The sequence below is a fragment of the Microbacterium sp. cx-55 genome, assembly GCF_021117345.1.
Lineage (GTDB): Bacteria > Actinomycetota > Actinomycetes > Actinomycetales > Microbacteriaceae > Microbacterium.
In genome coordinates, this window is the sequence record NZ_CP088261.1 from 1,315,146 (window position 1) to 1,372,537 (window position 57,392).

The 57,392-nt window shown below is 69.6% G+C and carries 53 protein-coding genes (1 of these 53 only partly in view); 37 read left to right on the forward strand and 16 right to left on the reverse strand.

Features of this window, described 5'->3' with window-relative positions; all coding sequences use genetic code 11:
* Positions 1–74: 74 nt before the first annotated feature.
* Positions 75–368 (reverse strand): hypothetical protein, encoded by a 294-nt coding sequence (locus tag LQ938_RS06075; RefSeq protein ID WP_223721503.1) that lies wholly within the window; start codon positions 366–368, stop codon positions 75–77.
* Positions 369–423: 55 nt separating this feature from the next.
* Between LQ938_RS06075 and LQ938_RS06080 the strand changes: the two genes are divergently transcribed.
* Positions 424–861, forward strand: a complete 438-nt coding sequence (locus LQ938_RS06080) for a hypothetical protein (protein WP_223721502.1) — start codon at positions 424–426, stop codon at positions 859–861.
* A 7-nt stretch (positions 862–868) separates the two neighbouring features.
* Here the strand turns inward: LQ938_RS06080 and LQ938_RS06085 are convergent, their stop codons facing one another.
* Both LQ938_RS06085 and LQ938_RS06090 read right to left on the reverse strand, forming a co-directional pair.
* On the reverse strand, positions 869–1,498 hold the full coding sequence (locus LQ938_RS06085) for a hypothetical protein (protein ID WP_223721501.1): 630 nt from the start codon (positions 1,496–1,498) through the stop codon (positions 869–871).
* 45 nt (positions 1,499–1,543) lie between these two features.
* The gene (locus LQ938_RS06090) at positions 1,544–2,728 is read right to left on the reverse strand and encodes an OmpA family protein (protein WP_223721500.1); all 1,185 of its coding nucleotides are present in this window, start codon (positions 2,726–2,728) and stop codon (positions 1,544–1,546) included.
* A 153-nt stretch (positions 2,729–2,881) separates the two neighbouring features.
* Between LQ938_RS06090 and LQ938_RS06095 the strand changes: the two genes are divergently transcribed.
* Positions 2,882–3,967 (forward strand): hypothetical protein, encoded by a 1,086-nt coding sequence (locus tag LQ938_RS06095; RefSeq protein ID WP_223721499.1) that lies wholly within the window; start codon positions 2,882–2,884, stop codon positions 3,965–3,967.
* Positions 3,968–4,046: 79 nt separating this feature from the next.
* On the opposite strand, the gene LQ938_RS06100 is transcribed toward LQ938_RS06095, so the two are convergent.
* The 3 genes from LQ938_RS06100 to LQ938_RS06110 all read right to left on the reverse strand — a co-directional run bounded on the left by LQ938_RS06100 (position 4,047) and on the right by LQ938_RS06110 (position 9,325).
* Positions 4,047–6,875, reverse strand: coding sequence for a DUF2207 domain-containing protein (locus LQ938_RS06100; protein WP_223721498.1), 2,829 nt, complete (start codon positions 6,873–6,875; stop codon positions 4,047–4,049).
* Positions 6,876–7,006: 131 nt separating this feature from the next.
* Positions 7,007–8,752 carry a DEAD/DEAH box helicase gene (locus LQ938_RS06105; protein WP_223721497.1) on the reverse strand — a complete coding sequence of 582 codons (1,746 nt, stop codon included), beginning with the start codon at positions 8,750–8,752 and terminating at the stop codon, positions 7,007–7,009.
* Between the two features lie 84 nt (positions 8,753–8,836).
* Entirely contained in the window at positions 8,837–9,325 is a 489-nt protein-coding gene (locus tag LQ938_RS06110; RefSeq protein WP_223721496.1) for a MarR family transcriptional regulator, read from the reverse strand.
* Positions 9,326–9,499: 174 nt separating this feature from the next.
* Here LQ938_RS06110 and LQ938_RS06115 point away from each other — a divergent pair, with 174 nt between their 5' ends.
* From LQ938_RS06115 to LQ938_RS06150, 8 genes are all read left to right on the forward strand, one after another.
* A complete protein-coding gene (locus LQ938_RS06115; RefSeq protein ID WP_223721495.1) occupies positions 9,500–11,035 on the forward strand; it encodes an MFS transporter in 1,536 nt (511 codons plus the stop codon).
* A gap of 113 nt (positions 11,036–11,148) precedes the next feature.
* Entirely contained in the window at positions 11,149–12,189 is a 1,041-nt protein-coding gene (locus LQ938_RS06120; RefSeq protein ID WP_223721494.1) for an FUSC family protein, read from the forward strand.
* A gap of 31 nt (positions 12,190–12,220) precedes the next feature.
* Positions 12,221–13,213, forward strand: a complete 993-nt coding sequence (locus tag LQ938_RS06125; RefSeq protein ID WP_223721493.1) for an aldo/keto reductase — start codon at positions 12,221–12,223, stop codon at positions 13,211–13,213.
* Positions 13,214–13,272: 59 nt separating this feature from the next.
* Positions 13,273–14,175: a L,D-transpeptidase gene (locus LQ938_RS06130; protein ID WP_223721492.1), complete on the forward strand. Its 903-nt coding sequence runs from the start codon at positions 13,273–13,275 to the stop codon at positions 14,173–14,175.
* A 108-nt stretch (positions 14,176–14,283) separates the two neighbouring features.
* The gene (locus LQ938_RS06135; protein ID WP_223721491.1) at positions 14,284–15,873 is read left to right on the forward strand and encodes a cellulase family glycosylhydrolase; all 1,590 of its coding nucleotides are present in this window, start codon (positions 14,284–14,286) and stop codon (positions 15,871–15,873) included.
* 77 nt (positions 15,874–15,950) lie between these two features.
* Positions 15,951–16,250 (forward strand): DUF1905 domain-containing protein, encoded by a 300-nt coding sequence (locus LQ938_RS06140; RefSeq protein ID WP_223721490.1) that lies wholly within the window; start codon positions 15,951–15,953, stop codon positions 16,248–16,250.
* A 21-nt stretch (positions 16,251–16,271) separates the two neighbouring features.
* Complete coding sequence (locus tag LQ938_RS06145; protein WP_223721489.1) at positions 16,272–16,751, forward strand: prepilin peptidase; 480 nt, start codon at positions 16,272–16,274, stop codon at positions 16,749–16,751.
* A 57-nt stretch (positions 16,752–16,808) separates the two neighbouring features.
* Positions 16,809–17,849: a YihY/virulence factor BrkB family protein gene (locus LQ938_RS06150; protein ID WP_223721488.1), complete on the forward strand. Its 1,041-nt coding sequence runs from the start codon at positions 16,809–16,811 to the stop codon at positions 17,847–17,849.
* Here LQ938_RS06150 and LQ938_RS06155 read toward each other — a convergent pair.
* Positions 17,837–18,568, reverse strand: coding sequence for a glutamine amidotransferase (locus LQ938_RS06155; protein WP_223721487.1), 732 nt, complete (start codon positions 18,566–18,568; stop codon positions 17,837–17,839). The two genes, LQ938_RS06150 and LQ938_RS06155, sit on opposite strands and share 13 nt — an antisense overlap.
* A gap of 55 nt (positions 18,569–18,623) precedes the next feature.
* Between LQ938_RS06155 and LQ938_RS06160 the strand changes: the two genes are divergently transcribed.
* Entirely contained in the window at positions 18,624–18,863 is a 240-nt protein-coding gene (locus tag LQ938_RS06160; RefSeq protein WP_223721486.1) for a response regulator, read from the forward strand.
* Positions 18,860–19,492, forward strand: coding sequence for a CYTH domain-containing protein (locus LQ938_RS06165; protein WP_223721485.1), 633 nt, complete (start codon positions 18,860–18,862; stop codon positions 19,490–19,492). The genes LQ938_RS06160 and LQ938_RS06165 overlap by 4 nt, the downstream gene beginning before the upstream one ends.
* Before the next feature lie 119 nt (positions 19,493–19,611).
* Here LQ938_RS06165 and lpdA read toward each other — a convergent pair whose 3' ends face one another.
* A complete protein-coding gene (gene lpdA, locus LQ938_RS06170) occupies positions 19,612–21,009 on the reverse strand; it encodes a dihydrolipoyl dehydrogenase (RefSeq protein WP_223721484.1) in 1,398 nt (465 codons plus the stop codon).
* Between the two features lie 9 nt (positions 21,010–21,018).
* Positions 21,019–21,696 carry a copper resistance CopC family protein gene (locus LQ938_RS06175; RefSeq protein WP_223721483.1) on the reverse strand — a complete coding sequence of 226 codons (678 nt, stop codon included), beginning with the start codon at positions 21,694–21,696 and terminating at the stop codon, positions 21,019–21,021.
* A gap of 229 nt (positions 21,697–21,925) precedes the next feature.
* Between LQ938_RS06175 and LQ938_RS06180 the strand changes: the two genes are divergently transcribed.
* From LQ938_RS06180 to LQ938_RS06190, 3 genes are all read left to right on the forward strand, one after another.
* Positions 21,926–22,384 (forward strand): FHA domain-containing protein, encoded by a 459-nt coding sequence (locus LQ938_RS06180; RefSeq protein ID WP_223721641.1) that lies wholly within the window; start codon positions 21,926–21,928, stop codon positions 22,382–22,384.
* On the forward strand, positions 22,384–23,076 hold the full coding sequence (gene ftsR / locus LQ938_RS06185; RefSeq protein WP_223721482.1) for a transcriptional regulator FtsR: 693 nt from the start codon (positions 22,384–22,386) through the stop codon (positions 23,074–23,076). Before LQ938_RS06180 ends, ftsR begins: the two co-directional genes overlap by 1 nt.
* Before the next feature lie 98 nt (positions 23,077–23,174).
* Positions 23,175–23,720: a MerR family transcriptional regulator gene (locus tag LQ938_RS06190; RefSeq protein WP_269216584.1), complete on the forward strand. Its 546-nt coding sequence runs from the start codon at positions 23,175–23,177 to the stop codon at positions 23,718–23,720.
* Positions 23,721–23,881: 161 nt separating this feature from the next.
* Here the strand turns inward: LQ938_RS06190 and LQ938_RS06195 are convergent, their stop codons facing one another.
* A complete protein-coding gene (locus LQ938_RS06195; protein ID WP_223721481.1) occupies positions 23,882–24,694 on the reverse strand; it encodes a ParA family protein in 813 nt (270 codons plus the stop codon).
* Between the two features lie 103 nt (positions 24,695–24,797).
* Between LQ938_RS06195 and LQ938_RS06200 the strand changes: the two genes are divergently transcribed.
* The 3 genes from LQ938_RS06200 to def are packed head-to-tail and all read left to right on the forward strand — an operon-like array spanning position 24,798 to position 30,267.
* Positions 24,798–28,205: a pyruvate carboxylase gene (locus LQ938_RS06200; protein WP_223721480.1), complete on the forward strand. Its 3,408-nt coding sequence runs from the start codon at positions 24,798–24,800 to the stop codon at positions 28,203–28,205.
* A gap of 47 nt (positions 28,206–28,252) precedes the next feature.
* Positions 28,253–29,779 carry a MinD/ParA family ATP-binding protein gene (locus LQ938_RS06205; protein ID WP_223721479.1) on the forward strand — a complete coding sequence of 509 codons (1,527 nt, stop codon included), beginning with the start codon at positions 28,253–28,255 and terminating at the stop codon, positions 29,777–29,779.
* A complete protein-coding gene (def, locus tag LQ938_RS06210) occupies positions 29,776–30,267 on the forward strand; it encodes a peptide deformylase (RefSeq protein ID WP_223721478.1) in 492 nt (163 codons plus the stop codon). Before LQ938_RS06205 ends, def begins: the two co-directional genes overlap by 4 nt.
* A gap of 49 nt (positions 30,268–30,316) precedes the next feature.
* Here the strand turns inward: def and LQ938_RS06215 are convergent, their stop codons facing one another.
* Positions 30,317–32,149, reverse strand: a complete 1,833-nt coding sequence (locus LQ938_RS06215) for an AMP-dependent synthetase/ligase (protein ID WP_223721477.1) — start codon at positions 32,147–32,149, stop codon at positions 30,317–30,319.
* A gap of 152 nt (positions 32,150–32,301) precedes the next feature.
* Here LQ938_RS06215 and LQ938_RS06220 point away from each other — a divergent pair, with 152 nt between their 5' ends.
* Genes LQ938_RS06220 through LQ938_RS06230 form a run of 3 tightly spaced genes read left to right on the forward strand, consistent with a single transcriptional unit; the run spans position 32,302 to position 35,326 of the window.
* Entirely contained in the window at positions 32,302–33,255 is a 954-nt protein-coding gene (locus tag LQ938_RS06220; protein WP_223721476.1) for an ROK family glucokinase, read from the forward strand.
* A 3-nt stretch (positions 33,256–33,258) separates the two neighbouring features.
* Complete coding sequence (locus tag LQ938_RS06225) at positions 33,259–33,975, forward strand: lysophospholipid acyltransferase family protein (RefSeq protein WP_223721475.1); 717 nt, start codon at positions 33,259–33,261, stop codon at positions 33,973–33,975.
* Positions 33,976–33,979: 4 nt separating this feature from the next.
* Positions 33,980–35,326 carry a class II 3-deoxy-7-phosphoheptulonate synthase gene (locus tag LQ938_RS06230; RefSeq protein WP_223721474.1) on the forward strand — a complete coding sequence of 449 codons (1,347 nt, stop codon included), beginning with the start codon at positions 33,980–33,982 and terminating at the stop codon, positions 35,324–35,326.
* A gap of 42 nt (positions 35,327–35,368) precedes the next feature.
* On the opposite strand, the gene LQ938_RS06235 is transcribed toward LQ938_RS06230, so the two are convergent.
* Complete coding sequence (locus tag LQ938_RS06235; RefSeq protein WP_223721473.1) at positions 35,369–36,307, reverse strand: aldo/keto reductase; 939 nt, start codon at positions 36,305–36,307, stop codon at positions 35,369–35,371.
* Between the two features lie 82 nt (positions 36,308–36,389).
* On the opposite strand from LQ938_RS06235, the gene LQ938_RS06240 reads away from it, so the two are divergent.
* Entirely contained in the window at positions 36,390–37,007 is a 618-nt protein-coding gene (locus tag LQ938_RS06240) for a TetR family transcriptional regulator (protein WP_223721472.1), read from the forward strand.
* A 133-nt stretch (positions 37,008–37,140) separates the two neighbouring features.
* Here LQ938_RS06240 and pknB read toward each other — a convergent pair whose 3' ends face one another.
* Positions 37,141–39,081 carry a Stk1 family PASTA domain-containing Ser/Thr kinase gene (gene pknB / locus LQ938_RS06245; protein WP_223721471.1) on the reverse strand — a complete coding sequence of 647 codons (1,941 nt, stop codon included), beginning with the start codon at positions 39,079–39,081 and terminating at the stop codon, positions 37,141–37,143.
* Between the two features lie 70 nt (positions 39,082–39,151).
* Positions 39,152–40,123 (reverse strand): LysM peptidoglycan-binding domain-containing protein, encoded by a 972-nt coding sequence (locus tag LQ938_RS06250; RefSeq protein WP_223721470.1) that lies wholly within the window; start codon positions 40,121–40,123, stop codon positions 39,152–39,154.
* 189 nt (positions 40,124–40,312) lie between these two features.
* Between LQ938_RS06250 and LQ938_RS06255 the strand changes: the two genes are divergently transcribed.
* Positions 40,313–40,660, forward strand: a complete 348-nt coding sequence (locus tag LQ938_RS06255; RefSeq protein ID WP_374197459.1) for an Rv2175c family DNA-binding protein — start codon at positions 40,313–40,315, stop codon at positions 40,658–40,660.
* A gap of 42 nt (positions 40,661–40,702) precedes the next feature.
* On the opposite strand, the gene LQ938_RS06260 is transcribed toward LQ938_RS06255, so the two are convergent.
* A complete protein-coding gene (locus LQ938_RS06260) occupies positions 40,703–41,797 on the reverse strand; it encodes a polyprenyl synthetase family protein (protein WP_374197458.1) in 1,095 nt (364 codons plus the stop codon).
* A 64-nt stretch (positions 41,798–41,861) separates the two neighbouring features.
* On the opposite strand from LQ938_RS06260, the gene LQ938_RS06265 reads away from it, so the two are divergent.
* From LQ938_RS06265 to LQ938_RS06310, 10 genes are all read left to right on the forward strand, one after another.
* Positions 41,862–42,233, forward strand: a complete 372-nt coding sequence (locus tag LQ938_RS06265) for a DUF3040 domain-containing protein (RefSeq protein ID WP_223721469.1) — start codon at positions 41,862–41,864, stop codon at positions 42,231–42,233.
* A gap of 171 nt (positions 42,234–42,404) precedes the next feature.
* Positions 42,405–42,836 carry a division/cell wall cluster transcriptional repressor MraZ gene (gene mraZ, locus LQ938_RS06270; RefSeq protein WP_223721468.1) on the forward strand — a complete coding sequence of 144 codons (432 nt, stop codon included), beginning with the start codon at positions 42,405–42,407 and terminating at the stop codon, positions 42,834–42,836.
* Between the two features lie 103 nt (positions 42,837–42,939).
* Entirely contained in the window at positions 42,940–43,893 is a 954-nt protein-coding gene (rsmH, locus tag LQ938_RS06275; protein WP_223721467.1) for a 16S rRNA (cytosine(1402)-N(4))-methyltransferase RsmH, read from the forward strand.
* On the forward strand, positions 43,890–44,504 hold the full coding sequence (locus LQ938_RS06280; protein ID WP_223721466.1) for a hypothetical protein: 615 nt from the start codon (positions 43,890–43,892) through the stop codon (positions 44,502–44,504). The genes rsmH and LQ938_RS06280 overlap by 4 nt, the downstream gene beginning before the upstream one ends.
* A 4-nt stretch (positions 44,505–44,508) precedes the next feature.
* Positions 44,509–46,290 carry a peptidoglycan D,D-transpeptidase FtsI family protein gene (locus LQ938_RS06285; RefSeq protein WP_223721465.1) on the forward strand — a complete coding sequence of 594 codons (1,782 nt, stop codon included), beginning with the start codon at positions 44,509–44,511 and terminating at the stop codon, positions 46,288–46,290.
* A gap of 23 nt (positions 46,291–46,313) precedes the next feature.
* On the forward strand, positions 46,314–47,726 hold the full coding sequence (locus LQ938_RS06290) for a UDP-N-acetylmuramoyl-tripeptide--D-alanyl-D-alanine ligase (protein ID WP_223721464.1): 1,413 nt from the start codon (positions 46,314–46,316) through the stop codon (positions 47,724–47,726).
* Positions 47,723–48,832, forward strand: coding sequence for a phospho-N-acetylmuramoyl-pentapeptide-transferase (gene mraY / locus LQ938_RS06295; RefSeq protein WP_223721463.1), 1,110 nt, complete (start codon positions 47,723–47,725; stop codon positions 48,830–48,832). Before LQ938_RS06290 ends, mraY begins: the two co-directional genes overlap by 4 nt.
* On the forward strand, positions 48,829–50,373 hold the full coding sequence (gene murD, locus LQ938_RS06300) for a UDP-N-acetylmuramoyl-L-alanine--D-glutamate ligase (RefSeq protein WP_223721462.1): 1,545 nt from the start codon (positions 48,829–48,831) through the stop codon (positions 50,371–50,373). The genes mraY and murD overlap by 4 nt, the downstream gene beginning before the upstream one ends.
* Positions 50,324–51,571 (forward strand): putative lipid II flippase FtsW, encoded by a 1,248-nt coding sequence (gene ftsW / locus LQ938_RS06305; protein WP_223721461.1) that lies wholly within the window; start codon positions 50,324–50,326, stop codon positions 51,569–51,571. The genes murD and ftsW overlap by 50 nt, the downstream gene beginning before the upstream one ends.
* Positions 51,568–52,641 carry a UDP-N-acetylglucosamine--N-acetylmuramyl-(pentapeptide) pyrophosphoryl-undecaprenol N-acetylglucosamine transferase gene (locus tag LQ938_RS06310; protein ID WP_223721460.1) on the forward strand — a complete coding sequence of 358 codons (1,074 nt, stop codon included), beginning with the start codon at positions 51,568–51,570 and terminating at the stop codon, positions 52,639–52,641. The genes ftsW and LQ938_RS06310 overlap by 4 nt, the downstream gene beginning before the upstream one ends.
* 63 nt (positions 52,642–52,704) lie before the next feature.
* Here the strand turns inward: LQ938_RS06310 and LQ938_RS06315 are convergent, their stop codons facing one another.
* Positions 52,705–53,079, reverse strand: coding sequence for a GntR family transcriptional regulator (locus tag LQ938_RS06315; protein WP_223721459.1), 375 nt, complete (start codon positions 53,077–53,079; stop codon positions 52,705–52,707).
* Positions 53,080–53,222: 143 nt separating this feature from the next.
* Here LQ938_RS06315 and murC point away from each other — a divergent pair, with 143 nt between their 5' ends.
* From murC to ftsZ, 4 genes are all read left to right on the forward strand, one after another.
* Entirely contained in the window at positions 53,223–54,632 is a 1,410-nt protein-coding gene (gene murC, locus LQ938_RS06320) for a UDP-N-acetylmuramate--L-alanine ligase (RefSeq protein WP_223721458.1), read from the forward strand.
* Positions 54,633–54,636: 4 nt separating this feature from the next.
* Positions 54,637–55,740, forward strand: a complete 1,104-nt coding sequence (locus LQ938_RS06325) for an FtsQ-type POTRA domain-containing protein (RefSeq protein WP_223721457.1) — start codon at positions 54,637–54,639, stop codon at positions 55,738–55,740.
* 155 nt (positions 55,741–55,895) lie between these two features.
* Positions 55,896–56,345 (forward strand): hypothetical protein, encoded by a 450-nt coding sequence (locus LQ938_RS06330; protein ID WP_223721456.1) that lies wholly within the window; start codon positions 55,896–55,898, stop codon positions 56,343–56,345.
* 67 nt (positions 56,346–56,412) lie between these two features.
* Positions 56,413–57,392, forward strand: the 5' portion of a protein-coding gene (gene ftsZ, locus LQ938_RS06335) for a cell division protein FtsZ (protein WP_228360646.1). 178 nt of this gene lie beyond the right edge of the window; only the first 980 of its 1,158 coding nucleotides appear in the window; it begins with the start codon at positions 56,413–56,415; the stop codon falls past the right edge of the window.

Genomic DNA, 57,392 nt, shown 5'->3' on the forward strand with positions numbered 1-57,392 from the left:
ACTCGGCGCGGTGCTCAGATCACGCCTGTGGACAGGAGGATCGCCGTGGAAGACAGCGCTCTGACGGTTGCGACTCAGAACCCCGAGATCGAGTACAGCCACAAGAATCCGATCAGCGACACCAGACCGAGCGCCGCGCCCACGATCGACGTCACGAGGCTGAAGAGCGCCCAGCGAGCGCCGGGTAGTCGACTCATCCGGAATCCCTGCGCCGCGAACAGCAGCGGTACGAAAGACGCCAGCATGGAGAAGATCCAGCTGCCCCCGTCACGCGCCGTCGCGATGACGGCCCAGATCGAATATCCCGCGATCACCACGCTGAGGATCGCGCAGGCGCGGGCCGAGATCGGTTCGTTCTTTTCGGCCACGACCCGGATCCTACAGATTCGTGGGCATGCTCACGCGCCCTAGCATCGAGAGGTCATGACATCGCCCGAGGATCCGCCGCGCTCGCCACTCTGGCGACGCCTGCTCGGCAACTCCGGCGTCTGGTCGGCTGTCTGCGCGGCCGTGGCGCTGCCGTTCTTCCTCGTCGGGCAGGGGCTGGACTTCTTCCCATTTCTTCTCGCGCTCGTGGCGGGGTGGCTCGCCGGCATATGGGTCGTGAATGCGACGCTCCGGATGCGGCCCGCGTGGCGAGGTCTCCTCGTGCACGGCGTCGTCGCGCTCGTTGGTGCATCGCTCGCCGCGTGGAGTGTCGTCGGGGGAGCGGCAGGCGACGCGGGCCGATCGGCCGTGGTGCAGGGGGCGGTGCTGTTCCTCCAGCTGTGCGCGGTGACGGGGGTGTGCTGGATCTGGCTGGGTCTGCTGGTGCGTGCCCTCGCGGCGCTTCCGAACCGACACTCGACCTCCGGACGCTGACGCACGTTCAGAAGTGCATCTGCACGAATGTGCCGTATTTGATCACGAGCTCTTCCAATGGAACGCCGTCGGCGACCGCGGCGTCGATCCGGATGGTGCTGCCGGCGTTCTTCAGGATGAGGTCGTTGCCGTTCGAGAACGTCAGCGCGGTCCACGGAGAGGACCAGATCGACGCGCCGCGGGAATCTCGGACCGTGAGCCCCTCCGCATCCGCGTCTACTCCGGCCACCTGCTTCGACCCCGAGGCTGTGTACGAGGCCGGGAATTCGGTGCGGTCGTACTCGGCGAAGTACGCCGTGAATCCGACCCTGGCCGTCGGCCAGTCCGCGCGGAGGCTCCGTTTCACGGCCGACACGTGCAGCGTTCGCGTTCCGTCTTCCCCGGGCGCGGCGGGGATGGTGGCCTCTGAGCCGACCGGAAAGCGCTCTCGGAAGAGTTGCCATTGGGCTGCGTCCCCGAGTTCGGCATTCGACGACACCACGTATGGCTGATCGCCGAGATAGTCGATGCTCGCCGTCCAGACTGGGGCACCCGAGGCCCGGCGGCGGCGAGACGACACGATGCCGATCACGGCGATCAGGCCGAGGACGGCAATACCCGCCGCCAGGAAAAGCAGAATTCCTTGGTCGTCGCTCATGGCTCTCTCCTGCTTTCGTTACTCAGCGGCGATGACGGCGCCGGATCACGGTGCCGTCGGGATGAAGATCTCGACGCGGCGGTTGAGCTGGCGTCCGGCGGGATTGTCGACGCCGTCGATCTCGTTCGCCGCGACGGGACGCGATTCGCCGAAACCCTCGGCGGTCAGGCGAGTGTCGACCTGCCCCGACAGGGCATCGACGACGGCGGCCGCTCGGGATTCGGACAGTGCCTGGTTCGCCGAGTCCGAACCGATGGCATCGGTGTGGCCCGACACCTGGGCGTCGGTCACCCCGGCATCGGAGAGAACTCGAGCGACGGTCGCGAGGGTGGCTGTCGCATCCGGTCGGATGTCGCTGCTGCCGAAGTCGAACAGCACCCCGTCGCGAAAGGTGATCGTCGTCCCGCACGAGGAGAGGGGCGCGAGAGCGGCGATCGGGGGGAACACTCCGAGCTCGGGCACCGGAGCGATGGGCTCGACCTCGATCGGGACGCCGTTGACGATCCCGGTGCCGTCGCCGTAGTTCTGGATGGTGACCGTGCCGTCGGTGTAGGTTCCCGACCCGTCTCCGAAGTTCTGGATGCGGACGTCGCCATCGGTGTAGTTGCCGATGCCGTCTCCGAAGTTCTGAATCGTGGTCGAGCCGTCCGTGAAGTTTCCCGAGCCGTCTCCGAAGATCTGCACGGTCAACGAGCCGTCGGTGTAGTTGCCGACCCCGTCGCCGAAGTTCTGGATGGTCACGGTGCCGTTCGTGTACGTGCCCGATCCGTCGCCGAAGTTCTGAATCGTCACGCCGTCGATGACGGAGATGCCGGAGCCGTCGCCGAAGTTCTGCACGGTCCCGTCGGGGCCGACGTAGTTTCCGGAGCCGTCGCCGTACAGGTAGGCGGTGCCCTGCCCCGAAGGCACTCCGGCGCCGTCGCAGTGCGCCGGCTGGACGCTCACGCCGGGAACCGCCGTGAACTCCTCGCCGGTGGCGATGGTGAACGCGGATGCGGAGGTGTCGAGGAGTGAGAGGTCAGGGAGCGCGAAGAGCGGAACGGGCGGGAAGTCGCCGACGTCGTACCCCGCCACGCGAGCCACGTCCGGCCCGCTCGGAGTCGCCGACGGCAGGGCGCTGCTTTCTCGGGTCTCCGCCGGGTCGGGCGTCGCCGTGCATCCGGCCAGGAGGAGCAGGATCGCGAGCCCCGGGGCGGTCAGGGCGAGCACACGGCGGGCGGATGCGGGCATGGCGCGACGATCTCCGTTCGGTGGGGCTTCGGACTCGGCCGCGGGTCGGGAACCTCGGTGCAGAGCCTCTGCCACGGTACCGAGGTGCGCGGGGCGCGAAGGCCTGCGGCGGCGAATCTGTGGATGAGTGCGCGTCGCCCTAGGATTGCGCGGGTGACGGTCCAGACGCATCCGCTGACGGACCGGATCGATCGCCGCCGGCTGCGCGATTACCGTCGCTCCCTCCCGACGGCGGTGCGCCCGCCGTGGGCGGGGATTCTGGGACGCGCTCTCTTGCTGATCGGCTTTCCGACGGCGCTGCTCGTGACCTGGCTGACGGTCCTCGGCGACACGGTGTCGGATGATGGCGAGTGGGACTGGGCGTTGACGCTCATTCTCGTGCCCTACGCGATCCCGCCCGTCATCGGCATCGTGATGTTCGTGCGCGCGGTTCGGCGGCGGTCGGGAGTTCGCCAGTTCCGCCTGCACGATTTCGCCGAGGCGAACCGGTTCACGTACCAGCCGTATGCCCCGGCCCCGGCTCTTCCGGGCATGGTCTTCACCCGCCCGGCACAGTCCTCGTCGTTTGTTACGGATGTCCTGCGTCGGCGTTCCGGGCACGCGCTGGAGATCGGCAACCACACCTGCACCACCGGGTCCGGGAAGAACACGGCCACCCACCGCTGGGGCTACGCGGCGATCCGGCTCCCGGTTGCTCTTCCCCACATCGTGCTCGACGCCCGGGGGAACAACTCGATCGGCCGACCCGCCCTGCCGATCGCTTTCGCGCGCGACCAGCGCCTGTCGCTGGAGGGGGATTTCGATCGCCACTTCACGCTGTACTGCCCCGAGGGCTACGAGACGGACGCGCTGTATCTCTTCTCACCCGACACGATGGCGATCTTCGTCGATGACGCCGCGCGGCTGGATGTCGAACTCGTCGACGACTACCTGTTCCTCTACTTCCCCGGGCAGCTCTCGACGCTCGACCCCGAGCTCTGGCAACGCCTGCTCGCAACCACGGAAACCCTGTCGCAGCGTGTGCTGCGGTGGGAGCGTTGGCGAGACGATCGGATCCGGACCGATGCCCAGCCGTTCGTCGACAGCAGTATCGCCGGACCCGGTGCAGGGCGCGGCGTCGCGCAGCAGGGCCGACGACTGTCGGTACGGCAGGACTGGTGGTGGGTGCTGGGCGCCGCGTTCGCAGTCTTCGGTCTGGTGAATCTCGTCATCGACACGGTTTCGGGATGGCTGTCGTAGACGGCGCAAGCGACGAATCGCATCCCGTGGTTCCGGGGGCCCCGAATGTGGGGTACAGTTGACCTCGATAGGCGAACTCTCATTCGTCTCGCCCCGGCCTCGTGGTAATGGTCGGGGCTTTTTCTTTGCCCGGGCGGTGCCGGGTAGACAGCCATGACAGGATCCCACCCGTGAGCGCGGCGCCGGCGGCGACCGCGAACACCGCGAACGTGGGATCATCGCCGGGCATCTCCACGGTCACCCCGACGAACAGGATGAGGGTCGCCAGAGCCGATCCGGTGCCGAGCCAGCGCACGCCATCGCGGGGTGCACCCGCCCGCTGCACGATCTCCGGGCGAGCGCGGCGCAGCAGCATCCCGATCCCGCCGAGAATTAGGGCGGCCGCGCCCAGCGCGCCGGTGACGGCCGCGGGCGCCGCCGCGAGGTACTGCACCTCGCGAAGCTCCTGCTCGTCAGGTCCGACGAACGTGCCGGCCGGGAAATCCCACTGGACGCCCGTATCGGAGACCGTCAGATCGAACGGGTAACTGTCGTAATCGTCGCGTCGGAGCTCGAGGGTGTGCACGTCGTCGCCCGCGACTGTGCGCTGCGTTTCGGTGGTCACCGTGCCCGGATCCGGAACCCGGTCTCCGATCGGTGCGACCACCTCGGCGACCGTTCCGAACGGCACCACGGCCTCCTGCCAATCGCGCGCGCTGTCGGCGGAGCCGGTGTCTTCGGTGATCCACCCGGATGCTGTCGCCTGAGCGGCGAGTTCCGAGGAGACGCGGAATTCCACGCGCTGCGGATCGACCGCATCTCTGTTCCACTGGCCGTACGACGGCCAGTGCTCGAGGAGCGCCGCCCAGCGCACACGGTCGACCAGGTGCCCGTCCTCATCCGCGGCGAACGCAGCGGATTCCAACGTGTAGTCGATGCGCGCTTCGTGCCGGCCGCTGCGCACCTCACTCATCGTCGTGCGCATGAGCGTGGTGTCAGCATCCGGCTCGGTGACGAAGGGCACGTCTTCACCGTCGACGGTCACCCGCTCGACCACGAGTCCGAGGTCGTGACCGTCGATGCGGTCGCGCCACTGCTGGGCGAACTGCGGCACCTGCGCGGACTCCTCATCGAACGAGAGCTGGATCGTCTCGCTGACGGCGATGCGGGCGCGCCTGTCGGGCGTCCGGCTGAGTTCCGCCGACACGGCGGTCGACTCGAACGTCGTGGCCAGCGTTCCCGGCACGTCGCCGTAGTGCGTCGCGTAGTCCGGCGTTCCCGCGTACGGGTTCGGCACGAACGCCACCACGGCGATCGCCCCGGCGACGAGGAAGAAGGCGAAAGCTCGCGCGGCGAGGGCGGGCCACGTCACGAACCCGGGTGCGCGCCACCCGCGGCCCGCGGTCCGATCGCCAATCGCCTGCGTCAGAACCTCGGTCACCCGGCGCCCCGCGGCCCGCGGCGGCGCCAGCAGGACGGCGTACGGGAGCAGTCGATCGCGTGCCGTCGTGCGGCTGAGCAGATCCGTGCGCTCGGCGTACAGTCCGATCCCGCGCAGGTGCTGCACGACGAGAGCTCCCTCGCGGGTCAGCGGGCGCGCCATCAACGCGATCGCGAGCACGACCGCGGAGATCGCCGACGAGGCGATCACGAACGCGACCGGCCACCAGACGATGGCGAGCGTCGTCTGGTGCGAGAGCTGCCGGATGAGACCCCACTGGGCGAGGGTGAGCGCCAGGGGCGCCGCGATGAAGTAATCGCGGACGAAGCCGCGGGGGATCCGTCGCAGGCCGCGCCGCAGCTGCTCGCGCCGCTCGGGCATCGCCAGGTACGCGGCGAGGGCCCGCGGTGCATCGCCGACCCGGCCCGTGCGTCGGGCCGCACGAACCGCCGCGACCATCCATTCCGGCCGCGCCGCGCTCGGGCTCTGCTGCGCGGCGGTGAGTGCACCGGCCAGCTCCGCCGACCGCGGTGTGCGCAGCAGCTGCGCCGCCAGGCGCGCGGAGACACCCTTCGGCGGATCGTACTGGGCGACGTACCACGCTCGCCCGCGCTCGTCGCTCCACGCGACCGCTCGCGCGGCGAGCGCGAGAAGCAGCGTGAGGGCGAGGAGCGCAAGGGGGAGGAGCGGCCCGAACGTCTGCAGCCAGAACAACGGCGTCAGGGGCGGCATCGTGAACGTGGCGGGCGCGAAGACCAGTGTGAACCGAGCCTGCGCGTGCGGGGGAAGATTCTGATCGTTCGTGAACGCGTAGGTCACCTGACCGGGCGGGCTCCCCGCTTCCGGCTCCAGCCACTCCCCGGCGCTCATCAGGGTCCAGGCGATGGCGCCTCGCGGCGGACGCTCGAGCTGCGCATCGAGATCGTCGGGCAACGTGACGGAGACGTCGATCGACGCAACGCCCTGCGGCCACGACGGCCCGAACACGTCCCACTCGAGAAGGTCGACGGGGGCGCCGGTGGCCGCATCCGTCGTCACGTACGCGAGGTCCTGCAGCGTGTAGTCGAGGACGAACTCGTTATCACCGCTCAACCGCGTGCCGGTGCCCATCGAGAGCGTCAGTCGATCGGCGGTGGCGCTCCGCCCGACCTCGACCGGCGCGCCGTCGACCGTCGCTCGGATGTCCGACGGATCGAGCGCATGCCCCTGGTACTCGACCGCCAGCACGCGCTCGACGCCCTGCTCGTCGACATCGTCGGGGAAGAACGCCGTGATCCGTTCCTGCACCTGCGCGCGCAGGACGCCGTCCGCGTCGCGGGTGACCGTGTAGTCGACGGCGAAATCGCGGGCGATCCACCGGTCGGTCGCGTTCGAGGCGGAGGAGGTGATGTCGTCCAGCGTGAGGGGCGGGTTGATCACCGGGCCGACGAGCAGCACGAGCCCGCCAACCGCGACGAGCGCCCAGAAACCCCGGATGGTGTGCTGCAACCGGGCGCCGCCGTGCGAGCGCAGCCACGCCTCGAGGGCGAGCAGCCACCGCGACAGCAGCGCCCAGAGCGGCGTGGGACGCGGACGGTCGTCGGGTACCCGCTCGTCCGTCCTGCCCGGTGCGTCCCCGGTCAGTGGCGCGGCTTGCGGTCGCGGTCGCGACGTCCGCCGGGGGCGCCCTGGTCGAGACGCATCTCGATCAGCTTCCCGCCGATGCGCGTGCCGCTCAGCTTGTCGAGCACCGAGCCCGGCATATCGGCCGGCAGCTCGACGAGCGTGAACTCGGGACGGATGTCGATCTGTCCGAAGTCCTCACGGCGCAGGCCGCCCTCGTTCGCGAGTGCGCCGACGATCTGACGCGGCTCCACCTTGTGGCGTCGGCCGACGGCCAGGCGGTACTTCACGAGCGAGGACTGCGACGGGCGGGCACGGCGTTCGGGTCGGTCCTCGCCGCCGCGCGAGTCGCGCTCCGGGCGGTCCGTGCGGTCGCGGTCCACGCGCACCGGACGCTCGTCCGCCGGGTCGAGCAGGAGAGGAGTCTCGCCCTGCGCGACGACGGCGAGCGCTGCCGCCACATCCGCCTCCGGCACGTCGTGGTGCGTCACGTAGTGCGCGATGATGTCGCGGAACCGGTCGATGCGGGCCGTCTGCTCGAGGGCGCCGGAGATCGCTTCGTCGAAGCGCGTGAGGCGCGTGGCGTTGACGTCGTCGACGCTCGGCAGCTGCATCTGGGTCAGCGGCTGGCGTGTCGCCTTCTCGATGGCTGCCAGCATCCGTCGCTCACGCGGAGTGACGAAGCTGATCGCGTCGCCCTGTCGGCCGGCGCGACCCGTGCGGCCGATGCGGTGCACGTAGGACTCGGTGTCGATCGGAAGGTCGAAGTTCACGACGTGGCTGATGCGGTCGACGTCGAGGCCGCGGGCGGCGACATCCGTCGCGACCAGGATGTCGAGTTTGCCCGACTTCAGCTGGTTGACGGTCTTCTCGCGCTGGGCCTGAGCGACGTCACCGCTGATCGCCGATGCGGTGTAACCCCGGGCGCGGAGCTTCTCCGCGAGGGTCTCGGTCTCGTTCTTCGTGCGGACGAACACGATCATGCCCTCGAAGTTCTCGACCTCGAGGATGCGGGTGAGGGCATCGACCTTCTGCGGGTACGACACGTTCAGGTAGCGCTGCGTGATGTTGGCCGACGTCGCGGTCTTGTTCTTGACCGTGATCTCTTCCGGGTCGCGCAGGTACTGCTGCGAGATCCGACGGATCTGGGCGGGCATGGTCGCGGAGAAGAGGGCGACCTGCTTGTCGGCGGGCGTTTCGGCGAGGATCGTCTCGACGTCCTCGGCGAAGCCCATCTTCAGCATCTCGTCGGCCTCGTCGAGCACCATGAACGCGAGCTCGGAGAGATCGAGTGTCTTCTTCTCGAGGTGGTCCATGATGCGACCGGGGGTGCCGACGACGATGTGCACGCCGCGACGCAGAGCCGACAGCTGGGTCCCGTACCCCTGACCGCCGTAGATCGGCAGCACGTGCACGCCGCGGATGTGCGCCGCGTACTTCTCGAACGCCTCGCACACCTGCAGGGCGAGCTCACGGGTGGGGGCCAGCACGAGGGCCTGCGGCTTGCTCTTGGTCGTATCGAGCTGCGACAGGATGGGCAGCGCGAACGCGGCGGTCTTACCGGTACCGGTCTGCGCCATACCGATGACGTCGCGACCCTGGAGGAGCGGGGGGATGGTGGCGGCCTGGATGGCGGAGGGGGTCTCGTAACCCACATCCTTCAACGCCTTCAGCACCGCAGCGTCGAGGCCGAGGTCGGCGAAGGACAGTGTCTCGACGGCGGGCTCGGTCTCGGCGGGAGCGGGGGTCTCAGAAATGCTCATTCTGCAACGGTAGTCCAGGCGAGGGCGGGGTGCGGAGCGGCGCCCCGCGGAGGCCCGCACGGATCGGCGGTGCGGCGCCCGCGGTCATTCGGCGGCGGGCTGCGACGATGCGGCATCTCCCGCGGCGCGCGCCTCGCCGATCGCGGTGGCGATCGCGTCGAGCGCGGCCGCCGCGGCGGCCGCGCCGGCGAGGACTCCGGGGGTGGACGCGCTCAGGAGCTCGACCCAACCGCGCTGGATCCGGAGGAGATCGGCATCCGCCTGCGGCGTCGGGTGGAACCCCACCCCGCGCTGGCCCTCGGCCGGTTCGCCGCGGGTGAGGAGTCCGCGGGCCTCCAACCCGTGTGCGCTCGCGCTCACGTAGCTGCGCTGGAGTCCGGTCGCGGCGGCGATGCGGGTGGCGGTGACGCCGGGTTCGCGATGCGCTTCGCGGATCACCGTGATCTCGGTGTTCGTGAGCGCTTCCAGGTCTCGGGCGGCAGGGCCGCGCCGCTCGAGCTGGTGAGCGAGTGCGAGCACCGCGTCCGCCAAAGCGATCAGTCCGAGTTCGTCCGGTGCATCGTTGCCATCCATGCTCCCACCTTAGTGTAAGATTTCATACACACAAGGGAGTCGCCGTCGGTCGAGGACGCGGTGACTCGTGCAGTCGTTCCTGCCACTTTCGGTCCTTGCGCACACGCGCACCTCGCGAGAACCGGACTGGACTCTCGTCGCGCGTGCCCCCCACGACGAGAGAGTGACTTCACGATGTCCGCACCCCGCCCGCCCGCCCGCGTCTTCCGCGGCAACCCGATCGCGACTCTGGTCGCGGTCTGTTTCGGCCTCTTCATGGTCGGCCTCGACGCCACCGTCGTCTCGATCGCCAACCCCGCGATCGCGGCCGACCTCGGTACGTCCTTCACCGAGCTGCAGTGGATCACGAACGTGTATCTGCTCGGGCTCGCCGTCTTCCTCATCCTCGGCGGCAAGATCGGCGACCGATTCGGTCGTCGCCGGATGTACCTCATCGGCGTCGCCGCGTTCGCGATCACGTCGGTCGCGATCGGGCTGATCGGCTCGGTGGAAGGCGTCATCTTCTTCCGCGCCCTGCAGGGCGCCAGCGCGGCGCTTCTGATGCCGCAGACGCTGTCGCTGCTGCGCTCGACGTTCCCGCGAGAGAAGTTCGGCATGGCCGTGGGCATCTGGGGCGGCGTCTCGTCCGTCGCCATCGCGGCCGGACCGATCGTCGGCGGCGCTCTCGTGCAGGTTCTCGGCTGGCAGTCGATCTTCTACATCAACGCGCCGATCGCCGTGATCGGCATCGTCTTCGCCGCGTTCGCGCTCGCGGAGTCCACCGCTGAGCGTCAAGAGGGCCGCTTCGACGTGCTCGGGGTGGTCCTGCTCGCGCTCGGCCTCGCGGCGCTCGTGATCGCAATCGTGCAGGGCGAAGCCTGGGGCTGGGGGAGTGCGTCGACCATCGGCGCCTTCGCTCTGGCCGTGGTGTTCCTCGTCGTCTTCGTGATCGTCGAAGCCCGCGTCCGCAATCCGCTGCTGCCGCTCGGACTGTTCCGTTCCCCGCGCTTCTCGGTCGGCGGACTCGCGATCGGCACGAACTTCTTCGCGCTCCTGGGCGTCACGTTCTTCCTCACGCTCTACCTGATGAACCTGCGTGGGATCGACGGTCTGGTCGCGGGCGTCATGCTGCTCCCGCTGTCCGGAGTCTCCATCGTCGCCTCGCCGATCGGCGCGATCGTCGTGAGCCGGATCGGCGCGCGCTGGACCATGATCATCGGGCTCGTGGCCATCGCCGCCTCGTTCTTCGCGCTCATGACGACCACGGTCGATTCGCCGTACCTCGCCATGGCGGCGGCGTTCGTGGTGCTCTCGTTCGGTGTCGGTTTCACGATGACTGCGGGCGCGGATTCCATCGTCGGCAGCGCCCCCGTGCAGTACGCCGGCGTCGCGGGCGGCTTCCAGTCCACGATGCTGCAGCTCGGCGGGGCTCTCGGCACCGCGGTGTTCTCCGCGATCGTGTCCGCGAGCGTCGCGGGGTCCGCGCTGGACCTCACCGAGACCGAGCGCGGTTCCCTCGCGCAGGGCATCCTCCCCGAGGGAACCACCGGTGCCGACACGATCGTCGCGCAGGCGGCGTTCCTCGACGGCTTCCACACGGCACTGCTGACCGGCGCGATCGTCGCGCTCGTCGTGGCGGTGCTGGCGGCGGTCCTCATCCGGGATCAGCGGCGCCCCGCGGTCGAGGTCGTGCTCGAGGAGACCGTGGAAGGCCTCGCGGCCCACGCATGATCGACGCGCGGTCGCGGGCGCATCGCGCGCTCGCGGCCGTCGCGCGATCGATCCGCTCCCACCGACCGGGAGCCCGAATTCTCGCACCGAGCCCGCGCTCGTACGCTGGGGAAGTGACGGATGCGGTGCGACGGGTGTGGACGGGGCTCGTCGCCGTCGGCCCTCGCGCGGGGGATCATCGCGTCGCTCTTCGCGCCGCGGTGAGCGTCGCCGTTCCGCTCCTGGTGGTGTGGGCGATGGGGCGACTCGACCTCAGCGTGTACGCGAGCTTCGGGGCCTTCGCGGCCCTGTACGGCCGCCACGACACGTATGCCGACCGCATCCGGATGCAGGCGGCCGCGGCCGCGGTACTGCTCGGTGCGATGCTCCTCGGCACGTCGCTCGTCGTGGTCGGCGCTCCCCTCGCGGTCCGGGTGATCGTGGTGTCGGTGATCGCCGCGGGCGTGACTCTCATCGCCTACGCGGGACGCTGGCATCCGCCGGGCGCCTTGTTCGCCGTGTTCGCGGCGGGCACGACCGCGTCGCTGCCGGCCCAGCCCGGAACCCTCGCGACGGTGCTCGTGGTGGGCGGTGCGAGTGCCGCCTTCGGGATCGGGCTGACCGCGTCGCTGGCGCTGATCCGGCGGGGTGCTCGCCCTTCGGCGGCGCCGGTGCGCCGAGAACGCCGTCCCCTCGGCAACCTCGCCGGCGAGATGGCGCTCACGGTCGGAGTGGGTGCCCTGCTCGCGGGGTTGGCGGGTCTGCTCCTCGTCGGCACGCACTGGTACTGGGCCATGGTCGGCGCCGTCGCGGCGCTCGGCGGCGCGCACGTCACCGCGCGGATCGTGCGCGGCGTGCAGCGACTGGCCGGCACGCTCGTCGGCGTCCTCGTCGCCGCAGCGATCCTGGGGCTGCACCTGCCGCCCGTCCTCACGATCCTCGTGGCGGTCGTGCTGCAGGCGGGTGCGGAGATGTTCGTCGGACGAAACTACGGGATCGCGATGGTCTTCATCACGCCCCTCGCGCTCCTCATGGTCGAGCTCGCCGCGCCGACCGATCCGACGGTGCTGGTGCGCGACCGTCTCCTCGACACACTGATCGGCGTCACGATCGGCACACTCGTCTCGGCCGCATCCGCCACTCTGCGACGCACCCGCTCGCCCGGTCTAGGCTGAGCCGGTCACCGTCTCGACCACAGGAGTTCGCATGCAGACCCGCCCGCTCGGCGCTACCGGCCGCACCGTCTCGGCCATCGGACTCGGAACCTGGCAGTTGGGGGCCGACTGGGGAGCGGTCGACGACGCCGAAGCGCGGGCGGTGCTCACCGCATCCGCCGACGCGGGAGTCACCCTGTTCGACACCGCGGATGTCTACGGCGACGGTCGGAGCGAGCAGACGATCGGCCGGTTCCTCGGGGATCGGCCCGGACACGGCATCACGGTGGCGACCAAGATGGGGCGCCGTCTCGACCAGGAGCCCGAGAACTACACCCCGGAGAACTTCCGCGCCTGGACCGACCGCTCCCGCCGCAACCTCGGCGTCGACACGCTCGACCTCGTGCAGCTGCACTGCCCGCCGACCGCGGTCATCGAGTCCGCGGCCACCTACGATGCGCTCGACGATCTCGTCGCGGGCGGGGCGATCGCATCCTACGGCGTCTCGGTCGAGACCACGGCGCAGGCGCTCGCGGCGATCGCGCGCCCGAACGTCACCAACGTGCAGATCATCCTGAACCCGTTCCGGCTGAAGCCCCTCGACGAGGTTCTGCCGGCGGCCGCGGATGCGGGCGTGTCGATCTTCGCCCGCGTTCCGCTCGCATCGGGGCTGCTGTCGGGCCGCTACACGGCAGCGACGACGTTCAGCGCCGACGATCACCGTTCGTACAACCGGCACGGCGAGGCGTTCGACCGGGGCGAGACCTTCTCGGGAGTCGACTTCGAGGCGGGCCTCGCCGCGGTCGCCGAGCTCTCGGCCGCGCTGCCGGAGGATGTCTCGCTGCCCGCCGCGACGCTCGCGTGGATCGCGGCGCTGCCCGGCGTCACGAGCGTGATTCCCGGAGCCCGTAACACTCGTCAGGCGACGGCGAACGCGGATGCGGCGGCGCTCCTCGACGGCGGCTTCGAACTCGACGCCTTCGACGCGGTCGTGCGCGACGTCTACGACCGGCGCCTGCGCGCAGACATCCACCCGCACTGGTAACGCCCGCCGCAGACGCCACCCGCGTTGCGCGTCGCGCGCCCGGGAGCGACCATGGAACCATGCCCCCCGCATCCGCCCGCCGTCGCTGGCTCCCGCTCGCCATCGCAGCGGCGACCCTCGCCGCTGCCGCCCTCGTGCTGGTGCTCGTGATGGGCATGGATCGCACACCCGTGACTCCCGCGGCGGCGCCCGCGAGCCCGGTGGCGACGCCCACCGCGACTCCGACTCCGACGCCGAGTGAGACCGGCGCACCGGTCGACGCGACGAGCTACGACGTCTCCGGGCTCCCCGCGGCCGAGGTGTACTCCGTGATCCCGGCGCTGCCGGTCGACGCGGATCCGGGGGCCGCCCTGCCTGGTCTGCTCGCCACCCCGGCGAGCGCCGCTATTCCGGTCTTCGCCGCTCCCGGCGAGGCCCCCGTCGCCCAGCTTCCGCAGGCGCAGACCTACGGCGGAACCACGGTTCCGGTCGTCGAGCGCCAGACGAACTGGGTGCGCGTTCTGGTGTCGGGACGGCAGGGAACGCCTCCCGGGGGAAACCCGGCGCAGCTGTCGGGGTGGCTGCGCGCCAGCGACGTGACCCTCACCGAAGACGCCACGCGCGTGGACGTCAGCCTCTCGGCCCGCACGGTCTCGATCGTCACCCCGGCCGGGACGGAGACGATCGCGACGGACTTCGGATGGGGAGCGGCGGCGACGCCGACCCCGCTCGGGCGCACCTTCATCATGCACACCGCGGTCGTGCCGTCCTTCGGGTACACCCGTGGTCACCCGCTCGTGTACCTCGGGGTGCAGTCGCCGACGCTCGCGGGCTTCTCCGGCGCATCCGTCGCCGTGACCGCGTTCCACTACCACGACGCTCATTCGGGGGCGATCTCGAACGGGTGCCTGCGGCTGGATGCCGCGGCGATCGATCGACTGGCACAGCTGCCGCTCGGTACTCCGGTCGTCGTCACCGGCTGAGCGGCCTGCCTCTACACTGAGCCACAGCGCCGCGTCGGACGACGGCGAGGCCACAGCGCCGCGTCGGACGACGGCGAGCGCGCCGATCGGACGAGGGGAGCGCGCCGTATGATCCGCATTCCGCGACCGGTTACCCGGCACGGTCTCGTCGCCCTCGGCATGCTGCTCTCGGTCGTCACCGGACTCATCGGGGGGCTCGTGCCGAATTCCACGGATGCCAACGAGCGCGGCTGGTTGCACACCTCCGGCGCCGACATCGTGCGCGCGGACGGCACTCCCGTGACGATCAAGGCGATCTCCTGGTTCGGTCTCGAGACCTCGAACTGCGCACCCCATGGCCTCTGGACGATCCCGCTCGACGAGGGGATGCACCAGATCGCGTCGCTCGGTTTCACCACCGTGCGCCTGCCGTTCTCGAACGAATGCCTCGCCGCGAAGGCGAGCAGCTCGATCGACCGAACGACGAACCCGCAGCTCGCGGATCTCGCGCCCCTCGATCTGCTCGACGCTGTGATCGCGAGCGCCCGTACGGCCGGGCTCTCGGTAATCCTCGACCGCCACCGCCCCGACTCGGGTGGGCAGTCCGAGCTCTGGTACACCGCGCAGTACAGCGCGGAGCGGTGGATCGCCGACTGGCGGATGCTGGCGGCCCGCTACCGCGACGACTCCACAGTGATCGGTGTCGACCTGCACAACGAACCGCACGGTGCGGCGTGCTGGTCGTGCGGCGACCCGGCCACCGATTGGCACGCGGCGGCCACGCGGGCAGGCAACGCGGTGCTCGAGGTGAACCCGAACCTGCTCGTGATCGTCGAGGGTGTCGAACGCCAGCCCGACGGCACGTCGACGTGGTGGGGCGGGGGTCTGGCGGGCGTCGCCGACGCGCCCGTGGAGCTCGCGGTACTCGACCGGGTCGTCTACTCGCCGCACGACTATCCGGCGTCGGTGTACGCGCAGTCCTGGTTCTCGGCCGCCGACTATCCCGCGAACCTCGAGGCTGTCTGGGAGCGGAACTGGGGTTACATCGCCTCGCGCGGCATCGCGCCGGTCCTGCTCGGCGAGTTCGGCACCACCTATCGCAGCGAGAGCGACCGGCAGTGGTTGCAGGCCCTGGTGGGGTACCTGCAGCGCACCGGCATCAGCTTCGCCTACTGGTCGTTCAACCCGAACAGCGGCGACACGGGCGGGATCGTCGCCGACGACTGGCGCACTCCGCAGCAGGAGAAACTCGCCGCGCTCCGTCCCCTCCTCGGGCCGCCGGCCGCGCCATCCGTTCCCGTCCCTGTTCCGACGCTCCCGGTGCCGTCGTCGCCCGTCACCCCCGCTCCGCCCGTGACACCCGCGCCGACGACGACACCCGCTCCGCCCGCCGCCCCGGCGCCGCCGACGACCCCCGCGGGGTCGAAGCTCGCGGCGGAGTGGGTCCTGCAGAGCGCGTGGGGCGAGGGGTACGTCGCCGAGGTGGTGCTCACCGCATCCGGTCCGGTGCGATCGTGGTCCGTCTCCTGGGATTCCCCGGGTGCGGCGGCGGTGACGAACAGCTGGGGGATGGACTGCACGGTGCAGGCGGAACGCGTCACCTGCACGGGTGGGGCGTGGGCGGGTTCGCTCGCGGCGGGGCAGTCGGTACGGGTGGGGCTTCAGGTCGCCTCGTCCGCCGCTCCGACGGCGCCGACCCTGACGGTGCGCGCCTCGTAGCCCGTCGTCTTCGCTCCCGCATCCCCAGGGTCGATCACCGTCCGCCGCGGAGAGTGGCAGGGTCCTACTCTGGGCGCATGCACTTCGTCTTCGATGCGGAGCTCTATCGCTGGGCTGCCCGAGCGGATTCGTCCTGGTACTTCGTCGCGGTGCCGCGGGAGTTCTCGGACGAGATCCGGCAGATCCCGCGCGTACCGCGAGGGTTCGGCGCGGTGCGGGTCGAGGCCGAGGTCGCGGGACTCACCTGGCGCACGTCGATCTTTCCCGGAGAGGCGGATGGCGCGTACTCGCTCCCGATCGAGCGAGCGGTTCGCGAGCGCGCGGCGGCGGGTGAAGGGGACGCGATCCGGGTCGCCCTGATCGTTCTCGTCGGCTGATCGATCATGAGGGGGGAGCAGATGCTGGCAGACGGGGCAGTGGCGGTGGCGTACGCGGTGTTCGCCGTGCAGAGCGTCGTACTCGCGATCATCGACCTCCGCACCCACCGGTTGCCGAACCGGATCGTGCTGCTGGGCTACCCGGTCGCCATCGTCCTGTTCGGCATCGCCGCACTCCTTCGGCCGGATCTGTGGGCGCTCGGGCGTGCGCTGCTCGCGGGCGCGATCCTCTTCGCGTTCTATCTGCTGCTCCGGATGCTGCAGCGCGGCGGCATGGGCGGCGGCGACGTGAAGCTCGCCGGGGTGATCGGCATCATGCTGGGCTTCGCCGGGTGGGACGCCGTCGTCATCGGACTGTTCGCGGGATTCCTCGGCGGGGGTCTCTACAGTGCGGTACTGCTCGCCCGTCGACGCGCCAATCGGCGCACCGCCGTTCCCTTCGGGCCGTGGATGCTGCTCGGCGCGTGGGTGGGCATCGCGGCGCATCTCGCGGGAGTCTGACGGGGCGGCGCTGTCAAGGCGCGGGCCGCGCGCTCCGACGCTCACTAATCTGGGCGTATGTCGGCATCGGAATCTGCCCCCACGTCTCCCGGTCTCCTCCCGCGGGCGACGTCCTGGGCGTTGCAGCGCACGCTCGTCCGCGGCTTCCTGCTCTACGCCGAACATCGCGGTGCGCAGCTGGCCGACAGCATCACCTATCGCACCCTGTTCAGCGTGTTCGCGGCCGTGCTGCTGGTGTTCTCGGCCGCCGCCGTGTGGCTGTCGGGCAATCCCGACGCGTGGGACGCCCTGATCGCCACGGTCAACTCCGCCATCCCGGGACTCGTCGGCGACGGCAAGGGTGCCGTGATCGACGCATCCGAGATCAAGGCGCCCGAGGGCTTCACGATCGCCGGGGTGATCTCGCTCGTGGCGCTCGTCGGCGCGGCGATCGGCGCCGTCGGGTCGCTGCGCAACTCGCTCCGCATCCTGGCCGACAAGGTCGGCGCCGACGCCTTCTTCGTCTTCGTCCTCCTCCGCAACCTGCTGCTCGCCATCGCGATCGGCGGACTTCTGCTCGTTTCGGCGATCGCCACGTTCCTGACGTCCGCCTCCATCGGCACGGTCACCGGGTGGCTGGGCCTTCCGCAGGATTCGGTTCCGGTCCTGGTGCTCACCTACCTGGTGTCCGTCGTCATCGTCTTCCTGCTCGACACGGTCGTCATCGTGCTGATGTTCGTCGCGCTGTCGGGGGTGCGGCCGCCCGCCCGCGCGCTCTGGAGCGGCGCTGCCCTGGGCGGTTTCGGTCTGCTCGTCCTCCAGCAGCTCTCGGGTCTTTTCGTCGGTGGGGCGTCGTCGAACCCGCTGCTCGCGACGTTCGCGACGCTCATCGCGCTGCTGCTGTGGATCAACCTCTCCGCCCAGGTCATCCTGATCTCGAGCGCCGTGATCATCACGATGACCCGGGAGCACGAGGATCGCGTTCGCGCGCGTTTTGGAGCGGCGACGTTCCTTCAGCGCCGTGTGCAGCGCGCGGAGGACGCCGTGGCGGCCGCCGTCGCCGAACTCGAGGACGCGCGGGTCGCCGAGGAGAAGGAACGCGCGGCTCAGCGCGCGTAGCGTGCGACGAACGTCTGCAGGAGGCGGGCGGGTTCGGTGACGGGGGATACGCGCACCGCGTCGAGGGTGGAATCCAGCTCTCCGTCGGCGAAATAGCCGTAGTCCGCGTAGGCGCGGATGCGGGTCGAGATCCCGTCCACGTCGAGCTCCGGATGGAACTGCGTCGCGTACACGTTCGTGCGGGCGCGGAACGCCTGCACCGGGCACCCCGGCGAGCCGGCCAGTCGCACGAGATGGGGCGGCAGCGTGTGGACGGCTTCCTTGTGGCCGACGAACGCGCCGAACGTATCCGGCATCCCGGCGAAGAGCGGATCGGCGCGGCCCTCGTCGGTGAGACTGACCGGCACGATCGAGATCGGCTCCGAGTACGTGCGATCGATCACCGCGCCCTGGTGCGCGCCGAGAGTGCCGACTCCGTAGCAGGCGCCGAGAAAGGGAAAGTCGCGCGCGACGACCTCGTCGAGGAGCGTCGCCATCTCCTGTTCGACCCGGCGTTGCGTCTCGGACTTGCGCGCGGCGGGATCCGAGGCGTTGAACGGTCCGCCGCCGACGATGACCCCCGAGATCGACTCGAGGTCCAGGGCCTGCAGTGGTCCCGCTTCGAGCCGGATGCGGCGCAGCATCCGCTCGTCGAGGCCGGTGTATCGCAGGAACAGCTCGTACTCTTCGTCGGCGGGCACGTCTTCGGCGCGAGTGGCGAGGAGCACGAACGGCAGCACCCGGGAATTGTACGCGCCTCAGACCGGGTGTCGGCGTGGTGGTTAGGCTGAGGGCATGGCTATCGCACGACTTTCCGGAGGCCCGCTCGACGGGCAGATCATTCCCCTCGACGACATCGTGGGCGACGAGTACATCGCGTCCTACGGAGAAGGGCAGATCATCTACCGCCGCGCCGGCGACGACATCAACACGGGTGCGTCCGACGGCCCGACCGAGGCGAGCTTCATCTACGCCGACTCGACCGAGCCGCTGACCGTCACCGCCGCAGAGCTGGACGACGTTCCCGACGCGTGAGCGCTGCGCACGCATCGGATGAACCGACCCGCGCCGTCGAGGTCGAGGAGAAGTTCGACGTCGACGACGCGGCGGTCCTTCCCGACTGGACCGCGCTCGACGACATCGACGCGATAGGTAAGGCGGAGGTGCGCGAGCTCGACGCCCGCTACTTCGACACGGCAGACGTCGCACTTGGCCGAGCCCGGGTCGCGCTCCGGCGCCGGACGGGAGGCCCCGACGAGGGCTGGCACGTCAAGAGCTCAGCCCCCGAGGGGCGGTACGAACTGCACTGGCCGCTCGGTGATACCGACAAGCTCCCGGATGCGGTCGTCGCGGCGGTCGCCCCCTGGGCCCGGCCGCCGTTCACCCCGCTGGCCCGCATCCGGAATCGACGGGTGGCGTACGCGCTCACGGACGCCGCCGGAGGTCTCGTGGCCGAGGTCGTCGACGATCACGTCACCGCGACCGCGGAGCGAACGGGTCAGGTGACCCGCTGGCGGGAGTGGGAGGTCGAACTCGGCCCCGCCGCACCGCGCGACGAGCGCTGGCGCGCGGCGTTCTTCGCCGCCGTCGCGCGGCTCGTCGCCACCGCCGGAGGCCGGCCGGCCGCATCCGACTCCAAGCTGGGTCGGGCGCTCGGCCGCTGATGCTCCGCAGCTGACGCTCCGTCGCTGACGCTCCGCCGCACTCTGGCGCACGCCAGACGAATCGACGAAGGGCTCCTCCCGATCTCTCGGGAGGAGCCCTTCGTCAGTTGTCGCAGGGGTCAGATGTTGATCATGTGCCCGGTGAGACCGTGGAAGGCCTCCTGCAGCGCCTCCGACAGCGTCGGGTGGGTGTGCACGTTGCGCGCGGCCTCGAGGGCGGTGAGGTCCCACTTCTGGGCGAGCGTGAGCTCGGGCAGAAGCTCGGACACATCGGGGCCGATGAGGTGGCCACCGAGGAGTTCGAGGTGCTCCGCGTCGGCGACGAGCTTGACGAAACCGATCGGCTCGCCGAGCCCGTTCGCCTTGCCGTTCGCCGAGAACGGGAACTTCGCGACCTTCACGTCGTAGCCGGCGTCGCGGGCCTGCTGCTCGGTGAGGCCGAAGCTCGCGACCTGCGGGTTGCAGAACGTGGCGCGCGGCATCATCCGGTAGTCGCCGAGCGTCTGCGTCTCGGCCTTGCCGATCGTCTCGGCCGCGACGATGCCCTGCGCTTCGGCCACGTGGGCCAGCTGCAGCTTGGCGGTCACGTCACCGATCGCGTAGATGTGCGGCACGTTCGTGCGCATGTAGTCGTCGATGGCGATCGCGCCGCGTTCGGTCAGCTCGACGCCGGTCTTGTCGAGACCGAAGCCCTCCACGCGCGGGGCGAAGCCGATGGACATGAGCACGCGGTCGGCCTCGATGATCGTCGCGGTGCCATCCTTCGGCGTGTACGTGACGGTGACCTTGTCGCCGCCGTCGACCACGCTCTCGACCTTCGTGGAGGTGAGGATGTCGACGCCGAGCTTCTTGTACTGGCGCTGGATCTCCTTGGAGACCTCGATGTCCTCGTTCGGAAGCGCGCGGTCGAGGAACTCGATGATCGTGACCTTCACGCCGTAGTTCTTCATGATGTACGCGAATTCCATGCCGATCGCACCCGCGCCGACGATGACGAGGTTCTCGGGCAGGTCGCGGTTGAGGATCTGCTCCTCGTACGTCACGACGTTCTTGCTGAGCTCGACGCCCGGCAGCAGCCGAACGGTCGAACCGGTCGAGATGATCGCGTTGTCGAAGGTGACCTGCTCGGTCGAACCGTCGGCCTTCGTGACGGTGATGGTGTGCGCGTCGACGAAGGTGCCGCGGCCGTCGTACTCGTCGACCTTGTTCTTCTTCATCAAGTAGTGGATGCCCTTGACGTGCGTGTCGGCGACCTTGCGGCTGCGATCCCACGCGACGCCGAAGTCGAACGACACATCGCCCGAGATGCCGAACAGATCGGCCTGGGCGTGGAAGGTGTGGGCGAGATCGGCGTTGCGCAGCAGCGCCTTGGAGGGAATGCAGCCCACGTTCAGGCACACACCGCCCCAGTACTTCTCTTCGATGACTGCGGTGGAAAGGCCGAGCTGGGCGCTTCGGACGGCCGCGACGTATCCGCCGGGGCCCGCGCCGAGAATGACGACGTCGTAATGAGGCATGGCTCCAGCCTATCGCTCGCGCGGGACGTCCCGACCGGCCGTGTGCTCGGTCGCGACCTCCTTCTGCTGACGCGCTCGCGCGCCCAACAGCCACACCACGATGCCGATCACGACGACCAGCGCGACCGCGCCGATGATCCACGGGAGCGGGTCGGCGCCGGCCGGATCGGCGGGCACGACGGATGCCGACGGCGAAGGCGCGGGCGTCACGGCGTCGGTCGCCGGCGACGGCGTGGCGGTCGCCGAGGGGGAGGCCACCGGCGTGGACGCGATCGGCGCGGGGGCCGCCGCGACGTCGAAGGTGTACTCGCCGGAGATGGGGTGGCCGTCGCTCGAGACGACGCGCCAGAGAACGGTCATGGTGCCGGTCGCCGATCCGCCGAGCGACTGGGTGACCGTCGTGCCCTCGACGACGGGTGCCGCATCCGTGACCGCGGCGCCGGCCGCATCCGTCACCTGGATCACGGTCGACGATCCGTCGGAGAGCAGCTCCGCGCTGAAGGTGAGGACGAGCTGGGCGGGCAGGACGTCGACCGTGCTCCCGGCCGCCGGATCGGAAGACGAGAGCTCGTCGTGCGCGGAGGCGGGCACAGCGCTCGCCCAGAGCATGCCGAGGGCGAGGACGAGTCCTGCGAGGACAGCGGCGGAAAGGCGACGTGCAGACGAGAAGGTGCCGGATGCGTTCACCCCGCCGAGCCTAATCGTGCGCCCTTCCGGCTCCCTGGGTTGACGTGTTCGATCGGAGCGGATTCACATCGGGGGGGCTGCGTCATCTCGCGTGCCCGGGCATCCGCGGGGCGCTCGGGAGAACGGCGTGCCCGGGAACCGATCGGATGTGGGACGCCCCGCAGCATCCGTTAGGCTGATCGGCGAGGAGGACGACGTGGACGAGCACTACACACACCGACCCGATGACATTCGGCGTCCCGGCGATGCGCCTACGCCGGCCCATGACACGACCCAGACCTTCGGGCACGACTCGGACCTCTCGTTCGTGCCGTTCGGGAGCGAGCTGAGCGACGCCGAGTTGGAGGCCATCGAGGCCCTTCCGACCGCATCCGCGCTGTTCATCGTGCGTTCCGGTCCGACGGCCGGAGCCCGGTACCTGCTGGACACCGACGTGACGACGGTGGGTCGTCACCCCGACGCCGACATCTTCTTCGACGATGTGACTGTTTCTCGCCGCCACTCCGAGATCACCCGGGTGGACGGCGGCTTCGAGATCGTCGACCAGCGTTCCCTGAACGGCACGTACGTCAACGGCGAGCGGGTCGACCGCGCGACGCTGACCAACGGCGCCGAGGTGCGGATCGGCAAGTTCCGCCTGAACTTCTTCGTTTCGCCGGTCGATCTTCCCGCGCCCGCGGGCGCGTGATGGCGGCTGTTTCCGCCCGCGGCCGTCACGAGGCTGCGGGGCTGCTGAGCATCGGTCAGGTGCTCGCCCGCCTCACTCCCGACTTCCCGGCGCTCACCTCGAGCAAGCTCCGCTTCCTCGAGGTCCAGGGGATCGTCACGCCGCGTCGCACCGAGTCGGGGTACCGCAAGTTCACGCCGGCCGACCTCGAGCGTCTGCGCCTGGCGCTCACCCTGCAGCGCGACCATTACCTGCCGCTGAGCGTCATCCGTGACTATCTCGACGACGTGGACGCCGGCCGCAACCCCGCCCCGCCCGCCGAGACGGTCCCGCGCTCGATCGTTCCGGCCGCGCGCCGCTACCGCCGTGATGAGCTTCTCCACACGGCCGGTGCCGGGGCGCAGCTGCTGAACGATGCGCTCAGCACGGGGCTGATCGTCGGCGGCGAAACGTATGACGAACAGGCGCTCGGGATGCTGCGCGCCCTCGTCGCGCTCGACCGCCACGGCATCGAACCGCGGCATCTCCGCCAGCTCAAGCAGAGCGCGGAGCGCGACGTCGCGCTCGTCGAGTCCGCTCTGGCCCCTCTTCGCCGTCGCGTCGACGCGAATTCGCGGGGGAGGGCGGCCGACCTGGCCCCCGAGCTCGCGCGTCGGATCAGCGACGTCCGCGAGGCGCTCATCCGCGCGGCGCTCGACCGACTCGACACCTGATCACCCGACACGCCGAAGGCCGACGACGGATGTCGTTGCTCGCGGCCCCTCGCTCATCTAGCGTGGGAAACACACAGCTTCGGAAGGGAGGCACCCGCATGACCGCAGGTGACCTGCTCGGCGACATCCCGCTCGCCGCGGACCTCCTCTTCACGGACGGTCTTCCCCAGATGGACGACGAAGTCGGCTATCGCGGCGCGGTCGCCGCCCGCGCGGCCGGCATCACCTACCGTCAGCTGGACTACTGGGCTCGTACGGAGCTCGTCGAACCCACGGTTCGCGGTGCAAGCGGTTCCGGTTCGCAGCGCCTGTACGGTTTCCGCGACATCCTCGTGCTGAAGCTCGTGAAGCGACTGCTCGACACCGGGATCTCGCTCCAGCAGATCCGCACGGCCGTCGAACAGCTCCGGGTTGCCGGCATCCGCGACCTTTCCGGCACGACGCTCATGAGCGATGGTGCCTCCGTCTACCTCTGCACCTCGAACGACGAGGTCATCGACCTGGTGAGCCGTGGCCAGGGCGTGTTCGGGATCGCGGTCGGCAAGGTTCTCCGTGAGGTCGAGTCGACGCTCGTCGACTTCGACGCCCAGTCGCCGGACCCGTCCGACGAGCTCGCCGCTCGCCGCGTCCGCCGCACCGCCTGACCCCGGCCGGTCTGACCCGCGCCGCTCGACGCCCTAGCGGCATCTGCGCGCGCGCACTCCAGCACCGCGAGACGGGATCTTCGCGCCGAAACCGTGGGGTAACCCCTACGTCTCGGCGCGAAGATCCCGTCTCGCGGATGGAATCGGCGCGGTTGGCCGGGTCAGGCGGTGGGGGATTCCTCGGGCGACGTGATGCGTCCGGTGCGGATCACCCGGTCGAGCAGCGCGTCGAAGTCAGCGGCGAGCTCCTGAGCGGAGTCTCCCGGCCAGATGTGCAGTGGCTTCGCCGCGCCCTGCGCCTGCTGCAGCGACGTGCGCTCCGGCAGCTGCGGGGAGAGCACGAGCGGACCGAACATGTCGCGCAGTTCCTTGATGCGGAACTGGTGCTCGATCGACTGCGGTCGAACGCGGTTGACCACGATGCCGAGCGGCTGGAGGCGCGGCGAGAGACCCCGGCGGATCTCCTCGATCGCGCGAAGCGCGCGGTCCGCGGCGGCGACGGAGAAGAGCCCCGGCTCCGTGATGACGATCACGCGGTCGCTCGCGGCCCACGCGGTACGCGTGAGGGCGTTCAACGAGGGTGCGCAGTCGATCAGCACGAGGTCGTAGTCGGCCTCGACCGTCGCGAGGGCCTCTTCGAGCTTCCAGACATCGCGGACGCTCGGATGCGGACCGTCGAAGTTGATGGCAGAAGGGCTGCCGATCAGCACGTCGATCGTGCCGGCGTGCACCTTCGTCCAGCCGCTGGAGGTGATGGCCTGTCGGACCACCTTCTCCTTCGGATTCGCGAGGACATCCGCGACGTTCAGGCGACCGGCGACCTGGATGTCCATACCGGTCGACACATCGGATTGCGGGTCGAGATCGACGACGAGCGTACGAACACCCCGGGCGAACGCGGCGGACGCGAGACCCAGTGTGACGGTCGTCTTGCCGACCCCTCCCTTGAGCGAGCTGACGGAAAGGACATGCACGATCCCTAACGTTACCGTCCCCTAGGCTGTGAACACACTCGGCCCTGTGCCCTTGCGGCGCCGATGCCGGTGTGCCACCGCCACAAGACGGATGCGAGGCCCCATGTTCCGGAAGATCCTGGTCGCCAATCGGGGCGAAATCGCGATTCGCGCGTTTCGCGCCGCCTACGAGGTCGGTGCACGAACGGTCGCGGTGTATCCCTACGAGGATCGCTTCTCGCTGCACCGTCTCAAGGCGGATGAGGCGTACCAGATCGGCGAGAAGGGCCATCCGGTGCGGGCGTACCTCGACGTCGACGAGATCATTCGCGTCGCCAAAGACAGCGGCGCCGACGCGATCTATCCGGGCTACGGATTCTTGTCGGAGAACCCCGACCTCGCCGAACGGGCCGCCGCGAACGGTATCGCGTTCATCGGGCCGCCGGCCTCCGTGCTCGAGATGGCCGGCAACAAGGTGACGGCGAAGGAGCACGCGATCGCTGCGGGCGTTCCGGTGCTCCGCTCGACCCCCGCCTCCGACGACATCGAGGAGCTTCTCACGCAGGCTGAGGGGATCGGGTTCCCGATCTTCGCGAAAGCCGTCGCGGGCGGCGGCGGTCGCGGGATGCGGCGCGTCGAGACGGCCGAGGAACTCGCACCGGCGCTGGCGGAGGCGATGCGCGAGGCGGAGAGCGCGTTCGGCGACGCGCGGATGTTCCTCGAGCAAGCCGTGCAGCGTCCGCGCCACATCGAGGTGCAGATCCTCGCCGACACCCAGGGCACGACCGTGCACCTGTTCGAGCGGGACTGTTCGGTGCAGCGCCGCCACCAGAAGGTGATCGAGATCGCCCCCGCGCCGAACCTCGACGAGGACGTGCGCCAGGCGCTCCACCGGCACGCGGTCGCGTTCGCCGAATCCATCGGGTACCAGAACGCCGGCACGGTGGAGTTCCTGCTCGAGACGGCGGGCCCGCGCACCGGCGAGGCCGTCTTCATCGAGATGAATCCCCGCATCCAGGTCGAACACACCGTGACGGAAGAGGTCACCGACGTCGACCTCGTGCAGTCGCAGATGCGGATCGCCGCGGGGCAGAGTCTCGAAGAGCTCGGACTCCTCCAATCGCAGCTTCGGCTGCGCGGTGCCGCTCTCCAGTGCCGCATCACGACCGAGGACCCCACGCAGGGATTCCGGCCCGACACCGGCAAGATCACGACGTACCGTTCGCCGGGTGGCGCGGGTGTCCGCCTGGACGGCGGCACGACGGCGGCCGGATCGCAGATCAGTCCGCACTTCGACTCCATGCTCGCCAAACTCACTTGCCGTGGCCGCGACTTCGAAGCCGCCGTCGCCCGCGCTCGGCGTGCGCTGGCGGAGTTCCGCATCCGCGGCGTCTCCACGAACATCCCCTTCCTGCAGGCCGTCCTCGATGACCCGGCGTTCGTGGCGGGAGACGTCAGCACGGCATTCATCGATGAGCGCCCGCAGCTGCTGCGGGGCCGCGAGTCGAAGGATCGCGGCTCGAAGATCTTGAACTGGCTCGTCGATGTCACCGTCAACAAGCCGAACGGGGAGAACCCGCTGTCGGTCGATCCCCGCTCGAAGCTCCCGGCGATCGATCTCGGTGCGGCTCCGGCGGCCGGTTCGCGTCAGCGGCTGCAGGAGCTTGGACCGGCCGGATTCGCGGCAGACCTCCGCGCGGCCTCGGCCCTCGCCGTCACCGACACGACCTTTCGCGACGCCCACCAGTCGCTGCTCGCAACGCGCGTGCGTACCAAGGACCTGCTGGCGGTCGCGCCGTACGTCGCGCGCCTCACGCCCCAGCTCCTGTCCGTCGAGGCGTGGGGCGGCGCGACCTACGACGTCGCGCTCCGATTCCTCGGGGAGGACCCCTGGGAGCGGCTCGACTCGCTGCGCGGTGCGCTGCCCAACGTCGCGATCCAGATGCTGCTGCGTGGTCGCAACACGGTCGGCTACACCCCGTACCCGACGGCCGTCACCGATGCCTTCGTCCGCGAGGCGGCCGCATCCGGGGTCGACGTCTTCCGCATCTTCGACGCGCTGAACGACGTGTCGCAGATGCGGCCCGCGATCGACGCCGTCCTCGAGACCGGAACAGCGGTCGCCGAAGCGGCGCTCTGCTACACGGGCGACCTCCTCGACCCGGCCGAGTCGCTGTACACGCTCGACTACTACCTGCGGCTTGCCGAGCAGATGGTCGAGGCCGGCGCGCACGTGCTCGCCATCAAGGACATGGCGGGACTCCTGCGGCCCGCGGCCGGTGCGCGGCTGGTCAGCGCGCTGCGTGAACGGTTCGATCAGCCGGTGCACGTCCACACCCACGACACCGCCGGCGGACAACTCGCGACGCTGCTCGCGGTCAGTGCGGCGGGGGCGGATGCGGTCGACGCCGCCGCCGCGCCCATGTCGGGAACCACCAGCCAGCCCTCGCTCTCCGCCCTCGTGGCCGCTCTCGCGCACACCGAGCGCGACACCGGGATCCCGCTTTCGGCCGTCGCCGATCTGGAGCCGTACTGGGAGGCCGTGCGTCACCAGTACCGACCCTTCGAGTCCGGTCTTCCGGGCCCGACCGGCCGGGTCTACCACCACGAGATCCCGGGCGGCCAGCTCTCGAATCTGCGCCAGCAGGCCATCGCGCTCGGGCTCGCCGAGGACTTCGAGCTGATCGAAGACCTGTACGCGGCCGCCGACAAGATCCTCGGACGGGTGCCGAAGGTTACTCCGTCATCGAAGGTCGTCGGCGACCTCGCCCTGCACCTGGCGGCGGTGCGCGCCGACCCGGCGGACTTCGAGCAGAACCCGCAGAACTACGACATTCCCGAGTCGGTCGTCGGCTTCATGGCCGGCGAGCTCGGCGACCTGCCGGGCGGATGGCCCGAGCCCTTCCGCAGCAAGGTGCTGGCGGGGCGCACCGTGCGACCGCCGGTCGCCGACCTCTCCGACGACGACGCGGCGGCGCTCGACGCCGACGCGGCGACCCGACGGAACGCCCTGAACCGGCTGCTGTTCCCCGGTCCGACCCGCACCTTCCACGAGGCGCGCGAGACCTACGGCGACCTCTCTGTGCTCGACACCGACGACTACCTCTACGGACTCACCCCGGGCGTCGAGCACGTCGTCGAGATTGAGCGCGGGGTGCAGCTCTGGTTCGGGCTCGAAGCCATCGGCGCGGCCGACGACAAGGGGATGCGGACCGTCATGACGACGCTCAACGGACAGCTCCGTCCGGTGTTCGTCCGCGACCGCAGCGTGGAGGTCGAAGCACGCCAGGCGGAGAAGGCCGACACCGCGCGGCCGGGCCAGATCGCCGCGCCGTTCTCCGGCGTCGTGACGCTCAAGGTGTCGGTGGGCGACAAGGTGCGTGCGGGCGGCGCCCTCGCGTCGATCGAGGCGATGAAGATGGAGGCCGCGATCACGAGTCCGGTCGAGGGGGTCGTCGAACGGCTCGCGATCGGCGCGACGGCGCAGGTGGAAGCCGGCGACCTTTTGGTCGTCGTCCGGCCCGCGCATTAGCCTGGACCGGGCGCCGGCGAACCGGTGACCCGTAGGGAGTTCCAGAAATGCCTGATCGCGACGATCAGAACCGGGTCGACGGCGAGTCCGACGACATCATCGACGAACCCGTCAGCGTCGATACCACCGGCTTCGACATCCTCGGCACGCCGACCGCACAGGTCGCCGTTGCCCTTCCCGCACACGATGAGGACGACCTCGTCGATGACGACGTGCTGGCCGACGACATCGCGCTCGATGCTGCGGCATCCGCGCCGTCCGCTCGCCCCGACGTCCTCGTCGACGACGTGCACATCGTGCACGAGGACGACATCGAACAGCACGACGACGCCGCGCCGCACGTTGACGCTGTCGCACCGGTCGAGAGCGAGACCCGGGTCGAGCACGCGCACGAGGTCGACGAGGAGATCGCCGAGCCGGTCGATGCGCCCGAGCTGCCGATCGTCGACGACGTCGCACCGGTTTCGGAGCCGGTGCTGTTCCGCCGCCCCGATCTGCCCCCGGCAGAGCCTGCTGCCTCCGCCCGTCCGGCCGAGCCCGCCCCGGCCCGCGCGGCGGAACCGCTCGTGCCTGCGCCGGTCACCCTCGCCGCCCGCCGCGTGGAAGAACGCGACGCCACGCGGGAGACCCCCGATCTGCTCACGGCCGACCGTCTGCTGCAGCGCGACCGCCTGCCGCGCCGCGAACCCGAGGGTTCGTGGCCGCACTTCGTCTACGCGCTGAGCGGCGGCCGCATCCGGCTTGCCGACAGCAAGCGCGCGCGGGATCGCCGTGCCCTCGACGCCCGAATCGCCGCACCGCTCGATGGTGGCGCTCGGTTCGTGGCTGTGCTCTCCCGGAAGGGCGGCGTCGGCAAGACGACCGTCACGGCACTTCTCGGGATGGCCCTGGCCGACGCGCGGGAAGACCGGGTGATCGCCCTCGACGCGAACCCCGACCGCGGCACGCTCGCCGAGCGCGTGGGGCAGCCCAGCGGCAAGACCGTCCGCGACCTGACCGGGTCGCGCACGCGCGTGCACGGCTTCAACGAGATCTCCTCGATCGTCGTTCGCGACGAGACGCGCCTCGACGTCCTGGCGTCGGATGCGGACCCCCACATCTCCGAAGCGTTCGACGACTCCGACTACCGCGACGTCGCGGCCCTCGCGGCGCACTACTACTCCATCGTGCTCACCGACACGGGCACCGGCATCGTGCACTCCGTGATGAACGCGACGCTCGAAGCCTCCGATGCGCTGGTGATCGTCGCGGGTCTCAGCGTCGATGAGGCGCGCCTGGCGTCCGAGACTCTCACCTGGCTCGAGACGAACGGGTATCCCGAGCTCGCGCGTGCCGCGGTCGTCGTGTTGAACACGTCGCGTCCGGGCACGCCGCTCGTGCGTCAGGACGAACTGGAAGAGCACTTCCGTAGTCGCGTCCGCGCCGTCGTGCGGTTGCCCTACGACGCGCGCATCGCGACGGGCAGCGCGATCACGTTCCGTGATCTGCAGCCGGCGACCCGTCAGGCGGCGCGTGAACTCGCCGCTGTGGTCGTGGCGGGCATCGGTTCGGCGCCCGCGGTGGGCGCCGCGTGAGCGTTCGACCCATCCGCCTGTTCGGCGACCCCGTGCTGAAGTCACCGAGTGCGCCGATCGACGCCGTCGACGACGGCATCCGGGCACTCGTCCGAGATCTCGTCGACACGGTCGAGCTGCCGGGACGCGCCGGTGTCGCGGCGCCGCAGATCGGTGTGGGCCTGCGCGCGTTCAGCTACAACATCGACGGTGACATCGGCTACATCCTGAACCCCGTGCTCGTGGAGGTGTCGGGGGAGCCCGAGCTGACCGGTGAGGGGTGTCTTTCGGTGCCCGGTCTCTGGCACGACGTGATGCGGTACCCGCACGCGAAGGCCATCGGCACGGATCTCGACGGGAATGAAGTGGTCCTGGAGGGTGACGGGCTTCTGGCCCAGGCGCTCCAGCACGAGACCGATCACCTGGACGGAAAGCTGTACCTCGACCGGCTCGACCGAGAGCGACGCCGGGTCGCGCTCCGCGAAGTGCGCGAGAGCGACTGGTTCTGAGCGCGAGAAGACCCGCATCCGGAAGACGGATGCGGGCCTTTACTCCGGGTCAGGCGAGGGAGATGTTCGCGGTGTTCTCCGGAACGCTGTAGAGCGCGGCCACGTCGTCGGCGAAGTCGTCCATGATCACGTTGCGCTTGATCGACAGTTTCGGCGTCAGGTGCCCGCTCGCCTCGGTCCATTCCGTGGAGAGGATCGTGAACTTGCGGATCGATTCCGCCCGCGAGACCGTGGCGTTCGCCCGGTCGATGGCCTTCTGCACCTCGGCGCGGACGGCGTCGTCCTTCGCGGCTTCCGCGAGCGACATCGCCGGACGACCGCCGTTGTTCTGCAGCCAGGTGGGCAGCATCTCGGGGTCGAGGGTCACGAGCGCGGAGATGAACGGCTTCTGGTCTCCCACCACAACGACCTGACCCACGATCGGGTTCGCGCGGATCGGGTCCTCGAGCGCGGCCGGGGCGACGTTCTTGCCGCCCGCGGTCACGATGATCTCCTTCTTGCGTCCGGTGATCGTGAGGAACCCGTCGGCATCCAGTGAGCCGATGTCGCCCGTTTTGAACCAATCGCCGTCGAACGCGGCGGCGGTGGCCTCGGGGTTCCGCCAGTACTCCTTGAAGACGTTGATCCCGCGGACCTCGATCTCGCCGTCGTCGGCGAGCCGCAGTCCGACCCCCGGCAGCGACGGACCCACGGTGCCGATCTTCGACTTCGTGGCGAGGTTCACGGTCGCCGGCGCGGTCGTCTCGGTGAGGCCGTAGCCCTCCAGGATGTGCACGCCCAGGCTGTGGAAGAAGTGCCCGAGTCGCGGACCCAGCGGAGCAGAACCCGACACGGCGTACTGGATGCGGCCGCCCATCGCCTCGCGGAGCTTGGAGTACACGAGCCGGTCGAACAGTGCGAACTTCACCCGCATCGCGAGCGGTACCTTCGCGCCCTCCTGCTGGAGACGGGAGTGCTCGATCGCTGTGTGCGCGGCCGCGCGGAAGATCTTGCCTTTGCCGCCGGCCTCGGCCTTCTGCTCGGCGGAGTTGTAGACCTTCTCGAACACGCGGGGCACAGCGAGCAGGAACGTCGGGTGGAAGGAGCCGAGCGCCGCCAGCAGCTGCTTGGTGTCGGGCTGGTGGCCCGTCTTCACCCCGGCGTGGATGTTCAGGATGGAGATGAATCGCGCGAACACGTGCGCCGTGGTGATGAACAGCACGGTGGACGCGCCCTCGACCTCCACCACTTCGTGCAGCGACCGGGCGGAGTTGCGCGACAGCTCGACGAAGTTGCCGTGGGTGAGCACGCATCCCTTCGGCCGCCCGGTGGAACCGGACGTGTAGATGAGCGTGGCGATGTCGGCGGATTTCGCCAGCCCCCGACGGCGCGTGATCTCGTCGTTCGAGACGGAGGCTCCGGCCATGACCAACGCGTCGAGGTCACCCGAGTGCATCTCCCACGCGGTGCGGATGAGGGGCAGGTTCGCTCGAACCTCGCTCAGCCGCTCGGCGTGCTCGGCGGATTCGACCAGCACCGAGACGGCGCCCGAGTCCGACAGGATCCACTCGATCTGGCTCGACGAACTCGTCTCGTAGATCGGCACCATGACGGCTCCGGCGTAGAACAGCGCGAAATCGACGAGCGTCCAGTCGTAGGTCGTGCGGGCGAGGAACCCGATCTTGTCGCCGGGCTCGACGCCGGCCGACACGAAGCCCTTCGCGAGCGAAACGACCTGGCGTTCGAACTCGACGGCGGAGATGTCTCGCCATCCGTCACCGTCGGGCACGGCGAACAGCGGACGATCGGGCGTCGCAGCGACCCGGTCGAACAGCAGGTCGGAGACGTTGGCATCCGGATCGGCAGGGACGATCGCGGGGTTTTCGGATATTACGGCGCTCATTTTCGGCAGCTCCTTCGATACCGTGCGGGTCGCACTTATGAAACGCAAGTCTACGCAGGGGTGACACTGAGTCCCACAGTCCGGGCCCGGTAGGGCCGCCGTGTCCCGACGCAATAGGATTCTGGAGGCTCACGTCGCGGAAGGACACCAGCGTGCTCGCAGTGGGAATCGATATCGGCGGAACCAAGATCGCCGGGGGGATCGTCGACGAATCCGGCACCATGGTGCGCAGCATCCGGGTGCCGACGCCGGTCGATATCGCCGAGATCGAATCCGCCGTCGCCGCCATGGTGACCGATCTCGCCGCGGGGGAGCAGGCCGTCGCCGGCGTCGCCGCCGCGGGATTCATCGACCGCGACCGATCGAAGGTGTACTTCGCCCCGAACATCGCCTGGCGCGATGAGCCGCTGCGCGACCGCCTCGAGGCACTGACCGGGATTCCCGTCCTGATCGAGAATGACGCGAACGCCGCCGGATGGGCCGAATACCGTTACGGCGCAGGCGAGAACCTCAGCGACGTCGTGATGCTCACCCTCGGCACGGGCGTCGGGGGAGCCGTCGTCGTTGACGGCACGCTTCTTCGCGGCGGCCAGGGGAGCGCTGCCGAACTCGGCCACATGCGCGTGATCCCCGATGGCCGTACCTGCGGATGCGGACAGCGCGGCTGCCTCGAGGTCTACGGCTCGGGCCGCGCCCTGCAGCTCGAGGCCCGAGAGATCGCACAGGACGCCGAGTTCGGGATCGGCCAGGCTCTCGCCGAAGCCGCGCGGCGGCCGGAGGGTCTCACCGGTGCCGTGATTTCGCAGCTCGTGCAGGCGGACGATCCGGGTGCGCGAGAAGCCCTCCGCCGGATCGCGGTCGCGGTCGGAACCGCGTGCGGCAGCTTCGCGGCGATCCTCGACCCGCAGCGGTTCGTGATCGGCGGCGGAGTGTCGCAGCTCGGCGAGGTGCTGCTCGCGCCGATGCGCGACGCCTTCGCCGCGGCACTTCCCGCATCCGGTTCCTCACGTCCGATGGCGGATTTCGCCGTCGCCCGGTTGACCAACGACGCGGGGGTGATCGGTGTGGCCGACCTCGCGCGCCGGCGGTACCTCGGGGGGAACTGACCGATGTTCTACTGGCTGATGAAGTACATCGTGATCGGACCGATCGTGAAGGGCGTCTTCCGGCCCTGGATCGTCGGGCGACGTAACATTCCGGCCGAAGGCGCCGCGATCCTCGCGAGCAACCACCTGTCGTTCGCCGATTCGATCTTCCTGCCGCTGATGATCGACCGGCGGATGTCGTTCCTCGCGAAGAGCGACTACTTCACCGGCCGCGGTCTCCGCGGGTGGGCGACCCGTCTGTTCTTCAAGGCGACCGGCCAGATCCCCATCGACCGCTCGGGCGGCAAGGCCTCCGAGGCCTCCCTCAACACGGGCCTGCAGGTGCTCGGACGCGGCGACCTGCTCGGCATCTATCCGGAGGGCACCCGCAGTCCCGACGGCAAGCTGTACCGCGGCCGCACCGGGCTCGCACGCATGGCACTCGAGGCGCGCGTTCCCGTCGTGCCGGTCGTCATGGTCGACACCGACACGGTGATGCCGATCGGTCAGCGCGTCCCGCGTATCGGCCGCGTCGGCATCGTGATCGGCGAGCCGCTCGACTTCTCCCGCTTCGCCGGGATGGAGGGCGACCGCTACGTGCTGCGCTCCGTCACCGACGAGATCATGGTCGCGCTGCAGCGCATCGGGGCGCAGCAGTACGACGACGTCTACGCCTCCACGGTGAAGGATCGGGCGGCCTCGTCACGCGCGCCGGAGGCGGCTCTGCCCTCAGTAGACTGACGGGATGCTCACCTCGCTCGACCCGCTCGATCACTGGCGTTCCCTTCCGATCAAGCAGCAGCCGTCGTGGTCCGATGTCGACGCCGTTTCGGCGGTGTCCGCGGAAATCGCCACGCTTCCCCCGCTCGTCTTCGCCGGTGAAGTCGATCGCCTTCGCGAACGCCTCGCGCGCGCCGCATCCGGTCAGGCGTTCCTCCTCCAGGGCGGCGATTGTGCCGAGACGTTCGCCGGGGCCACCGCTGAACAGATCCGCAACCGCATCAAGACCGTGCTGCAGATGGCCGTCGTCCTGACCTACGGCGCATCCATGCCGGTCGTGAAGATGGGGCGGATGGCGGGACAGTTCGCCAAGCCCCGATCGAGCGACTTCGAGACCCGAGGCGATGTGACGCTGCCCGCCTACCGCGGCGACATCGTCAACGGCTACGACTTCACCGAGGCCTCCCGCCAGCCCGACCCGCAGCGTCTGCTGAAGGGGTACCACACGGCCGCGTCGACGCTGAACCTCGTCCGGGCCTTCACCCAGGGCGGGTTCGCCGACCTCCGCGAGGTGCACAGCTGGAACCGCGGGTTCGCGGCGAACCCGGCGAACCAGCGCTACGAGGGCCTCGCCACCGAGATCGACCGCGCCATCAAGTTCATGGAGGCGGCCGGTGCCGACTTCGACGAGCTGCGTCACGTCGAGTTCTACACGGGCCACGAGGGCCTGCTGATGGACTACGAGCGCCCGATGACGCGTATCGACTCGCGCACGCACACGCCCTACAACACGTCGGCGCACTTCCTCTGGATCGGTGAGCGCACGCGTGACCTCGACGGCGCGCACGTCGACTACTTCTCGAAGATCCGCAACCCCATCGGCGTGAAGCTCGGGCCCACCACCTCCACCGACACGGCGCTCGCGCTGATCGACAAGCTGGACCCTGACCGCGAGCCGGGCCGCTTGACCTTCATCACCCGGATGGGCGCGGGCAAGATCCGCGACGCCCTGCCGCCGCTTCTCGAGGCGGTCAAGGACTCCGGCGCGACTCCGCTATGGGTCACCGACCCGATGCACGGCAACGGGATCACGACGCCCAGCGGATACAAGACGCGGCGCTTCGATGACGTCGTCCACGAGGTACGCGGCTTCTTCGAGGCCCACCGCGCGGTGGGCACGTTCCCCGGCGGCATCCACGTCGAGCTGACGGGCGACGATGTGACGGAGTGCCTCGGCGGATCCGAGCTCATCGATGAGGCCGCTCTCGCCACTCGGTACGAGTCGCTCTGCGACCCCCGCCTGAACCACATGCAGTCGCTCGAACTCGCGTTCCTCGTCGCCGAGGAACTCGAGCAGCTCGAGCGGCACTGAGGCGAACCCGGAGAGGGAGGCGGTCGGCCTCCCTCCTCGGGATCACATCCCGCGGTCGCCGATACCGCCCGCGGGGACGATCTGCCGGATGCGGGCGAGGTCGTCGGCGGTGAGGACCACGTCGGCGGCGGACACGTTCTCGGTGACTCGACCGACGCTCCGTGAACCCGGGATGGGCACGATGTTCTCGCTCTGGGCGAGCAGCCACGCGAGTGCCAGTCCGGCGAGCGTGGTGCCCTTCTCCGATGCCAGCTCGGTGAGACGCGTGACCATCGACACGTTGGCGTCGTAGTTCTCCGGCGCCCACCAGCCGACGCCGCGACGGAAGTCGCCGGCGTCGTAGGCGTCGCGGGGCTGCACGGCTCCGGTGAGGAATCCTCGGGCGAGCGGCGAGTAAGCCACGAGGCCGATTCCGAGCTCGTCGAGGGTGGGGCGCAGCGACTCGGAGTCCCGCGAGAAGATCGAGTACTCGCTCTGCATGACGGAGATCGGGTGCACGGCGTGCGCGCGGCGGATATCGTCCGCATCCGTGTTGGACAGGCCCAGGTACAAGACCTTCCCGGCGGCGACGAGCTCGGCCATCACGCCGATGACGTCCTCTACCGGCACGGGCGGATCGGGGGCGTGCTGGTAGAGGACGTCGATGTGATCCGTCCCGAGGTTCGCGAGGCTCGTGTCGATGACCGCGCGAATATGGTCGGCCGAGGAGTCCCGTCCGAAGTCGTGCGTGAACCCGAACTTGGTGGCGATCGTCACCCGGTCCCGGATGGGGGCGAGCGCGGTGCCGAGGAGCTTCTCGCCGTCGCCCCATCCGTACATCTCGGCGGTATCGAAGTGGGTGACGCCGAGGTCGTGTGCGTGCCGGATGGCGGCGATGGATTGGGTGTCGTCGCTCGGGCCGTAGCCGATGGCGGTTCCCATCGCGCCGTAGGCGATGGCCGACGACTGGAAGCCCTGACGTCCGAGAGTGCGCGTCTGCATGTGATGTCCTTTCGGGGGTGGAGGTGTCACTATACGCCTCATATGGCAGAGTCTGACAGTTGTGTCGCGGTAAGCTCGACCTGTGACCTCACCGACTCGCTCTTCGAACCCGCTGCGCAGTGTCGCGCGCGAATCCGTGCGCGCCCATATCGCGGCGGTCGCGATGGACCTGTTCGCCGAGCGGGGCTTCGACCAGGTCACGGTCGAGGAGATCGCGGATGCGGCAGGCATCTCGGCGCGGAGCTTCCACCGCTACTTCCCCGCGAAGGAGGACGCGGTCATCGGCGATCCGACCCCGTGGGGCGAGTTCCTCCGCGACGACTTCGCGGCGCGGCCGGCGGATGCCCCGATCTGGGCGGCGCTGCACGCGTCGTTCGACGCGCTGCTGGAGACGGGCGGACACCAGGGCGAAGAGCACAAGCGGGGCCTGCGCGTGCTCGATAGCACAGCCTCGCTGCGCGCCCGACACCTCGAGAAGCATCTGCTGTGGGAGGCGATGCTCACTCCGCTGGTCGAAACCCGGTTGACGGGTTCGCAGAAGCCCCTTCGTGCCCGTGTCATCGTCCGGGCGGCGATCGCCTGCTTCGATTCCGCGCTCTCGGCCTGGAGTGCGGCGGATGAGGCGCGGAGCCCCCGGGAGCTGCTCCGGACGGCGTTCGCCCAACTCGACGACACGGAACAGCCGCCCCGCTCGCGCTAGCGGTTACACCCGGCCGATCTGCCCGTCCCGGCCCCGGCCCCGGCGGGTTCGGGGCACGAAATGTCGTTTGGGGCACGATAATCGCGCCCCAAACGCAGAATCGTGCCCCAAACCACAGAGGGGTGGCCAGGTGTCAGCCGGAGACGTTGAAGCGGAGCGAGATCCGCGTGCCGCGTTCGACCATCGCTCCCGCGCCCGGGTCCTGGGCCTCGACCTCGGTCGAGCCATTGGGGAAGAGGTCCCAGGTCGAGAGATAGTCGGCGCTGAAGCCGGCGGCGGAGAGCGTGCTCTTCGCTTCGTCGCGCGTGAGGCCCTCGACATCCGGAACGCGGAAGAGCTCCGGGCCTTCGGAGACGATGAGGGTCACGGTGTCGCCCGGGCGCCAGTCGCCCCCGCCGTCGCGTCCGGCGATGCCGATGACGTTGCCCTTGTCGACGTCGTTCGAGAACTGCGACTGCCGGTCGGCGGAGACGACGAGATCGACCCCCTCGAGGGTTCGCACCGCGTCCTGCACCTTGAGGCCCGACACATCCGGCACCGAGCCGCGGGACACGAGCAGCGAGGCCGTGTCGCCCTCGTAGACGGTGCAGCCGTTGGTGCAGTCGACGGCCTCGCCGGAGGGACGGGCGACGGATGCCGAGACCACCGTGCCGTCGGCCGCGCCGGTGAAGACGTACGCCGGGTCGGACACGGTCACCTTCGCCTGCTGCAGGGTGGCGGTCGCCGCGTCGAGGGTGGTGCCGGTCAGCGGGCCGAGGTCGTGCGGCTGAGGACCGATCGACACGATCACGCGGACGGTCGAGTCCTTGTCCAGCCGATCGCCGCTCCCGGGTTCCGTGCGGATGACGAGACCGGTTTGGACGCTGAGGCTGTACTCCTCGCCCCGTTCGGCGATCAGTGTCTCCGAGAGGAGGGCGGCGCTGGCATCCTCGTAGCTCAGGCCCTCCACCGCCGGGACCGCGACGAGAGAGCCCGGACCCGAGCCGAACCACCATCCGGTTCCGCCCGCGATCGCGGCGAGCAGGATGACGAGAGTGAAGAGCCACCCGCCCTTCGCCGTTCGCCGACGCGCGCGGCGTCGCAGGAGCGTTGCGTTGTCGGTGTCGTCGGCGACCGCCGTCGGCCCGGTCAGCGAGGCCGGCATGGCCCGGGTGAGCTCACCCGAGTCGTATCCCTCTTCGGCGACAGCCGTGCCGACGGCGAGCGTCCGCGCGACCTGTGGTGCGACACCGAGCTCTCGCTCGATGTCGCGCAGGCGCCGCAGCATCTCGTCGGCGTCGACCGGACGGGCATCGGGGGAGCGTTCGGTCGCCCACAGGACGAGCTCGTCGAGTTGCTCGGGCACACCCGGGTTCTTCGCGCTCGGCCGGGGCACGGAATCCGTCGCGTGCTGATAGGCGATCTGCATCGGCTGCTCGCCCTTGTACGGCTGCTCGCCGGTGAGCATCTCGTAGAGCATGATGCCGAGCGCGTAGATGTCGCTGCGCGCATCCGCGCTGCCGCGGGTGACGAGCTCGGGCGCGAGATACGCGATCGTGCCCAGCAGCATCTGGCCGCTCGCGGTGTTCGCGGTCGTCGCGCGGGCCAGGCCGAAGTCGCCGATCTTGATGCGGCCGTCTTCGGCGAGCAGGACGTTCTCCGGCTTGACGTCGCGATGCACGATGCCCGCGCGGTGGGCGGCGGCGAGGCCCGACAGGATCGCGTCCATGATCGTGATCGTCTGCGGGATCGACAGACGTCGATGTTCCTTCATGAGGTCGCGGAGCGTGATGCCGGGCAGGTACTCCATGACCATGTAGGCCATGTCGTGGTCCTGTCCCTGGTCGAACACGTTGACCACGTGCGGGTCCGCGAGGCGCGCCGCGGCGCGTGCTTCCTGGATGAACCGGCTCTGGAAGACCGTGTCGTCGCTCAGATGGCCGTGCATGACCTTCAGCGCCACACGTCGCTCGAGCCGCATATCGGTCGCCACGTACACGGTGGCCATGCCGCCGCGGGCGATCCGCGCGCGCACGCGGTAGCGGCCGTCGACCAAACGGCCGATCAGCGGATCCGCGCGCTGGCCCGTGTTCACGCTCAGAGTCTACGGATGCGGGACTGTGAGCCCGGGCAGCGGCTCGCCCCCAACGCGGGGAATTCCCGGCTCAGCCGAGAACGCTCAACCAGGTTGTCGCCGGCTGCTCCCACTGCGCGTAGCGGTCGGGGTAGGCGGAGATCTGCACCGACTGCGCCGCATCCGCGTACGGCATCGACTCCCAGCCGGGAATGTCGAGCAGCCCCCGCGTGAGCGTTCCGTTCGGATCTCCCGCGCCACCGAAGAAGGCGCGCGTCGCCCGGTCGGGATCGCGGACCTGGTCGGCCGTGCCCCATCCGCTCGCCGGTCGCTGCTGGAACAGTCCCTCCGAGTCGCGGTCGCCCCAGTCGAGGTTGCGGAGCCAGGACTCCTGCATCGCCGTGCCCAGCGCGATGACGATGCCCCGGTCGGACACCCCGAGTTCCCGACCGATCCGGATGATGAGCTGCGCGTTGGCGATCTGCTCGGCGTCCAACTCGAGAACCGGAGCGGCGGCAGCGGGTGCGGGGGCGGCGGCTGCGGCGGGTGCGGACGGCGCCGCCGCGGTCGGGAGGGCGATGGTCTGCCCGGGGTAGATGATCGAGTCCCAGGTGAGACCGTTCGCGGCGAGCACGGCCTGCGCCGTCGTTCCGTTCCGTGCCGCGATGCCGCTGATCGTGTCACCGGCCTGCACGGTGTGCGCGGCCGTCGCGGACGGCGGCGCCGGAGCTGGCGCAGAGACGGGGGCCTGCAGCTGCAGGAGATCGCCCGGGTGGAGCACCGAGTCCCACCCCAGGCCGCTCCAGGCCAGCACATCGGCCGTGCGTAGTCCGTATCGGCCGGCGACGCCGCTCACGGTGTCGCCGGAGACGACCGTGTGGGTCGCCGGGGGAGCGACGGATGCGGGCAGCGCGGTGGGAAGCGGGCGTGCGTCGTGTGAGGCGAGCGTCCGCGGTTCGGCAGCATGACCGATCGCGGGGTGCAGGGCCAGAGCCACACCGCCGGCGAGGGCGGAGAGGCCAAGCGCGGCGGTGCGGGGGCGTACGAGGGCGTGCGAAGACATGGGCGTCCTCCTCATGGTGGATCGTCCTTCCGGGGGTTCGGCCACCCTGACATCGGTCGATAACGGTGTCAACGGATGTGAAGGATGTGACAGATGAGAAAACTGTCATCCGCGGTGCCATGCCCGCGCGTGTCGTTGCGGATCCGCTGCCGCGTGGGGAAGCGGAGCAGCGGGTGAGATAGTTGAGGGGTGACCGGCGACAACGACACCCGAATCCCCACCGACTGGTTGGCCATGCCCGACCTCGTGGAGGCGACCGGCGAATCGCTCAGTCGCGTCCGGAGGTACATCGACGAGGCGTACCTGATCGGCTCGCGTCGCAACGGCCCGTTCCAGGTTCCGGCCATCTTCCTCGTCGACGGAGTGCCGCTGAGCTCGCTGCGCGGAACCATCATCGCGATCCGGGATGCCGGTCTCACCGACGACGAGGCGATCGACTGGCTGCTCGAGCACGACGAGGCGATCGGACAGGCGCCGATCACGTCGTTGCTGCAGGGCCGGAAGAGCGAAGTGCGCCGGGTCGCGCGCACCCTCTGACCCGTCCGGAACGGTGACGGCCCTGCGTCACCGCGCGGGCGGTCAGGCCGATCGGGCCGTGGCCGCGCGCGCGAGGTCGCGGAGTTCGCCCACCGCGGCGTTGCCGAGAGGTGCGCCCGAGAGCGCACGGTCGGCCTGACGGGCGAAATCCGCGATCAACTGCTCGACCCGTTCGAGGGCACCGCTGTCGACGATCGTGCGCTGCAGCGCCTCGATCTGCGCGACCTCGAGCGCGGGATCTCCGATGAGCTCGTCGAGAACGGCGCGGGTGCCCGCGGGCAATGCCTCGCGGGCGTACGCGACGAGCACGGTGCGCTTGCCCTCGCGCAGGTCGTCGCCCGACGGCTTCCCCGTTTCGGCCTCATCGCCGAACACCCCCAGCACGTCATCGCGCAGCTGGAAGGCCATCCCGACCGGATGACCGAAGGCGCTCAGGGTCGACAGCTGTCCCTCGTCCGCCCCCGCCAGCGCCGCGCCGATGCGCAACGGCTGCTCGACGCTGTAGCGCGCCGACTTGAGCGAGGCGACGCGGAGCGCTCGTTCCGCGTGCCGCTCGTCACCCTCGGTGAAGTACGCGGATTCTTCGGCGATGTCGAGGAACTGCCCGACCGTGACGTCGCGCCGCATCCGCGCGTACTCGGTGCGGGCGGATGCCGCCGCCTCCGGCGATGCCCCCCGCAGCCCCGCCTCGAACAGGTCATCGCTCCACGCGACGAGCAGGTCGCCGGCGAGGATCGCCGACGAGCGCCCGAAGGACTCGGCGTCGCCGGCCCACTGCCGGCCGCGGTGGTGCGCCTCGAACGCCCGGTGCGCCGCGGGGCGTCCGCGGCGGGTGTCGGAGTTGTCGATGAGGTCGTCGTGCACGAGCGCGGCGGCGTGGAACACCTCGAGGGATGCCGCGGCGGCGATCACGCTCTCCGGGATCTCGACATCGCGCGATCGAGCCTCGGCGACGGCGCGCCATCCGGTCAGGCAGAAACGCGCGCGGAGGCGTTTTCCGCCCTGTACTGCTCCTGCGGTAGCGGTGACGAAATCGCCCGCATCCGAACCCATCTCCGTCGTATCCCGCGATTGGGATACGAAGAAGTTGTCCAGACGCTGGGAAACCGCCTCGATCGCATCTGACATCCTCGACACGGGCCTAGCCTAGTCAGAGCGCCGACGCGTAGACTTCGGCATAACCGTCACCCAAGGGGGATGAATGCCTCTCTCCGAACAAGAGCAGCGCCTGCTCGATGAGATGGAACGCCATCTCATGAGCAACGACGCCGATGTCGTCAGCGCTCCTCAGGACGGTCGCTCGCTCAGTTACCGAAACATCGTCTACGGCACGATCCTCGTGCTTGCGGGGCTCGGTGGTTTGATCGTCGGCCTGTCCACTCAGCTCATCGTCGTCGGAGTCGTCGGGTTCGTCCTGATGCTCGGTGGAGTCATCCTCGCCGTCACCCCGACGCGATCCGTGCGTGCGCCGGCGTCCGCCGCCCCCGCGACCGGAGCGCCGAAAACTCGGACGAATGCCTCCTTCATGGATCGCATGAACGATCGCTGGGACCGCCGCCAAGAAGGCCGCTGACCCGCACACACCGCTTCTGAAAGCGCCGCCCCCTAGGGGGCGGCGCTTTTTTGCGTGCGCGGGGAGGATCCGCCCAGATCGGCCGACGAATGAGTAGTGAAGTGGAGGGAAGTGGAGTAAAGTGGTGATTACCTCACACGTGGGCCGGACGAAGGAGGGGGGAATGCGCACATGCTGCTGGGAACTCACACCCCCAAGCTCGACGACAAAGGTCGCGTCATCCTCCCGGCCAAGTTCCGTGACGACCTCGGAGACGGCGTCGTGATCACCCGCGGTCAGGACCGCTGCCTCTACGTCTTCAGCGAGGCCGAGTTCGAACGGGTGCACGAGCGCATCCGCGAGGCCCCGCTCAGCAACAAGCAGGCCCGCGACTTCCTGCGCATGTTCCTCTCCGGCGCGAGCGCCGAGAAGCCCGACGGCCAGAACCGCGTGACGATCCCGCCGGCGCTTCGCGCCTACGCCGGACTCGACCGCGAGCTCGTCCTCACGGGTGTCGGCGCGCATGCCGAGATCTGGGACGCCGACGCGTGGAACTCCTACACCGAGACCAACGAATCCGCCTACTCCGAACTGGAGCAGGAGGTGATCCCGGGCCTCTTCTGAGCCCCTCGGTCCTGACTCCCAGCCGCCCCCGCCCTGACGCACTTCCCCCGTGTCAGGTAGGCGAGCGGATGGGGATCAGGACCGAGGGATCCGGCCCCTCATCATGACTCTCCGCGACATTCACACCCCGGTCATGCTCGAGCGCACCGTCGAGCTCCTCGCTCCGGCCCTCCGTGCGCCCGGCGCCGTCTTCGTCGATGCGACCCTCGGCATGGGCGGACACAGCGAGGCGTTCCTCGAGAGATTCCCCGAACTCCACGTGATCGGCCTCGACCGCGACACGGACGCGCTTCGCATCGCGGAGGAGCGCCTGGCGCCCTACGCCGATCGGACCACCTTCGTCCACACGGTCTACGACGGCATCGCGGACGCGGTCGTCGGGGCCGGTGTGCCGCGCGTCGACGGCATCCTCTTCGACCTCGGCGTGTCCTCGCTGCAGCTCGACGAGGCGGACCGCGGGTTCGCCTATGCCAAGGACGCGCCGCTCGACATGCGGATGGACCAGAGCAGCGGCACGACCGCGGCCGACGTGCTCGCCAGCTACTCGGAGGGCGCGTTGCGCCGCATCTTCGAGCGCTACGGCGAAGAGAAGCTCTCCGGACGGTACGCCCGCGCGATCCTCGCGGCGCGCGACGAGGCGCCCATCGAGCGGTCCGGTCGACTCGTGCAGATTCTGGATGCGGCCACCCCCGCCGCGCTGAAGAACGCCGGCCACCCCGCCAAGCGCGTCTTCCAGGCGCTGCGCATCGAAGTGAACGGCGAACTCGCCTCCCTCGACCGGGCGATCCCGGCGGCGCTCGACGTGCTCGCAGTCGGCGGTCGCATGGTCGTGCTCTCGTACCAGTCGCTCGAGGACCGCTTCGTCAAGCGCGAACTCGCCCGCGCCTCCGCATCCACCTCGCCCGCGGGCCTGCCCGTCGAGCTGCCCGAGCACGCGCCCCGCTTCCGGCTCCTCGTCAAGGGCGCCGAACTCGCGGACGACGCCGAACGCGCGCGCAACCCGCGCGCCATCCCCGTGCGCCTGCGCGCGGCCGAACGCATCAGGGAGATCGTATGAGCGTCGCCGCCGCACCCGTGGACTTCGTCTCCGCGATCCCGTTCGAGGAGGAGACCGGACAGCGCGACCCCGGTCGCGGCCTCCGCCCGCTCGAGCAGCCGGTGCGCCGGCGCCGCCCGCGTCTGGCCTACGGCATCCTGGCGGTCGCCGGCGCGATCGCGATCGCGGGCGCACAGATGCTCTTCTCCGTGCTATCCACGCAGAGCTCGTTCGAACTCTCCGCGCTCACCCAGCAGCAGCGGGAGCTCACCTGGCAGAAGCAGATCCTGTACGACGAGGTCGCAGGTCTCAGCTCTCCGCAGTACCTCGCGGCCAATGCGACGGCGCTCGGCATGGTCATCAACGAGTCGCCGAGCTACCTGCGGCTGAGTGACGGAGCCGTGCTCGGCAGCCAGCAGGCATCCGTCTACACGTCGTCGATCGATGCTCTCGGTCGCGGCGCGGTTGCCAACGCCCTGATCGCGCAGACGCCGCTCGTGACCGCCCCGGACGCCACGATCGACGGTGTGCAGGCGCCCGCCGTCGATCCGGCGACGACCGACCCGACCGCGACCGATCCGGCGACACCCCCGGCGCTGACCGACGGACTGCCCACCCCCACGACACACTGAGACCATGACGACGCGAAGCACTCGAAGCCCTCGCCGCCGCACCGTCGTCGCTCTCGCGGTGGTTCTGGCGGTGCTCGTCGTCTTCGTCGTCCGGCTGGTCGACATCCAGGTGGTCAACGCCCGCGAGCACGTCGACGACTCGCTCGCGATGGGCATCGGCGCATCGACCACGCTGTACGGCACGCGCGGGTCGATCGTCGATACGAACGGGCAGACGTTGGCCGGCAGCATCCTGCAGTACGACGCCGAACTCGACCCGAGCAACGTCGGTCCGATCACACGGACGGATGCGACGGGCGCCAAGGTCGAGGTGGACTGGCCGACGCTCGCGGCCGAGATCGGTGCAATCACCGGGCAGACGCCGGAAGACGTGCAGAAGATCGTCGCGGATGCCCTCGCGGTGAACCCCGACTCGCAGTACGCCGAACTCACGAAGGGGCTGTCGACCGAGAAGTACCGCGCGCTGGCAGACCTCGGGATTCCGTACCTCTACATGAAGCAGCATCCCGCGCGGACCTACCCAGACGGTGCCGTCGCCGGCAACCTCGTGGGCTTCGTCGGCAGCGGCGGTGATCCGCTGGAGGGGCTGGAAAGTTCCCAGAATCAGTGCCTGACGTCCACGAACGGCGAACGCATCTACCAGCGCGGCAAGGACGGCGTCGTCATCCCGGGCACCGAGCAGATCACTCCGGCCGTCGACGGCGGTACGCTCTCGCTCACTATCGACCGCGACCTGCAGTGGTACCTGCAGCAGCTGATCGCCGAGCAGACGCAGAACCAGAGCGCGCAGCACGGCCAGATCATGGTTGTCGAGGCGAAGACGGGCAAGATCAAGGCGGCCGCCGAGTATCCGACCGTCGACCCCAACAACGTTTCCGCCACCCCGGAGGCCGACCGCAGCAGCCGCATCTTCCGCGGCGAGTTCGAGCCCGGTTCGACGTTCAAGGCGCTGACCGCGGCGACCGCGATCGACACGGGCGCGGCGACGCCGACGAGCACGGTCACCGCATCCGGACGCGAGACCTTCCCGAACGGCGCGCGCGTGACGGACGCGATCTCGCACGGGCCGACGAACTACACGCTCGCGGGCGTGCTCATCGACTCGTCGAACGTCGGCATCTCGAAGTTCGCCGAGAAGGTTCCGGTCGAGACGCGCTACGACTACCTGCAGCGCTTCGGCATCGGGCAGGTGAGCGGCGTGGGCTTCCCGGGGGAGGCCGACGGCGAGCTCCGGCCGGTGTCCGACTGGGACGACCAGACGTTCTACAACACCTCGTTCGGACAGGGCGTCGCGACGACGCTCCCGCAGCTCATGGGCGCGTACCAGGCGATCGCCAACGACGGCGTGAAGGTGCCGCTCTCGCTCGTGCAGTCCTGCACGCACGCCGACGGCACGGTCGAGACACCGGATGCGGGCGCCTCCACGCAGGTCGTCAGCGCGTCGACGGCCCAGCAGGTGCGCGAGATGCTCGAGAACGTCGCCGTCCAGGGCGGCAACGCGCGAGCGATCGCGATCAACGGCTACCGGCTCGGGATCAAGACAGGTACCGGTGAGATCTCGGAGAACGGCGCCTACAAGAACGGCGTGTACTTCACGACGATGATCGGAATGGCGCCCATCGACGACCCCCAGTACATCGTCGCCGTCACCCTCGATCAACCCACTGCGGTAAGGTCGTCAGCGGCCAACGCGGCCGCCTTCCAGCAGGCGATGACCCAGGTCCTCAAGACCTACCGGGTGATGCCCTCCGACTCGCAGCCCGTACTGCTGCCGAAGACCGGCTGACCGGCCACGCGCCCGCACCAGACATGATCGCACTCACTCTCTCCCACATCACGCACGTGCTCGGCGGCGAACTCCGCCTCGCCGGCACCGACACACCCGAGACCCTCGTCACCGGATCGGTCGACACCGACTCCCGGCAGATCGGTCCGGGCGACATCTTCGTCGCGAAGCCGGGCGACGTGACCGACGGACACGTGTTCGTCGGCACCGCCCGCACCGCGGGCGCGGCTCTCGCGATCGTCGAGCGGCCCGTCGACGAGCAGATCACGCAGATCGTCGTGCCGCACGCGGTGACGGCTCTGGCCGATCTTGCCCGCGACGTCGTCGCGCAGGTACGTGGCGGTGGCGATCTTCGGATCGTCGGCATCACCGGCTCGAACGGCAAGACGACCACGAAGAACCTTCTCGCCCGGATTCTGGAGGACGAGGGGGAGACCGTCGCGCCCCGCGCGTCGTTCAACAACGAAGTGGGTGCGCCGCTCACGATGCTGCGCGTCACGACCGAGACGCGGTTCCTCGTCAGCGAGTTCGGGGCCAGCGCGCCGGGTGCGATCGCGCAGCTCGCCGGTCTCGTCGAGCCCGACCTCGGCGTCGTCCTGATGGTCGGGATGGCCCACGCGGGCGGTTTCGGCGGGATCGAGGGAACCTTCCACGCGAAGTCCGAGCTCGTGAAAGCGCTTCGTCTGGGCGGGCTGGCCGTGCTGAACGCGGATGACCCCCGCGTGGCCGCCATGGCACCGATCGCGGCCGAGCACGGGGCTTCCGTTCGCTGGTTCGGCCTCAGCGCCGACGCCGACGTGCGGGCCAGCGACGTCGAGGTGTCGGCATCCGGAACCCGTTTCGTCCTCACCGTCGGCGAAGAGTCGCTGCCCGTGTCGCTGCGCGTCCTCGGGGCGCACCACGTGATGAACGCCCTAGCGGCGGTCGCTGCGGCGACGGCGCTCGGAGTGTCGATTGCGGACTGCGTGGCCCGGCTCGAGACGGTGGAGATCGCCGAGCGGTGGCGGATGCAGCCCCTCGGGTCGGACCGCATCCGCATCATCAACGACGCGTACAACGCCAGCCCCGACTCCATGACGGCGGCGCTTCGCACCCTCGCCCAGATCACCGGCCCGAGCGAGCGGATGGTGGCCGTCCTCGGCGCGATGAGCGAACTCGGCGAATACGCGGGCGACGAGCACGACCGGATCGGCGAGCTGGCCGTGCGGCTGCGCATCCCGCGCATCGTGGTGATCGGTCAGGACGCCCGTCGCATGTACATCTCAGCCATCTCCGAAGGTTCCTGGAGCGACGAGGCCGTCTTCTTCCCCGATGCCGACCAGGCGTTCGAATACCTGCGCGGCGAGCTGCGGGACGGTGACCGGGTGCTGGTGAAGTCTTCCAACTCGGCCGGCCTCCGGTTCCTGGGCGACCGGTTGGGAGAGCTGTACGCATGAGATCACTCCTCACCGCGGCGGCGATCTCGCTCGCCTTCACCCTGTTCCTGACCCCCGTCATCCTGCGGCTCTTCCGCAAGTGGGGATGGGGTCAGGTCATCCGCACCCCCGATGACGTCCGCAACCCCAATCACGGTGCGAAGCGCGGAACGCCCACGATGGGCGGCGTCATCTTCATCGTCGGTACCCTCGTCGGTTACTTCATCGGGACGTACGCCGGAGGCAGCCCGCCCACCATCTCGGGGCTCCTCGTCATCTGGATGATGATCGGCTTCGGCCTGGTCGGGTTCATCGACGACTACATGAAGGTGCGCCGTCAGAACAGCCTCGGACTGAGCGGCTGGCGGAAGATCGTCGGGCAGGTGCTCGTCGTGGTGCCGTTCGGGATCGTCGCGCTGAACTTCCCGAACGCTGCTCAGCAGACGCCGGCGAGTCCGTACGTTTCACTGTTCCGCGACATCCCGGTGCTCTCGTTCATGGCTCTCGGCGTGGTCGTCGGATGGATTCTCTATCTGGCCTGGATCGCGTTCCTCGGCGTCGCGACCTCGAATTCCGTGAACGTCTCGGACGGCCTCGACGGCCTCGCCGGCGGCGCGGCGATCTTCGTGATCAGCGCCCAGGCCCTGATCTCGTTCTGGCAGTTCAAACAGCCCTGCGACCTCGAAGCGATCGAGCGTGGCCTGCAGGATGCCTGCTATCAGACGCGCGACCCGTTCGACCTGGCGATCATCGCGGCCTCGTTCATCGGCGCGCTCGTCGGTTTCCTCTGGTGGAACGCGCCGAAGGCGAAGGTCTTCATGGGCGACGTCGGGTCGATGTCGATCGGCGGCGTCATCGCCGCGCTCGCGATCCTGACGCGCACCGAGGTGCTGCTCGCCGTCATCGCGGGTGTCTACGTCGTCGCCTCCGGTTCGGTGATCCTGCAGCGCTTCTACTTCAAGCTGACCCGAGGCAAGCGGCTGTTCCTGATGAGTCCGCTCCATCACCACCTCGAGATGCGCGGTTGGCCCGAGATCACGATCGTCGTGCGGATGTGGATCATCGCGGGACTGCTCGCCCTCACCGGCGTCGGACTCTTCTACGTCGAATGGCTCGTGCGCTCATGAGTGCCGAGCGCCTCGACGCGCTGACGAGCTGGCACGCGGACTGGGCCGGGCTCCGGGTGGTCGTGCTCGGCCTCTCGGTGACCGGCTTCTCGGTCGCCGACACGCTCGCCGAGCTCGGCGCCGACGTGCTCGTGGTCAGCGAGCGCGCCGACGAGGAATACGCACGGCTCCTGCCGGTCATCGGTGCGGGCCTGTGGACGGGAGCGCTCGACGCGGTGCCGGCGGAGATCCTCGCGCACCGCCCCGAGCTCGTCATCGCGTCACCGGGCTTCCCCCCGTCGCATCCGGTGATCCGGTGGGCGCAGGATGCCGGGGTCGCGCTCTGGGGCGATATCGAACTCGCCTGGCGGGTGCGCGACAAGGTCGTGCGGCCGGACGGCACGCCAGCCGACTGGGTGCTGATCACGGGTACGAACGGAAAGACCACGACGACGAGCCTCACGGCGACCATGCTCGTCGCCGGTGGCCTGCGTGCGGCACCCGTGGGGAACATCGGCGTGCCCGTGCTCGACGCCATCCGCGACCCGGCGGGATTCGACGTGCTGGTCGTCGAACTCTCCAGCCACCAGCTCTGGTACCTCTCGCTGCAGACCGGCCCCCAGCCACTGTCGCCGCACGCGAGCGTGTGCCTGAACCTCGCGGAGGACCACTACGAATGGCACGGCTCTGCCGGGGCCTACCGCGACGCCAAAGCCGTCGTCTATCAGCACACCCGGGTCGCGTGCGTCTACAACAAGGCCGATGACGCGACCCGCGTGATGGTCGAGGATGCGGATGTGATCGAGGGTGCGCGGGCGATCGGGTTCGATCTCGGTGTGCCCGGGCCGAGCGACCTGGGACTCGTCGACGGCATCCTCGTCGATCGCGCGTTCCTGGACGACCGCCACACGAGCGCCCTGGAGCTCACGACGCTCACCGACCTCCGCGATCGCGGGCTCGGCGCCCCGCACGTCGTCGCGAACATCCTGGCGGCATCCGCTCTCGCCCGTTCGCTCGGGGTGTCGCCCGTCGACATCCGCCGCGCTCTGGCGGAGTTCCGTCTCGACCCGCATCGCATCGAGGTCGTCGCGGTCGCCGAGGGGATCACCTGGGTCGACGACTCGAAGGCCACGAACCCGCACGCCGCGGACTCCTCGCTCGCGGCCTATCCAGGGGCGATCTGGGTCGTGGGCGGACTTCTGAAAGGCGTCGACATCGGCGCGCTCGTTGCCGGACGCGGCAGCCGCGCCAAGGCGGCGATCGTGATCGGAGCGGAGCGTGGCGAGATCCTCGCGGCGTTCTCGCGACACGCGTCCGAGGTGCCCGTGTTCGAAGTCGATGCCACGCAGACTGAGGACGTCATGGCTCAGGTCGTCGAACTGGCGATCGGGATCGCACGTGACGGGGACGTGGTTCTGCTCGCCCCCGCCGCCGCATCCTTCGATCAGTTCGCCTCCTACGCCGACCGCGGCCGGCTCTTCGCGCAGGCGGTGCAGCGACGGATCGGAAGGGATGCGGGTGGTCGACACGACGAGGACCAGACCGGTCCCGCCGGAGCCTGAGCCCGGCTCTCGCCGCGGGCTCGCGGCACGCGTCTCGCTCGGCCGCGTGTTCGCGCCGGTGCCGAGCGAGTTCCTACTGATCGCCTCGACGGCGCTGCTGCTCACCGGTTTCGGGCTCGTGATGATCCTCTCCGCCACGTCGGCGACCGCGGAGGATGCCGGCGGCGGCCCCTACGACGCGGTACTCAAACAGGGCGTCTTCGCGATGATCGGCATCCCGCTGATGTTCCTGGCCTCCCGCATGCCGCTCACGTTCTGGAAGCGCATCGCCTGGCCCGCGCTGATCCTCGCGATCCTGTTCCAGATGCTCGTCTTCACGCCGCTGGGCGTGGAGAACGACGGAAACCAGAACTGGATCCGGATCGCGGGGCTGCAGGCGCAGCCGTCCGAATTCCTGAAGGTCACCCTCGCGCTCTGGCTCGGCTACGTGCTGTACCGCAAGAAGACCCTGCTCGCCGACTGGCGGCACGTCTTCATCCCCGCCGTGCCGGTGGGCATCGCGGTGATCGCGACCGTGATGGCCGGCCACGACCTCGGCACGGCGATGATCCTCGTGCTCATCATGCTCGCCGCGCTGTTCTTCTCCGGCGTGAAGCTCCGCGTCTTCCTGCTCCCCGTCCTCTTGGCGGTCGGTGCGGTGGCCTACTTCGCGATCAACAGTCCCGACCGGATGCGGCGCTTCATGAGCTTCATCAACGAGGACTGTCTGGCCGACTACTACGGCGACTGCTACCAGCCGCTGCACGGCATCTGGGGTCTCGCCGGGGGCGGGATCTTCGGACTGGGCCTGGGCAACTCGAAAGAGAAGTACAGCTGGCTGCCCGCCGCCGCCAACGACTACATCTTCGCGATCGTGGGCGAAGAGCTCGGCCTCATCGGCTGCATCGTCGTGCTGCTCCTGTTCGGCCTCTTCGCGGTCGGCGCGTTCCACATCGTCCGCAAGACCAACGACCCCTTCGTCCGCATCACGGCGGGCGCGATCTCGATCTGGATCGTCGGACAGGCGCTCATGAACGTCGGCGTCGTCCTGCGCCTCCTCCCCGTATTCGGTGTGCCGCTGCCGTTCATGTCGCAGGGGGGCACCTCGCTCATGTCGGTGTTGATCGGATGCGGTGTGCTCCTGTCGTTCGCGCGCACCCTGCCGAGACCGGGCCCCGTCGCTGCCGCCGCTCCGGTGCGTGGCAGAATCACCCGGTGACGACCTATCTTCTCGCCGGCGGGGGAACCGCCGGCCACGTCAACCCGCTGCTCGCGGTGGCCGATGCGCTCCGCGCCCGCGAGCCCGACGCGGCCGTTCTGGTGCTGGGCACGCGTGAGGGGCTCGAAGCGCGACTCGTGCCCGCCCGCGGCTACGAGTTGCTCTTCGTCGACAAAGTGCCCTTCCCGCGTCGCCCGAACCGTGCCGCTGCGAGCTTTCCAGGCCAGTTCCGTCGAGCGATCGCGCAGGTGCGCGCCCACATCCGGGAGCGTCACGTCGACGTGATCGTCGGGTTCGGCGGGTACGCGTCGGCTCCGGCCTACATCGCCGCCGGTCGCGAGCGGGTGCCGTTCGTCGTGCACGAGGCGAACGCCAAGCCCGGACTCGCGAACGTGCTCGGCGCCCGTCGGGCCGCGGCGGTCGGCGTCGCGTTCGCCGGAACGCCGCTCCGTCGCGGCGAGGTCGTCGGAATGCCGCTTCGCCGAGAGATCGTCGATCTCGATCGCGACGCTCTTCGCGCGGAGGCCGCGGAATTCTTCGGGCTCGACGCCGAGAAGCCGACGCTTCTGGTGTTTGGGGGCTCCCTCGGCGCGCTCCGGCTCAACACGGCTCTCGCGGGCTCGTGGGGTGACGTGCGGGCGGCCGGATGGCAGCTCGTCCACATCACGGGGGAGCGGTCGGACCTGACCGATCCCGGGGTCCCCGGATACGCGCTCCGGCGTTACGTCGACCGGATGGATCTCGCCTTCGCGCTGGCGGACGTCATCGTGTCCCGCTCCGGGGCCGCGACCGTGAGCGAGATCAGCGCCCTGGGCATCCCGGCGGTGTACGTGCCGTACGCGGTGGGCAACGGGGAGCAGCGGTTGAACGCCGCGTCCGCCGTCGCCGCCGGAGCGGCCATCATCATCCCCGACGCGGACTTCACCCCCGATCGCGTGCGCGCGGAGATTCTGCCGCTGCTCGCCGATGAGGCCCGGATCGAGCGGATGCGGAGCGCCGCCGCATCCGTCGGCATCCGGCGTGGTGCCGAGAACGTCGTGGACCTGATCTACCGCGCGCTCACGCGCTGACGCGGGCGGCCCGCGGGCGCCGACGGCCCGCGGCGCGGGCGGCCCGCGGGCAGGGGTGGGCGTTCAGTCGCGCGTGGCGTGCAGGGCCGCGGCCAACAGCTCGCGGGCGTCGTCGTCGGTGAGTCCCAGCAGGCGGATGCGGGCGACGAAATCCGCGGCGGCCGCCTGCGCCTGCCGGAGGGCCGGGTCGGCGGCCAGGCTGACGAACGTGCCGGCCCGGCCACGGGTCTCGATCACCCCGGTGCCCTCGAGTTCCCGATACGCCCGAGCGGCCGTGCCGGGCGCGATATCGAGGCGTTCGGCGAGCGCGCGGACGGTGGGGAGTCGCTCGCCGGGTGCCAGAGTGCCCGCCGCGATCGCCGCGATCACTCCGGACCGCAACTGCTCGAACGGCGCGACGGAGCTCGAGGAATCGATACGCAGGGGGAGAGGCGGCATCTGCCCAGTCTGGCGTGCATCGCCGCACGTCACCGGCGCGGCGGCGGCGTCGACGGCATGGGCGTCGCGGCGGACGATCCGCGGATCGGTCTGGGCGCGCCCTCGGCGATCGGCGACGCGAGCGAACCTAGACTTGTCGGGCCATGATCAGACCCGACCTCACCCTCCCCATCCCCGCCTCGATCGACGCGGCGCACTTCATCGGCATCGGGGGGTCCGGAATGTCGGGGCTCGCGCGCATGTTCCTCGCTCGGGGCATCCGCGTGTCGGGGTCGGACCGCGCCGATAGCGCGGTGCTGCGCGAGCTCGCCGCCGCCGGCGCGGACGTCCACATCGGCCACGACGCGGCGCATCTCGGTGACGCCGACACCGTGATCCACACCGGCGCGATCTGGCCCGAGAACCCGGAGTATGTGACGGCGAAGGAGCGCGGCCTCGCCGTGATCCACCGGTCCCAGGCTCTGCACTGGCTGATCGGCGGACGCCGCCTCGTCGCCGTCGCCGGCGCCCACGGCAAGACCACGTCGACCGGCATGGTCGTCACCGCGCTCAAGGCGCTCGGAACCGACCCGAACTTCGTGAACGGCGGGGTCGTCGCGCAGCTCGGAACCTCGAGCGGAACGGGCGCCGACGAGTTGTTCGTGATCGAAGCCGACGAGTCCGACGGCACGTTCCTCCTCTACGACACCTCGATCGCCCTCATCACCAACGTCGACCCCGATCACCTCGATCACTGGGGCTCCGACGACGCGTTCTACGACGGTTTCGCGCGGTTCGCGGATGCGGCCACCGAGGCCGTCGTGATCTCCGCCGACGACCCGGGTGCACGCGAAGTCACCGCGCGCCTCGGCCACCCGAACATCGTGCGCTTCGGCTTCGCCGCGGATGCCGACATCCGCATCACGGACGTCGTCACGGACGGACCGGTGTCGTTCGAGGTCGCGCGCGGCGACGAGCGCGCGCGTGTGCAGCTCGCCGTGCCCGGAGCACACAACGCGGTGAACGCGACGGGAGCGATCGCCGCTCTCGTGACCCTCGGCTTCGCGTTCGCGGACGCCGCGCGCGCCGTCGAGGGGTTCGCGGGCACCGTCCGGCGGTTCGAACTGCACGGCGTCCGTCGCGGGGTGAGCGTCTACGACGACTACGCCCACCATCCGACCGAGGTCGCGGCGGCGCTGTCGGCGGCTCGCACCGTCATCGGAGACGGCCGGTTGATCGCCGTGCACCAGCCGCACACGTACTCGCGCACCCAGCTGATGTCGGGCGAATTCGCCCACGTGCTCGAAGAACTCGCGGATCAGACCGTCGTGCTCGATGTCTACGGTGCCCGCGAAGATCCGATTCCGGGCGTCACGGGTGCTCTCGTCCGCGATGCCTTCGTGGACGAGAGCCGCGTGCGGTTCGTCTCCGACTGGCAGGACGCGGCCGAGTACACCGCGACCATCGCGCGCGAGGGTGACTTCGTCATCACGCTCGGGTGTGGAGACGTGTACCGGATCATCCCGCAGGTGCTGACGGCCCTCGGTGAGTCCGCCGCGCCCGGGAGCCACTGAGACGATGCGCCGACCGTCGCCGCTTCCGCCGCCTGCGGGGGCATCCTCGTCCGGCGGCCGCGACGATTCCGCGCGCCGATCGGTCGAGCGCCGCACCGCCGCGGAAACTGACCGCGGTGACGCCCGGGTGGATTCGCCCGACGCCGACGAACTCTTCGGAGCACCCGGGGCCGCCGAGTCGGACTCCGGTGTCGGTGCCGGGGCTGGCGATGACGCGGGGCTCGACGCGGACGCGCAGATCACGGCGCCGGTCGCGCCGCTCGTGTTCCCACGGACGACGCCCGGCGCGAGCCCCGTCGACCCGGGCACCGATCGCGCCGCGGGCGCGCCGACCGAGGCGGCGCCGGTGGGCATCCGGGACGTCTGGCGCGCCGCCCGCGCGCGGCGCCGTGCGCTGCGCGCCGAGGTGCGCCGATTCACGGTGCGCCAGCGGCGGCGGCGGATGCTGTGGCTCGGTGTCGCCGCATCCCTCGTGATCGTGACGCTGGCAACCGTCGGCGCCGCTTACAGTCCGCTCTTCGCGGTCGAGCAGGTCGAGGTCGTCGGCACTCAGCAACTCGCGGCCGCCGACGTGCAGGAGGCGCTGTCAGGCCAGGTCGGCACCCCGCTCGCCGCGATCGATGAATCTGCGATCAAGTCCGCGCTCGTTCAGTTCCCGCTCGTCGAGTCGTACACGGTCGAGGCGCGCCCGCCACACGAGCTGATCGTGCGGATCGTGGAACGCACGCCGGTCGGCGTGTTCTCGTCGGCGTCGGGCTACACGCTGGTCGATGCCGCCGGAGTTGCACTGTCGACGACCCCGGACGCGCCCGCCGGCTACGCGATCATGAATGTCTCCGGCGGAGTCGGATCGCCCGCCTTCGCGGCCGCCGGCCGGGTGATGCGCACCCTGCCCGCCGATCTCCGTGCGCAGGTGACGGTGGTCACCGCATCCACGCCCGATGACGTGACGCTGACCCTCGGTGCGGCGAATGCGAAGGTGGTGTGGGGGAGCGCGGACGACTCTGCGCAGAAGGCCCGTGTGCTGCAGGCGCTGATGGTCGCGCGCCCCGCCGACACCGTTTCGGAGTACGACGTGTCCTCGCCCGAGGCCGGCGTCGTCCGCTGACCTGCCCCCTCGCGCCCCGCTCCACTCTCGCGCCCCGCTCTCGCGCTCCGCTTTCGCGCTCCGCCTCGCTCCCTGCTCCGCTCTGGCGCGACTTCTGCGCGCTATGGGCTGCTCACGTGTCGCAATCTGTCGTCCACAGCAGCCGATTGCGCCACGTGAGCACCTTCCTGCTGCTGAGCACGCTCGTGCTGCGTTCACGTGTCGCAATCCGCGCGCACGGCAGCCGATTCCGCCATGTGAGCACGTTCCTGCCGCTGAGTACCCTCGTGCTGCGTTCACGTGTCGCAATCCGCGCGCACGGCGGCCGATTGCGCCACGTGAGCACCTTCCTGCTGCTGAGCACCCTCGTGCTGGGCTCACCCTCTTGCTGCGCTCACGTGTCGCAATCTGTCGGGCACGGCGGCCGATTGCGACAGGTGAGCACGTTCGTGCGGCGCTCGCGTGGCGCAATCGGTCGGGCGCGGGCGGGGGCGCGGATGGCGACACGTGAGCACCGGGGGTGCCAATTCGTGCGCGACTTGGGCGACACGCCCAGGATGCGCGGGGTCGGCGGGGTGGCGCCGCATACCTTCAAGTCAGGAATTGTATACCGGGTAATTCTTTAAACTTCTAGCTGAGGTTTAAAGTTCAGCCTCGGTTCCACAGCGGGTTCGGGATGAGACGGAGGCCGGCATGAGCCAGAACCAGAACTACCTTGCGGTTATCAAGGTCGTTGGAGTGGGCGGTGGCGGCGTGAATGCTGTCAACCGCATGATCGAGTTGGGTCTGCGAGGTGTGGAGTTCATCGCGGTGAACACCGACGCGCAGGCTCTTCTCATGAGCGACGCGGACGTCAAGCTCGACGTCGGACGCGAGCTGACCCGCGGACTCGGCGCTGGCGCCGACCCCGAGGTCGGCCGTCGCGCGGCGGAAGACCACGCGGAGGAGATCGAGGAAGCGCTCGCGGGCGCCGACATGGTCTTCGTCACCGCGGGTGAGGGTGGCGGTACCGGAACCGGTGGCGCTCCCGTCGTCGCGCGGATCGCGAAATCGATCGGTGCACTCACGATCGGTGTGGTCACCAAGCCGTTCTCCTTCGAAGGCCGCCGTCGTCAGAGCCAGGCCGAGGCGGGCGTGACCAAGCTGAAAGAAGAGGTCGACACCCTCATCGTGGTGCCGAACGATCGTCTTCTGGAGATCAGCGACCGCGGGATCTCGATGATCGAGGCCTTCGCGACCGCCGACCAGGTGCTGCTCGCCGGTGTTCAGGGAATCACCGATCTGATCACGACGCCCGGTCTGATCAACCTCGACTTCGCCGACGTGAAGTCGGTGATGCAGGGGGCGGGGTCCGCGCTCATGGGCATCGGCTCGGCGCGCGGCGCCGATCGCGCCATCAAGGCCGCCGAGCTCGCGGTCGAGTCGCCCCTTCTGGAAGCCTCGATCGAGGGCGCGCACGGCGTGCTGCTCTCGATCCAGGGTGGCTCCAACCTCGGAATCTTCGAGATCAACGATGCCGCGCAGCTGGTGAAGGAAGCCGCGCACCCGGAGGCCAACATCATCTTCGGTACGGTCATCGACGACACTCTCGGCGACGAGGTGCGCGTCACGGTCATCGCCGCCGGTTTCGACAGCGGAGAGCCGACTCCCCGCCTCGAGCCCGTGCTGCAGGC

Coding starts and splice junctions, on each gene's coding strand:
- murC (WP_223721458.1), top strand. CDS start 53,223: ATGATCAGACCCGACCTCACCCTCCCCATCCCCGCCTCGATCGACGCG.
- LQ938_RS06200 (WP_223721480.1), top strand. CDS start 24,798: ATGTTCCGGAAGATCCTGGTCGCCAATCGGGGCGAAATCGCGATTCGC.
- LQ938_RS06150 (WP_223721488.1), top strand. CDS start 16,809: ATGTCGGCATCGGAATCTGCCCCCACGTCTCCCGGTCTCCTCCCGCGG.
- LQ938_RS06140 (WP_223721490.1), top strand. CDS start 15,951: ATGCACTTCGTCTTCGATGCGGAGCTCTATCGCTGGGCTGCCCGAGCG.
- LQ938_RS06250 (WP_223721470.1), bottom strand. CDS start 40,123: ATGTCTTCGCACGCCCTCGTACGCCCCCGCACCGCCGCGCTTGGCCTC.
- LQ938_RS06130 (WP_223721492.1), top strand. CDS start 13,273: ATGCCCCCCGCATCCGCCCGCCGTCGCTGGCTCCCGCTCGCCATCGCA.
- LQ938_RS06285 (WP_223721465.1), top strand. CDS start 44,509: ATGACGACGCGAAGCACTCGAAGCCCTCGCCGCCGCACCGTCGTCGCT.
- LQ938_RS06110 (WP_223721496.1), bottom strand. CDS start 9,325: ATGGATGGCAACGATGCACCGGACGAACTCGGACTGATCGCTTTGGCG.
- LQ938_RS06125 (WP_223721493.1), top strand. CDS start 12,221: ATGCAGACCCGCCCGCTCGGCGCTACCGGCCGCACCGTCTCGGCCATC.
- LQ938_RS06315 (WP_223721459.1), bottom strand. CDS start 53,079: ATGCCGCCTCTCCCCCTGCGTATCGATTCCTCGAGCTCCGTCGCGCCG.
- rsmH (WP_223721467.1), top strand. CDS start 42,940: ATGACTCTCCGCGACATTCACACCCCGGTCATGCTCGAGCGCACCGTC.
- LQ938_RS06235 (WP_223721473.1), bottom strand. CDS start 36,307: ATGCAGACGCGCACTCTCGGACGTCAGGGCTTCCAGTCGTCGGCCATC.
- lpdA (WP_223721484.1), bottom strand. CDS start 21,009: ATGCCTCATTACGACGTCGTCATTCTCGGCGCGGGCCCCGGCGGATAC.
- mraY (WP_223721463.1), top strand. CDS start 47,723: ATGAGATCACTCCTCACCGCGGCGGCGATCTCGCTCGCCTTCACCCTG.
- LQ938_RS06265 (WP_223721469.1), top strand. CDS start 41,862: ATGCCTCTCTCCGAACAAGAGCAGCGCCTGCTCGATGAGATGGAACGC.
- LQ938_RS06115 (WP_223721495.1), top strand. CDS start 9,500: ATGTCCGCACCCCGCCCGCCCGCCCGCGTCTTCCGCGGCAACCCGATC.
- LQ938_RS06290 (WP_223721464.1), top strand. CDS start 46,314: ATGATCGCACTCACTCTCTCCCACATCACGCACGTGCTCGGCGGCGAA.
- LQ938_RS06085 (WP_223721501.1), bottom strand. CDS start 1,498: ATGAGCGACGACCAAGGAATTCTGCTTTTCCTGGCGGCGGGTATTGCC.
- LQ938_RS06205 (WP_223721479.1), top strand. CDS start 28,253: ATGCCTGATCGCGACGATCAGAACCGGGTCGACGGCGAGTCCGACGAC.
- ftsW (WP_223721461.1), top strand. CDS start 50,324: ATGCGGGTGGTCGACACGACGAGGACCAGACCGGTCCCGCCGGAGCCT.
- murD (WP_223721462.1), top strand. CDS start 48,829: ATGAGTGCCGAGCGCCTCGACGCGCTGACGAGCTGGCACGCGGACTGG.
- LQ938_RS06280 (WP_223721466.1), top strand. CDS start 43,890: ATGAGCGTCGCCGCCGCACCCGTGGACTTCGTCTCCGCGATCCCGTTC.
- LQ938_RS06160 (WP_223721486.1), top strand. CDS start 18,624: ATGGCTATCGCACGACTTTCCGGAGGCCCGCTCGACGGGCAGATCATT.
- LQ938_RS06225 (WP_223721475.1), top strand. CDS start 33,259: ATGTTCTACTGGCTGATGAAGTACATCGTGATCGGACCGATCGTGAAG.
- LQ938_RS06215 (WP_223721477.1), bottom strand. CDS start 32,149: ATGAGCGCCGTAATATCCGAAAACCCCGCGATCGTCCCTGCCGATCCG.
- mraZ (WP_223721468.1), top strand. CDS start 42,405: ATGCTGCTGGGAACTCACACCCCCAAGCTCGACGACAAAGGTCGCGTC.
- LQ938_RS06230 (WP_223721474.1), top strand. CDS start 33,980: ATGCTCACCTCGCTCGACCCGCTCGATCACTGGCGTTCCCTTCCGATC.
- LQ938_RS06105 (WP_223721497.1), bottom strand. CDS start 8,752: ATGAGCATTTCTGAGACCCCCGCTCCCGCCGAGACCGAGCCCGCCGTC.
- LQ938_RS06080 (WP_223721502.1), top strand. CDS start 424: ATGACATCGCCCGAGGATCCGCCGCGCTCGCCACTCTGGCGACGCCTG.
- LQ938_RS06135 (WP_223721491.1), top strand. CDS start 14,284: ATGATCCGCATTCCGCGACCGGTTACCCGGCACGGTCTCGTCGCCCTC.
- LQ938_RS06325 (WP_223721457.1), top strand. CDS start 54,637: ATGCGCCGACCGTCGCCGCTTCCGCCGCCTGCGGGGGCATCCTCGTCC.
- LQ938_RS06145 (WP_223721489.1), top strand. CDS start 16,272: ATGCTGGCAGACGGGGCAGTGGCGGTGGCGTACGCGGTGTTCGCCGTG.
- LQ938_RS06190 (WP_269216584.1), top strand. CDS start 23,175: ATGACCGCAGGTGACCTGCTCGGCGACATCCCGCTCGCCGCGGACCTC.
- LQ938_RS06090 (WP_223721500.1), bottom strand. CDS start 2,728: ATGCCCGCATCCGCCCGCCGTGTGCTCGCCCTGACCGCCCCGGGGCTC.
- ftsR (WP_223721482.1), top strand. CDS start 22,384: ATGGCGGCTGTTTCCGCCCGCGGCCGTCACGAGGCTGCGGGGCTGCTG.